Genomic DNA, 56,275 nt, shown 5'->3' with positions numbered 1-56,275 from the left:
GCCTCGCTGGGGTCGGGGTTTTCCGCCAGGAGTGCCTTGGCGGTCATGATCATGCCGTTCAGGCAATAGCCGCACTGCGCGGCTTGCTCATCGATAAAGGCTTGCTGCACCGGATCGGGCTGCCCGCCGGTGGCCAGCCCGTCGAGCGTGGTGATGGCGCGTTGCGCCACCGCTTTCACGGGAATTACGCAGGAGCGCGCCGCCACCCCGTCCACCAGCACCGTGCATGCGCCACACTGGCCCAGCCCGCAGCCGTACTTTGGCCCGTTGCAGGCGAGGTCATTGCGCAGGACGTAGAGCAGCGGCGTGTCGGGATCGACCTCGGCATCGAGCTGGTACGTGGTCCGGTTGACCCGGAGGCACAGGGGGCGGGGCGTGTTCATCGGGGGGCTGGGGGCGTTTTAGAACATCACTCGCTCGGGGCCGGGGCCCGGGAAGGCACCCGGCGGTCTGGCTGGGGCGTGGCTCAGGCTGCGGCGGCCACGCGCCCGGCTTCCACCAGCGGCTCGTTGAACACATCGTAACCGAAGCACCAGTCCGGGTTCTCGTTGGTGCGCAGCCACGTGTTGTTGTGTGAAACCAGTTGCACCTTGCCGGCACGCTCGGCGCGGTTGGCTTCGTACAGCGAGAACGCGGCGCTGAAGTCCGACAGCCCGGTTTGCTGCAGGCAGCGGGTCAGCATGGCCGCGTCTTCGATGGCCATGGCCGCGCCCTGCGCCATATGCGGCTTCATCGGGTGGCAGGCGTCTCCCAGCAGCACCAGGCGGCCGCGGCTCCATACCGGCAGCGGATCGCGCTCCAGCAGCGGCCACTTGGTCACTTCCACGGTGCCTTCAATCAGCGATTGCACGCCTTCGTGCCAGCCGTCGAACGCAGCGCGCATTTCCTCGATGCTGCTGGGCAGCCAGCTCTTGGTCATGTCCCAGGTGGGCTCGGGCACACCGGTGACGTAGTAGATCTCGTCAAGCTTGCTGGTGTCGAAGTACACCATCATATGGCGATCGTCGGACCACCACTTGGTGCAGCGGTCATGGGTGAAGCCCTTGACACGCGCGATCGGGAACACGGCGCGGTGCGCCACGTAGCCGGTGTACTTGGGCGGCTCAGCGCCCAGCAGTGTCTCGCGGATGCGGGAGTTCACGCCGTCCGCGCCGATCACGATGTCGGCTTCGTCCACCGTGCCGTCGGCAAACGTCAGGCGCACCACATGGCCCAGGTCTTCCACACCGGCCAGTTTCTTGTCGAACAGCAGCGTGCCGGGGGCCACCGCCTCGGTCAGCAGGGCGTGGAAATCGCCACGGTGCACGGTCAGGTAGCTGGCGCCGTAATGCGACAGCGCGTAGCGCCCAAGCGGGATCTGGGCGATCACTTCGCCGCTTTGCCAGTCGCGGCTGTACCAGTAGTCCGGGTGGCAGCCCATGTCGTTGAGCGCATCTTCGAGGCCGATCCTGCGCATGACCTTCATCACATTGGGCCCGACGTGGATGCCGGCGCCCAGGCGCGAGAACGCCGGAGCCTGCTCATACAGCTTGACTTGGAATCCGGCGCGCTGCAGCAGGGCGGCCGCGACCGTCCCCCCCAGTCCGGCGCCAATCACTGCGATCCGTGGTTTGCCTTGCACGATATTTCTCCTGGCGGTGTGATGTGGGTCTGAAGTGGCCGTCTGGCCAATCGGTAAATCTAGTGTACACACGAGAAATTTGCTTGTAAAGAAATGACATGCCACCCCTATGGAAAACCCTTATGCCAAAGTGGATTCCCCGCGTTAATGCCCATAGACCGTGAAATCAAGCACCATATGAGGGGTTGATTCATGAAGTGGGCACTGAAATCGTGCGCCGTGCCCGGTCTAACGTCTTGTTGTGAAAATATCGTGTGTACACTACAATCGTTCGCAGGACACGGAGACCGATGAAGGCTCCGGTCCGGCCGTGCAGGGCGCTTCTCCGCCAGGATGGGCGCCAGGGCGGGTGGACAGAACAGACAGATGACGGAGTCGACAGTGCAGAAAATTTTCCGTATCGGCCAGATCGTGCCGAGCTCGAACACCACCATGGAAACCGAGATCCCGGCGATGCTGACGTTGCGCCAGCAGGTGCGCCCCGAACGCTTCACCTTCCATTCCAGCCGCATGCGCATGAAGAAAGTGGTCAAGGAAGAGCTGGCGGCCATGGACGCCGAGTCCGACCGCTGCGCGCTGGAACTGAGCGACGCCCGCGTCGACGTGCTGGGCTACGCCTGCCTGGTGGCCATCATGGCGATGGGCCACGGCTACCATCGCGTCTCTGAAAAGCGCCTGCAGGCCCATACCGCCGCCAACGGCGCTGACGCGCCCGTGATCACCAGCGCCGGCGCGCTGATCGACGCGCTCAAGGTCATCGGCGCCAAGCGCATCGCCGTGGTTGCGCCGTACATGAAGCCGCTGACCGAGCTGGTGGTGGACTACATCCGCAACGAAGGCTATGAAGTGGTGGACTGGCGCGCGCTGGAAATCCCCGACAACCTCGAAGTGGGCCGCCACGACCCCGCCAGGCTGCCTGGCATCGTCGCGCAGATGAACACCAAGGATGTGGATGCCATCGTGCTGTCTGCCTGCGTGCAGATGCCGTCCCTGCCGGCGGTGGCCAAGGTGGAAGCCATGACCGGCAAGCCGGTCATCACCGCGGCCATTGCCACCACCTACGCCATCCTCAAGCAGCTCGACCTGGAGCCGGTCGTGCCCGGCGCGGGTGCGCTGCTGTCAGGTGCCTATTGATCACGTCTTCGGTAAAGGAAGCCCAGCAATGAGCGAGTTTCTCCAAGGCGGCAACGTGTTCGCCAATGGCATCCGCCAGCATTACCTGCGCTACGGCGGCAGCACCGGCGCGCGCGCGCAACGCGATGCCATGGTGATCGTGCCCGGCATCACCAGCCCGGCGGTCACCTGGGGCTTTGTCGGCGAGCAGTTCGGCAAGCACTTCGATACCTATATCCTGGATGTGCGTGGACGTGGCCTGTCCGAGACCGGCGATGCGCTGGACTACGGCCTGGACGCGCAGGCGGCGGATGTGGTCGCCTTTGCGCACGCGCTCGGCCTGGCGCGCTATGCCATCGTTGGCCATTCCATGGGCGCGCGCATCGGCATTCGCGCCGCGCGCGGCAATCCGGCCGGGCTGACCCGGCTGGTGATGGTGGACCCGCCCGTCTCCGGCCCGGGACGGCGCGCCTATCCCTCGCAGCTGCCGTGGTACGTGGATTCCATCCGCCTGGCGCGCCAGGGCATCGATGCCGAAGGCATGCGCCGCTTCTGCCCGACCTGGACAGATGAGCAGTTGCGCCTGCGCGCCGAGTGGCTGCACACCTGCGACGAGCGCGCCATCGTCACGAGCTTCGAGGACTTCCACCGCGATGACGTGCATGCCGACATGCCGTCGGTACGGGTTCCCACGCTGCTGATGGTGGCCGGCCGCGGCGACGTGATCCGCGCCGAAGACATCGAGGAAATTCGCGGTTTGCTGCCTGCCGTGCAGCTTGCGCGCGTGGCGGATGCCGGCCACATGATCCCGTGGGACGACGAGGCGGGTTTCTACCGCGCCTTCGGCGATTTCCTCGGTGCGCCGCTGCTGCAGGACCAGGCTGCCGCCTGAGCTGCCTGCTTCACCAGAAAGGAGAACACATGCCAGTAAGCGATCACGACCTGACCCAGGCATGGCGCCAGGTGCTCATCCTGTCAAAACTGAAGCCGGGCCAGACGGTCACGGTGCTGACAGGCGCCGCCACGCATCCGCAAACGCTGCGCACGGCGCAGATGGCGGCCACCGCGATGGGCGCCATCGTCAACCGGCTGGACCTGCCGCCCGTCAACGCAGACAAGGCGCTCAGCCGCGACGCGCTGGCTTATCTCGGCACTACGCCGCTGACCGGCAACCCGGCCGCCATCGCCGCGCTCAAGGCCAGCGACCTGGTGCTGGACCTGATGACGCTGCTGTTCTCGCCCGAGCAGCACGAGATCCTCTCCGGCGGCACCAAGATCCTGCTGGCCGTGGAGCCGCCCGAGGTGCTGGTGCGGCTGGTGCCCACCGAAGGGGACCGCACCCGCGTGAAAGCCGCCACCGCGCGGCTGGCGCGCGCGCGGGAGATGCACATCACGTCGGATGCCGGCACCGACCTGCGCTGCGCGCTGGGCGAGTTTCCCGCCATCAGCGAGTACGGCTTTGTCGATGAGCCGGGCCGCTGGGACCACTGGCCAAGCGGCTTCGTGCTGACCTGGCCGGACGAGGGCGGCACCAATGGGCGCATCGTGCTCGATCGCGGCGATATCCTGCTGCCGATGAAATCCTATGTGCAGGAGCCGATCGACATCACGGTGGAGAAGGGCTACGTCACCCGCATCGAAGGCGGCCTGGATGCCGAACTGCTGAGCGATTACATGGCCTCGTTCAACGACCCCGAGGCCTACGCCATGTCGCATATCGGCTGGGGCCTGCAGCCGCGCGCGCGCTGGTCCACGCTCGCCATGTATGACCGCGAGGCCACCATCGGCATGGATGCGCGCGCATTCGAAGGCAATTTCCTGTGCTCCTTCGGCCCGAACAACGAAGCTGGCGGCAGCCGCACCACGGCCTGCCATATCGATATCCCCGTGCGCCATTGCACGGTGCGGCTTGACGGCGAGGCGGTGGTAGAACAAGGCAAGGTGCTGGATCACGAATCCAAGGGAGCCATCCATGCATGATGAAGTGAAGACCTACCAGCGTCAGGGCTTCGGCGCCGCGCTGGAACCCAAGGCACCCTACGGCCTGCTGATCATCGATTTCGTCAACGGCTTCGCCGACCCGGCTGTCTTTGGCGGCGGCAATATCCCCCAGGCCATCGCCAGCACCGTGCCGCTGCTGGCCACGGCGCGCGAGCAGGGCTGGCCGGTGGCGCACAGCCGCATCGTGTTTGCCGACGACGACAGCGACCACAACATCTTCACGCAGAAGGTGCCCGGCCTGCTGGCCCTGAAGGAAGACAGCCACAACAGCGCCATCGTCGGGCAACTGGCGCCGCGCCCGGGTGAACTGGTGGTGCGCAAGACCGTGCCATCCGCCTTTTTCGGCACCTCGCTGGCCGCGTGGCTGAACCAGCGCGGCGTGCAGACGCTGCTGGTGGCGGGCTGCGTGACCAGCGGCTGCGTGCGCGCCAGCGTGGTCGATGCCATGTCGTACGGCTTCCGCCCGCTGGTGCTGTCCGATTGCGTGGGCGACCGCGCCATCGGGCCGCACGACGCCAACCTGTTCGACATGGCGCAGAAGAACGCGACGGTGATGCCGCGCGACGAAGCGCTGGCGATGCTGGCGCGGGCTACGGCGGCGGCTACGGCTACGGCTACGGCTTAAGGGGAAGGCATCCGGCGCTGCGCGATGACCGCCGGATGCGAGGCTCAGGCGCGCTTGGCGCGTGCCGGCTTCTTGCGGGCGGCGGGTGCCGCCGCTTCGGCTTCGGCAGGGGCCTGCCCAGCCGGGGCGATGCCAGTGCCCGGCACGCAAACCGTGCTCAGCACCGTACGCTGGATCACATCGCGCCAGTGCTCCAGCGCGGGCTTGCTCATCATGGGCTCGCCCAGGAATGCGCTGAGCGTATGATGATTCGAGTTGTAGAAGTAGCCCAGCGACGCGATCACCAGGTAGATGTCGCGGGCGAGCACATCGGGTTGGAACAGCCCGGCAGCCTTGCCGCGCGCCAGGATGCCGTCCAGCACTGACAAGGCGTAGCTGGAGATCTCCCTGAGCCGGCTCGACTTCTTGGCGTGCTTGCCCTGGCTCATGTTCTCGCTGGACAGGATGGCGACGAACTCGGGATGATCGAGGTAGTAGCCCCAGACGAAGTCGATCAACTGGGTCAGCGCGCGCACCGGATCCTCGGGGTCGAGCTTGAGCGCCTGCTCGGCCTCGTTGAGCTGGATGTAGATGGTTTCGAGCACTTCGACGAACAGCTTTTCCTTGCTGCCGAAGTAGTAATAGATCATCCGGTCGTAGGTCTTGGCCAGCGAGGAGATCTTCTCCACGCGCCCGCCTTCATAGCCGCGCAAGGCGAAGACCTTGATGGCGGCCTTGAGGATCTTGGCTCGGGTGTCCTGAGCTTGCCGGGCCCGGGTTCCGGCTGCCGCGCTTTTCTTAGCGGTCGGGGTGCTCATATGTTTGATACGTATTGCTTGTTCGAGGCTGGCAGTATAACGGCCAGGGCGGGCGGCGCCGGAATCCGGCAGTCCGCCAGCGTGCCTACCTGAGACATGGAACGAATGGAAACGACACCCGGCTCCGGACCCCGGTCCGCCTCTCTTCCCGCATCGGCGCCGATGTCCCCGGGCGCGCAGCGCGACGCCCTGCTGCAGGCGCGCGGTGTGCTGCTGGTGACGCGCGCGCCGCAAGCCGCGCCGCGGCCCGCACCTGGCCAGCCCGGCGCGGCCTCCGACTACATCGCCGCGCAGCCCGACATCTTCGTGGCGGTGCGCGACACCGGCGAGATCCTGGCCTTCAATGGGCACGTTGACCTGGGCACCGGCATCCGTACCTCGCTCGCGCAGATCGTGGCCGAGGAGCTGGAGGTGCCGGCGGCGCGTGTGGCGATGACGCTGGGCCATACCGAAGCAACGCCCAACCAGGGCCCTACCATTGCCAGCGCCACCATCCAGATCTCGGCGCTGCCGCTGCGCCGCGCGGCGGCGCAGGCCATGGCCTGGCTGCGCGAGCGCGCGGCGCAGCGTCTTGGCGTGGCGCCCGAAGCGCTGATCGCCGAAGATGGCCGCCTGCGCTTGCGCGGCGAAGGCAATGAGAACGCCGAAGGCCTGGCCTACGGCGACCTGCTGGCCGGCGAGCATATCGAGCTGCCGCTGGCCGACGCCATTGCCACCAAGCCGGTCAGCGCATACCGCGTGGTCGGGCGTGCCGCGCCGCGCGTGGACATTCCCGCCAAGGCCACGGCGCAGCTCACCTTCGTGCACGATGTGCGCGTGCCCGGCATGCTGCACGGCCGCGTGGTGCGCCCGCCCTACGCCGGGCGCGATAGCGGCGGCTTTGTCGGCACCAGCTTGCGCAGCGTCGATCGTGCGTCGATCCGCGATGTGCGCGGTGTCATTGACGTGGTGGTGCAGGGCGATTTCATCGGCGTGGTGGCGCAGCGCGAGGAGCAGGCCATGCAGGCGGCGCGCCGCCTGTGCGTGGACTGGAAGCCGGCGCCGCCGTTGCCCCCGCTCAGCGAGCCGGAAGACACCGAGGCCGCGCTGCGTGCCAATCCCGCGACACGCCGCACGCTGGTGGAAGAGGGCGATGCCCAAGGTGCCTTCGACTCCGCCGACCGGATACTGTCGCGCGGCTACACGTGGCCCTACCAGATGCACGGCTCCATCGGCCCGTCCTGCGCCGTGGCGGACTACCGCGAAGATGGCCTCACGGTCTGGTCCGGCACGCAAAACCCGCATGTGTTGCGCATCGACCTGGCGCGCCTGACCGGCCTGGACGAAGGCCGCATCGAGATCGTGCGGATGGAAGCCGCCGGCTGCTATGGCCGCAACTGCGCCGACGACGTTTGCGCCGATGCGGTGCTGCTGTCGCGCGCGGTGGGGCGCCCGGTGCGGGTGCAGCTCAGCCGCGAGCAAGAACATCTCTGGGAGCCAAAGGGGGCGGCGCAGCTGATGGACGTGCGCGGCGCCATCGGCCCCGGCGGCGAGTTGCTGGCCTACGATTTTGTCAGCCGCTATCCGTCCAACGACGCGCCCACGCTGGCGCTGTTGCTGACCGGCGTGGTCGACAACGCGCCGCGCATGCTGCAGATGGGCGACCGCACCGCGGTGCCGCCTTACCAGTACGCCGCCACGCGCATCGGTTGCGACGACACGCCAGCCATCGTGCGCGCCTCCTGGCTGCGCGGCGTGTCCGCGCTGCCAAACGTGTTCGCGCACGAGTCCTTTATCGACGAGCTCGCGCATGAGGCCGGCGCCGATCCGCTGGCGTACCGCCTGCGCCACCTGCCTGATGCGCGCGCCACCGACCTGCTGCGCGCGCTGGCGGCGCATGCCGGCTGGCGCGAAGGCGCGCGCGGCACGCGTGGCCAGCCGGACGCGGATGGGCTGCTGCGTGGGCGCGGCGTGGCCTATGCCCGCTATATCCACAGCAAATTCCCGGGCTTCGGCGCCGCCTGGGCCGCCTGGGTGGTGGACCTGACGGTCGCGCCCGATACCGGCCAGATCGTGGTGGAGCGGCTGGTGGTGGCGCAGGACACCGGCATGATGGTCAACCCCGACGGCGTGCGCCACCAGGTGCAGGGCAATGTGGTGCAGGCGCTTGGCCGCGTGCTCAAGGAACAGGTGCGCTTTGACGCCAACGGCGTGGCCAGCCGCGAATGGGGCAGCTATCCGCTGCTGACCTTTCCCGAGCTGCCGCCCATCGAAGTGCTGCTGATGCCGCGCCAGGAGGAAGCGCCGATGGGCGCGGGCGAATCCGCGTCGCTGCCGGGCGCGCCGGCCATTGCCAATGCGCTGTTCGATGCCACGGGGGTGCGGCTGCGGCGCGCGCCCTTCACGCCGGAGACGGTGCTCGCGGCGCTGGCCGGCCAGCCCGCCTGAGGCGGGCTTACTCCGGCTCGCCGTCCGGTGCGTTGCCGCGCTCGTCGCGGTCGTCGAACTCGCTCATCTTGCGCAACAGGTAGGTGATTGCCACCCGCTCGGCGGGATTGAGGTCGCCAAAAGTCTGCTCGGAGATCTTGTGCGCGAATGGCACGGTTTCCTCGATCAGTGCATGGCCGGCCGGGGTCACCGTGACCACCACCTTGCGGCGGTCGTTGGTGTCGTGCGAGACGGCCACCAGCTCGCGCGCCTTGAGACGCTCGATGATGCCGCGCACGGTGGCCTGGTCGATGGCGGTGGCTCGCACGATTTCGCTGAGCGAGCACGAGCCGCGCTCGTTGACCGCGCACATCACCACGAACTGTGCCGCGGTCAGCTGCGAGTCGGCGATGGTCTGCTGGAAGATCGCCACATGGCGCTGGTAGGCGCGCCGCAGCAGGTGCCCGACTTGCTCGGTGAAATCGTAGTCTGCGGCGGCGGGTTTTTGCGCGGCGGTCTTGCGCGCGGAGGAGTTGGGCACGATGGGCGGTCTGCAGGCATGAGATAAATGTGCCTCAGAGTATACCGAGTGGGGCCGCGCGCGGCGGGTTTTTTGCGCGCGCGGCTTCGCTCGGGTTTTGCCCCCACGCAGTGTGCGTCCCTTGGCCTGTCGCCACGGGCCGCTCGTGCTCAGGTAGCTTCGGCGTCCTCAACCTGCCGTTCACCACCACAATATGGGGCGCAGTCCTTCGGCCGGGCCGCTGCCAGCGCCTTGGGGATGGTCGCGGCCACCTGGCCAGCAACCGCCGATGCGTCGTTGCTAGCCTCGGTAAGAGGGGATCGCCGGCTCGTGGCCATATGGGCCCCGTCGGCGCACCCGTCAGGCTTGTGCATGCCTGCACAGATGGAACCTGCATGTGCCTGGATTTGCCCAAGCCTGGCGCCATCCGTGTATGGGTCAACCGGCCGCACCCCCGCGTTTGCAATGCCTGCGGCGGCACCAAGCGCCGCAAACGATGCAACGGATACGAATGCCTTCTTCAACGGTTTCATATCGTTCTCCTGCATTCAACCCACGAGAACCCCCTCCTCAGCAGGAAGTATAGGGTGCGGATGCACGCATAAGAGCTGGCCCGTCATACGAAATTGTCATGCATGCTTTCGCGGTATCGAACGCAGCACGTGAGCGCGTTTCATCATGCAGTACGCGAAGCGTGCACTTCGACGGTTACGTGCGACAGGCTCTTGAATTGCCTTAGGCGTGAGTGGTAATACTGCGGCCCGCGTTGGGGCGCATTGGTGACCACGGAGACCACGGCACTCAGGTGGCCCGGGCCAACCCGCCAGACGTGCAGGTCGACCAGCTTGTCGCCATCGGCCTCGATTGCCGCCTTGAGCTTGCCCGCCATGCGCTGGTCGGGGTTGCGATCGACCAGGATGCCGCCGGTGTCACGGATAAGGCCATACGACCAGTTGGCAATCACCAACGCGCCCACGACACCGGCAAGCGGGTCCATCCAGAGCCAGCCAAACGTCTTGGCCAGCAGCAGACCGATGATAGCCAGAACGGAGACGGCTGCATCGGCGACAACGTGGATGTAGGCGGCCCGCATGTTGTGGTCACGGTGATGCGCGCCGTGCCCATCCGCGTGGCCGTGGTCGTGCTCTTCGAATTTCACGGTGTGCTTACCGCCGGCAAGGTCGACCACCGCAGTGAAGGCATGCGGCTCGGGAATCTCGATCGCGGACTCCAGGCAGTCGGCCTTGCGCAATAACGTGAATTCCTGCCGGCTGTCGTCTGGCCGAATGGTGGTCACGGTCACTGCGTCGACCGGCAATGCCGCGTTTGTCGTTTCTGCTGTGAGGCGAAAAACCGGTGGCACGCCATCTTCGAAGATGGATAGCGAGAAGTCGCCTGCTGGCGTGGAAATATGCTGTACCTCCTCGTCGTGGTCATGCTCGTCGCCGTTCGCGTGTCCATGACCATGGCCATGGCTGTGCCCATGATGGTCGCCGCCGCTCAACAGCCAGGCACTCGCGATGTTCACCAGCAATCCGACCACTGCAATGGGAATGGCTTCGTCAAAGTGAATCGGAACGGGTGAGAAGAATCGTGCGACCGCTTCATAGGCAATCAGCAAGGCAATCATGGCCAGGATGATGGCGCTGGTGAAGCCGGCGAGGTCGCCCAGCTTGCCGGTGCCAAAGACGAAACGGGGGTCGCTGGCGTGCCGGCGCGCGTAGGTGTATGCAAGCGCGGCAATCAGCATGGCACCGGCATGCGTCGACATATGCAGCCCGTCCGCAACCAGGGCCAGTGAACCGAACACGCTGCCACCGACGATTTCGACAATCATCATCAGGGCGCAGAGGACAATCACGGCCCAGGTCTTGCGCTCGTTCTTCTCGTGCCCGGCGCCCAGGAACACGTGGTCATGGCCTGCCCCAAACGGGGCGTCATAGAAGTTGCTCATTGCTGGCTCACTTGAAGTAGCTATGCACGATTTCGATGAGTTGCTCCTTGGCGTCACCTTCGGATTCACCGTGGGCAGGTTCGGCTTCGACAAGGTGCGTGCGGATGTGGTCTTCCAGTACCACCGCCAAGAGGCCGTTCATGGCCCCGCGGCAACTCGTGATCTGCTGCAGCACGTCCACGCAACCTTGCTCCTCCTCGAGCGCGCGTTCGATGGCATCGATCTGACCCCGGATGCGGCGCACCCGGTTCAGCAACTTTTGTTTCTCGCGGATTGTGTGGCTCACGGCTTCACCTCGAATATAGTATGGGGGAGTATATATTCTTTGCCAGGCAAGATGCCAAGACCTTGCAAGCGGCCGGGTCTTGCCGGCATCGGTGAAGTGATTTCGGAATCATCAGCCGGCCACCTCGCTTGCGCCGCGGTCAAATCTGCCGAAGCGAAGCGCGAGGGTTGGTAGTACCAGCAGGTTCAGCACGGTCGAGGTGACGAGGCCGCCCAGAATGACGATCGCCATGGGCCCCTCGACCTCGTTGCCCGGCTCGCCGGACTGGAGCGCCAGTGGCAACAGGCCAAGCCCGGTGACGAGCGCTGTCATCACAATGGGTGTCAGCCGCTCAGTCGCTCCCAGCGTTGCCGTTTCCAAATTCCACGCGTGGCCCTCGACCTGCACCAGGTGCTGGTAGTGGGAGATGAGCATGAGTGCGTTGCGCAGCGTAATGCCGAACAGCGTGACGAAGCCGACCATCGACCCTAGCGACAGCAGTCCGCCCGTGGCAAATACCATCAGCGCACCACCCACCAGCGCGAACGGCAGATTTACCATGACCAGGGCCAGGCTGCGCCAGCTGCGCAGTGCCAGATAGACAAGGAGGCCGATACCCGCGGCGGCAATGGAGAAATAGACCAGCAAGTCCCGCTGTGCTTGCGCCTGGGCCTTCGCCTCGCCCGATAGGGCGAAGTAATAGCCCTTCGGAAACTTCACGTCGGCGGCAATGCGTCGCTGGGCCTCACTGACAAACTGGCCGAGCGACGGACCATTGAGATGCGCGGTCACGGTCTGCAACCGTTGGCCCCCATCGTGCAGGATGAGGTAGCGGCCTGTCGTCTGCGCGATGTCCGCAAGGCGGCTTAGCGGCACCATGACGCCGTCGCCATTCCGCAGCGGCAACTCACCAACCTGAGCCGGACTGCGACGCGATGCGCTGCCGAGCACCACCGTCACATTGAACACAGCGTTCGCCTCATAGACCTGGGCGACTTCGGCGCTCTGGTAGGCGGTCTGGATGGCCTCCATGACGTCCAGGGGTGCGAAGCCCCAGCGGGTCAACTGGTCCTGCCGCAGACGGATGGTTAGCTGGGGGATTGCAGGTGGCGACTGCACCGTCACTCCAGTTGCGCCCGGAACGGCGCCGAGCGTGCGGGACACCTGCCGCGCCAGGCCGTCCAGGATATCGAGGTCGCTGCCGAACACGTTGACGATGACCGGTGCCGTGTACCCGGAAATGGTTTCCTGGACCCGTTCGGTCAGGAAGGTTTCGGTGGCGAAGGTTACGCCGGGAAAGCCCGCCATTTTGGCCCGCAAATCGCCCAGCGTCTGTTCCTGCGCCTCCGCATCCAGGCCAGGCTTGAGGTCAATTTCGAACTCGCTATATTGCGGGCCGAAGACATCGATGCCGCGCGCGGTCCGGCCAACCCGTTGCGCCACGCTCCGTATGTTCGGCACCTCCAGTAGCGCGTGGCTGACGCGCTCCCCAATACGCAGAGATTCTTGCAACGATGTGCCCGGTGCCGCCTGCATGTGGGCGATGAAATGCCCTTCGCGCAGCTCCGGCAGGAACGCCGTGCTAAAGAAGGGCAGCGTTGCCAGGGTCGCCAGCACCAGGCCGCAAAATGCCACGATGACGGCAATCCAGTGCTGCTCAACATGGGTGAGGATGGCTGCGTAACGGCTCTTGAGCCACTGGTAGACGCGGGGCTCCTCTGCGTCGCTGGTACGGTTGGCCAGCAGTGCGTAGCACAGCGCCGGGGTCAGCGTGAGTGCGACCACCAGCGACGACATAATGGCCAGGATATAGGCTATCCCGAGTGGCGCGAACAGTTTGCCGGCAACGCCGGACAAGCTCAGCACCGGCAAAAAGATGGTGGCGACGGTAAATGTTGCGTATATCACCGCGCTTCGCACCTCGGTGGATGCGTTGACGACAACCGTGATGGCGGGCAGCGGCGTCGCCAAGTGGCGGTTTTCGCGCAGGCGACGGTAAATGTTCTCGACGTCGATGATGGCATCGTCCACCACCTCGCCAAGCGCGATGGCCAGTCCTCCTAGCGTCATCGTATTCAGCGCGACGCCGAAGTGATGCAGTACCACGACGGCGGCGAGCAGCGAGAGCGGGATGGCAGTGGCTGAGATGAAGGCGGTGCGTACGTTGAAGAGGAAGAGGAATAGGACGATGACCACGAGCCCCGCCCCCACGACGAGCGCCGTGCGCAGGTGGTCGGTTGAAGCGACGATGAAGTTGGCGGGTCTGAATATGTCAGCGTGCAACTGGATGCCGTTGGCCGCCAGCACTGGTTGTAAGGCCGCGAGCGCCACTTCGACGTTCTTGGTCACCGACACGGTATCTGCCCCATACTGGTTGCTGACCATCAGCACAACGCCCGACTGGCCCTGGACGTTGGCGCCGCTGACCGGCAATTCCTGGCCAAGTACGACCTTGCCGACATCCGCGAGCCGGACCATGGCGCCGTTCTTCTGCAGCAGGACAACCTGGCCCAACTGCTCAGCGGTCGTGGTCTGACCGACGGTATTGAGCACGATGCGCTGGTTCGGGGTTTCAAGCACGCCTGCGCCACGGATGCCTGTCGCGCGTTGCGTCGCGCTGACCACGTCATGCAGGGATAGGCCAAGCCGAACCAGCTTTTGCGGGTCGACCTGTACCTGGTATTGCTTGATTTCGCCGCCATAGATGCTCACGTCCGAGACCCCGGCACGGCTCAGCAGCCGGGGTTTAAGCGTCCATTCGGCGAAAGTGCGCAGCGCCATCGGTGAACGCGTGTCCGACGTCAGCCCTATGCCAAGCACAACGCTGGTCGCCGAGCTCAGCGGGGTCATTTTCGGCGCACGTACTCCCGCCGGCAGCTCGCCCGTGAGGGTCGCCAACTGCTCTGCCACCAACTGCCGGGCGCGGCGAATATCGGTCTGGCCATTGAACGTCAGGGTAACGACCGATACGCCCTGTATCGATTGGGACCGCATGGATTCGAGCCCGATCGAGCCGCCCAAGGCATTCTCAACGCGCTGTGTGACCAGCAGTTCGACCTGTTCGGCGGAGAGCCCGGGGGCTTCCGTCTGGACGGTAACGAGCGGTGGCGTGAATTCCGGAAAGACGTCGAGCTTGCTCTGGAACAAGGCATAGGTGCCGTAGCCGAGGAGCAGGCAGGCGAGCGCAACGATGACGCCGCGAAGGCGGACGGAGAAGTCGACAATGGAAGTCAGCATATCGGGTCAGCGTGCGTCGTTACCTTGCTGGCTGGCCAGCTGCGCTCGGGATTCTTCGGAGAGCAATAGCTGTGCGCCCCGCACCACGACCCGGTCGGCGGGCTTGAATCCTTCGGTGACGACAAAATCCCCATCTTGAGGCGAGCGCGGGTCGACCGGGCGGCGCTGGAAGTGCGTGTTGTCGGACTGGACGTAGGCCCAGGGTTGACCTCCATACCAGACGATGGCGCCGGCGGGCACCAGCAGGCCGCTATCTTGTCCCGACGGCACACCGAGGTGGGCGGTTACGCGCATGCCCGTAGCCAGGGGTACAGCGGCGCGATAGAAGTAGGCTTGTCCCTGGATGCCGGGGTCGACCTGGGGCGACGGTGAAATCAAGAGAGCGTCGAACGCGGGGATACCATCCGTCGTCACGTTCAAGACGGCGGGCGCTGTTGCGGATGGCCCGGTCGGCAACACGACCCGCAACAACACTTCGCGGCGTGCCACAAAGGGGACTAGCTCCGGAGATTCCGGCGTCGACGCCCAGGCCGATAGAGCCGGTCCGAACTGTTGCCTGGCCGCGCTGGCAATGGCGGCGACACCCACCCGTGCCGCATTGACTTTTGCCGTCGCCGAAGCAAGCACTGCGCGCGCTGCTTGCACCGTCTTGAGCGACACATTGCCTGCATCCGCGTTGAGCGCCTGGAGCCGCTCATAGTCTGCGCGCGACGCGTCGAGCGAAGCTTGGGCGGCGTTCAGGTCCGCAGCGCCTGAGGCATGGCGGCTCGCCATTTCCACGAGGGGTTGCAAGTCGAGAACGATGCCATAGGCAGCGGGTCCGGTCATTGCGCTGGCGGGCGCCAGCGTATCCACCTGGAAGCCGCTGCGTGCTTGCATCGTGGCGTCGACCATCAGCGTAGTGAATCCATCCGCCACCGTGATGCGGACCGAGCTCGGGACCGGCGCCTCGCGTTCGGCTTCCTTGTCCTGCTCACCCTTGCTCAGCAAGAACCCGCCTAGCACAAGCGCGGCCAAAATCGCAGGCGACAAGAGCAGAATGCCCTTGAGTATCGTTTTTCTTGTCATGGTCATTCGACCCAGTTGTTCGGATTGGCGAGCGCATCGCGGTCCGAGAGTGGACGCTGGATGGCATCTTCCAGCCGGCCGATGGCCTGCTGCATCTGGAGTTCGGCATCTTGCAGCGCCAGTCGCGCCGCAAGCTCGGTCTGTTCGGCAAGCGTCAACGCCATCCGGTCGGTTTGCCCCATTTCGAAGGAACGTCGTGCCGCGCTGAATTGGAGGCCTTGCACACGGACCTGCTCTTCATTCCGTGTCACGATGCTCTGCGTGGCTTGATAGGCAGTGATGGCGCCATCGGCTTCACCCAGGGCCTGTGCTTCGAGCCGCTTGACCTGGGCTTGCGCTGCCAGCCGCCGAGCCCGCGCCTGCGCGATGGGCCCCTCGTTGCGATTGAATATGGGCAGCACGAGATTGGTGAAGTCGAAGCCAAGCTTGTGCAGGCCCTGGTCAAAGGTATAGCCCGGGCCGAGATGAATGTCCGGATATTGCTTGGCCACCTCCAGTTGCAACGCGGCCTGGCTGGCTTCATATTGCGCTAGTCCCGACAGCACATCGGCCCGGTTCAACAAGGCCTGCAGCTGGATTTCCGGGGCGGGAATCGCGGCACACGGTCGTCCGAAATCCTCCAGGTCGATATCCAGGCCATCGAGCGCGGCTGACCGCAGACCAAGCACGTTGGCCACCTGGACCCTGGCGGCGGCGGCCTGCCGCCGCGCATTGAGCAGATCCGCCTGGACCTGGATGAGAGCCACGCGCTGCTGGTTCAGCTGCCACGCCGAGGCGTCGCCAAGGCGGACCCGTTTCTCCAGCATCGCGTCCAGGCGCTGGTCCAGCTCCAGCTGCTGCTCGAGGAGCTTCGCCCGCGAATTCGCCGACCAGAGATTCAGGAGCTGAGTCCGTAGCTGGCTTCGCACGCTCCAGGCAGTAGCCGCGACCTCCAGGCGCGCCGCAGTGGCGAAGTGGGCAGCCTGGTCGATGCGGTAGCCGCGCTTGCCGGCAGTCTGGATCGGGATGTCCAGCGTAATGCCGAGCGTCCATGGCGTGTCTCCCCCCTTGGGATCCAGGGTGCGTTGAAACGGCAGCTGCAGGGACGGATTCGGCCGCTGCGCGGCGGTCTTGATGCTCGCTTCCGTGCTCGCTAGCCGGGCACGCGCGATGTCCAGGTCCGGGTTGTAGTACAAGGCAGCAAGGGTCAGGGTATCCAGGTTCCAGCGGGGTGGCGGCCAGCCTGTGCCCGCGCGCATGGCATGGCGCTGGACAAAGTCACGCAAGTCCACCGAAGCCAGCGATCGCGCGTTATAGGTTGTGGCAAGCGTGCCGGCGGAGATCGGCCTTGCGTCGTAATGGTCGAACGCACATGCCGACAAGGTCGCGCAGCAGGCGGGGAGCAGCCAGGCCCGGGACGAAGCAAGAATCCGGGACGCCAAGCCCGGTCTTGCCGTCAGCGTGGCACTTGCGCTTTCCATTTCTCTGCTCCTTTCGTTGATTCCGCCGTCCCATGCTGATCCCGTGAAGGCGAGCGGCGGCGGGTCAGGGGCTGTTGGCTGGCAACAAGCGGGGGGAGAATAGGCTGGGGAAATTAGCGGGGACTTAGCAATGCCAGTCCGGACATGTGATCTATGCGGCGAGCCCTGCTAAGTCTTAGCTAAGTCTGCATTGGCATGTTGCGCACGGGCATGCATATGCAAGCAACCGAATCTGGGGGGCGGATGCGAACGCTACTGGTAGAAGACGATCCCCTTATCGGGGAGGCCATTTGCCAGACTCTCCGGGACGCGGGTTATGCGGTGGACTGGACGACGGATGGCCGTCAGGCCGCTACGGCGCTATGCACCCAGCGCTACGAGGTGGTTCTGCTGGACCTGGGGCTTCCCGGAAAGGATGGCTTCGCGGTACTACGCGAGGCACGCAGGAACGGGAATGCCGTGCCGATCCTCGTCATCACGGCACGCAGCGCAGTAGAAGACCGCATTGCTGGCCTTGACCTCGGCGCGGATGACTATCTGGTGAAGCCGTTTCATATCGGCGAATTGCTGGCCCGGCTGCGCGCACTCACGCGGCGCCAGGGCCAGGAGATCTCCTCCATCCTTCGCAACGGCACGCTCTCGCTGGACCAGGCCAGTCACGAGGTCTGGTACCAGGGCGTCCAACGTCAGCTGTCGGCTCGCGAATTTGCGCTCCTGCGCGAGTTCCTGCTCAGACCCGGCGTCATCCGCTCCCGCAGTGAACTCGAAGAGCGCCTCTACGGCTGGAACGAGGAAGTCGAAAGCAACGCCATTGAATTCCTCATCCATGGGATCAGGAAAAAGCTCGACGCGGGTGTCATTAAGAATATCAGGGGGGTGGGATGGATGGTGCCAAAGGCGGAGTGAACCGTTCACTCCTATGGATGTTATCCGCCTCCATATGCGGCACGATTCTGGTCATCGGGCTCGTGGCAGCGGCGGCGTCGTTCTGGTTCGCCTTTGAGGAGGCGCGCGACCTGCAGGACGACGAACTGAGGGAGATTGCCTGGCTGGTCTCGCCAGGCGATGCCAATGCGTTGTCCTCGCAAGGCGGATTCATGCAGGCCGATGAACCCGGGATGCGCATCTGGGTGCTGAAGGTATCCAAGCTAGCCACCCGCGTGGTCACGCCAGACCTGTCGCTGACTTTGCCGGGCGCGCTATCCGATGGTCTGCATACCATTGAATCCCACGGCGAATCATGGCGCATTTACGTCAGGCCATTGCACACGGAATATGGCCTGGCGGTCGCGCAGCGAACCTCGGCGCGAGACGAGATTGCACGCGACAGTGCGCTGCGCACGTTGATTCCGCTGTTGCTCGTGATTCCTGTCCTGATACTCCTGGCGGGAATTTTGATCCGAATTCTGCTAAGGAAAGTGCAGCAACTCGCCGCGGAGGTCGATAAGAAGGGCGACACAGACCTGGCGTCGCTCGCCGTGCAGGGCGCGCCATTGGAAATCCAGCCGTTTGTCAGTGCGACGAACAGGCTGCTTGGGCGGCTGCAGTCGGCCATCGCGCAGCAACGCCAGTTCGTAGCCGATGCGGCGCATGAACTGCGCTCGCCGGTGACCGCGATGACGTTGCAGCTAGAGAACGCCATGACCGTGGAGGACACCACCGAAGCCGTCCTGGCTCGCCTCGCGCCGCTGGGAAAAAGCATTTCGCGCATGCGCTCCCTGGTTGAGCAATTGCTGATGCTGGCCGAGCACGAGGCAGGTTCCCCAACGGTCAGCCACGACATCGACACCAAGGCCGTGGTCATCGATGCGCTTGGGGAGATATTCCCGTTCGCGGATTCCAAGGATATCGACCTCGGCCTGGAGGTTGGCGAGGCGCTGACGATTCGCGGCGACCAGGAGGATTTTCGCGCGCTGGTCCGCAATGCCATCGACAACGCGGTCCTCTACACGCCACCTGGCGGCAAGGTCGATGTACGGCTGTTCCGGATGGGCGACGCCGCCATCTTCGAAGTGGAAGACTCCGGCCCGGGCATCCCGGAAGGGGAGTTGCCCCGCGTGTTCGACGCGTTCTATCGGGTTGCCGGGTCGGGGCAGCCGGGAAGCGGGCTCGGGCTGGCTATTGTCCGGAGCGCGGCGGCACGACTCCGCGGCCAGGTCAGTTTGCATACCATCGCGCTGGACGGCAAGGCAGGCTTGCTCTTTGTGTACATGCAACCCCTCGCAAACAATTAAAGGCGAGCCGTACCGAAGCTGCGCATTTCACAACGTGAGCGTGCGGCGGCGTATTGGTTTCGGTTTCGGGCGAAGCACTTCCTGCCGGGGCGAGCAACGAGTCCCTTTAGCCATACACGTTCCCACTATGGGAGGGTCAGGAGGTATCTTGGTGGGCGATTGGAATCGGTGCGCTTGCGATCAACGTGGTGGATCTGGTCTTCATCCGCTAAACTAGGCGCCCAACCACACGGCTCGGATGCGCGATCAATGGTTCGACTCTTCGCTCCTCGGTCATCCCCTACGCCTCGGCGCTTCTTGTTCACCTCGACACTGCACCGGCTCAGGCTCCTTCCGGCCTGATGGAAGCATTCGTCAGCCATATCCCTCCGCCCGCTTCGATCCTTTGAAGCCCTAGGTGCGTCTATTTTCGGGCGCATACCCTGGGCGTTGCCATAACATTGGTTAATGCGACACTCCAAGCTTGCCATTTGCAAGATTTGACATGCCTCTGCTCACATGCAGGGGCATGTTCTAGAGGCAACTGGCACCGACGGAGGGAGGGTGTCAAAGCCCGCTTGGTAGCCGGAAGTCGCGGTGGACGTGGCAGTGGGGCAGATGTGCGCATTTGCATTCACCGCCAGCAATCTGGAAGCAAATACACATGAAAGCAATGACTCAGAAAACGTGGTTAGGCATGATGACCGCCATCGCTATCGGACTTACGCCTGCACTCGCGTTCGCGCACGGCAAGCTCGAACGCGCAGAACCGGCGGCAGGCAGCATAGTCGATGCGCCGGCGAGTCCGCTTCGACTGACATTCAACGAGGACCTTGAGCCAGCGTTTAGCAATGTGAGCGTTGTGGACGCCAGTGGCACGGCGGTTAGCAAGGAGAAGGCCAAGGTCGACTCGTCGAATCCGCGCGTGCTGACGGTCGCCGTCCCGCAACTGCTGCCGGGTTCCTACGCCGTGCACTGGAGCGTGATGACGCGCGACGGCCACAAGGTCAAGGGCGACTACAAATTCGCGGTGAAGCGATGAGCGACGGTTTCCTTGGCATTGCGCGCCTTGCTTTGACGGCGCTGCAGAACCTCGGTTTCGCGGTGCTGGTCGGTGTCCTGCTGAGCGACCGCTGGCTGGCTCGGTCCCCGTCCCCGTGGCAAGCTCACATGAGCCTGCACCTGGCAAAGGGTTTCAGAGTTGGTGCTATCGTTGCGCTCCTGGCCAGCGTGCTCGCTTTCTGGATACATTGCGCGCTGATGAGTGAATCTTCGCTGGTGCGCGCAGGGCCGGCGGTGCGCTTGATGCTGATGGAAACCGGCTTCGGTCACGCTTGGGTCGTCGGTGCTGCCCTGATGCTTTACGTCACTATCGCTTCATTCTTTCGGTGGACCGGAAGCGGCCTTGGCTTCAAGTTGTCTCTGTGGCTGGCGCTTGCAGGCTTTGCGCTGAGCCGAAGCCATGCCGGCCATCCGGTAGATGCCGGGGCGTTCAGCTTGCCCGTTTGGGCCGACTGGGTTCACCTTCTGGCCATTGGCGCTTGGGTTGGCATCGTGTGCGTCGCCGCATTCATGGTGGTGCCGGGGATGGCCGAGGCGCCCGAGGGTGACCACCGGAACGGCGCGTCGTTCATTCAATCTCTATCGGATACGGCCACGTGCGCGCTCGTCGCGCTCTTTGTCACCGGCGCCTACAGCGGGTGGCGCGGGGTCGGTTCGCCAGGCAACCTGCTCGACTCCACGTACGGTCGGCTGCTAGTGCTCAAGCTTGGCCTCGTGTTAGTTGCCGTGGCCCTCGGTGGGCACAACCGGTTCTTTGAAATGCCTCGCTTGCTAGCCTCATTGAAGAACCCGTCGTTAGTGCCTCCGGCTCGGTACATCAGGCGTTTTGCTACCGTTCTGCGTGTGGAGTCCTGGGTGCTCGCCGGGGTGTTGGCCGTTGCTGCAGTGCTGGCAGCTAGCCCGTTGCCCGGTATGTCCTGAGATGCGCGAACATAAACGGGTGCCAGCGCCCGTGGGTACCACGAGCGCGATGGAATCTGGCTGTGCATATGAGGCGTTGACCACCTGCGTCTCCCGCGTGGACAATGGGGCCAGCCTTGCCCTCCGCCAGAACCGAGAGAATTGCCACATGTCTTCTGCCGTTGCCGCAGCGCCACTTCCAATCGCGGTGACCGGTCTTGGATGACGCCGATACGGCTTCGCCGATGCCGCCTGGCGCCAACGCAAGCGATCCGCCGCTGCGGCTGGCGCGCACCCGCACGGCGCGCGTGCTGCTGACCGCGCTGGCGCTGCTAAGCCTCGGGGTGGCCATCCTCGGGCTGTTCGTGCCCGGCTTGCCCAGCACCGAATTCGTCCTGCTGTCCGCCTGGGCCGCGGCCAAGGGATCGCCGCGCCTGCATGCCTGGTTGCTTGGCCATCGCGTGTTCGGACCGATGCTCTACAACTGGCACAACGGCCGCATGGTGAGCCGCCGCGCCAAGTGGAGCGCCACGGCGGCCATGAGCATCTGCAGCGCCGTGCTGCTGTTCGGCATGCATCGGCCCTGGCTGGCCTACGGGGCAATTGCCTGCATGGCGTGCGTGCTGGCGTGGCTGTGGCGCCGGCCCGAGCCGCCGGCCTGATGCCGCATCCGCAAGTTACGCTGTCTGGGTTTCCCGCGGCCTGGCCTTCTTTGCCGCCTTTGCCGGCCACGCCAGCATCGCGCTAGCCGCCAAGGCTTCCAGCGCGGCGCGCGACGCGCCATCGCGCGCCTGCATCGACATCCCCTGCATGACCGTGTTGAAGAACTTGGCCAGTGCTGCTGCATCAGTGCCGGCCGGCAGTTCGCCGCGCCGGATGCCCTGCTGGATGCAGGCCTGCAGGGCTTGCTCCTTTTCCTTGCGGCGCTGGCGCAGCGTGTCTTCGATATAGGCGCAGTCGGCCGAGCAGCTGGTGCCCGTCATCAGGAAGCAACCGGCGGGGTTGCCCTTGGCGCTGAACAAGGCGGCCGCGCCGGCGAGCAGGCCCTGCACGGCGTCATGCGCGCTGCCAGCGCCTTGCAGCGGCGCGTAGAGCAGCGCGCCGTGGGTATCCGCATAGCGGTCCACGGCTTCGTAGAACAATTGCTCCTTGCTGCCGAACGCGGCGTACAGGCTGGGCGCGGTGATGGCCATGGCCTCGGTGAGCGCGGAGATCGAAGTGGAGCTATAGCCATAGCGCCAGAACAGCGACAGGGCCTGGCCCAGCGCCTCGTCGCGATCGAACTGCCTGGGCCGCCCGCGGCCCGCACCGGAAACACTCTTTTTCATAGTGGTCATTATATTTTTCCGTTGCCAGTGACGCCAGTGGTGATTAGTATAGTGATCGTTCAATAAATTGCTGCGCCGCAGTCGCTCGCCATGATCCCCTATTCCCTGCTTGACCTGTCGCCCATCGTGGAAGGCGGTGACGCCGGCCAGGCCATGCGCAATTCGCTCGCGCTTGCCCAGCACGCCGAGCGGTTGGGCTACCAGCGCTTCTGGCTGGCAGAGCATCACAACATGCCTGGCATCGCCAGCGCCGCCACGGCGGTGCTGATCGGCTACGTTGCCAACGGCACGTCCACTATCCGCGTCGGTTCCGGCGGCATCATGCTGCCCAACCATTCGCCGCTGGTGGTGGCCGAGCAGTTCGGCACGCTGGCCTCGCTTTTTCCCGGCCGTATCGATCTCGGCCTGGGCCGCGCGCCTGGCACCGACCAATCCACCGCTCGCGCGCTGCGCCGCAGCGCCACGCAAGATGCCGCCGATGCCTTCCCGCAGGATGTGGAGGAGTTGCAGGCCTACTTCGACGACCCGCGTCCCGGCCAGCGCCTGCGGGCGGTGCCCGGCGCAGGCCTGAAGGTGCCGCTGTGGCTGCTCGGCTCCAGCTTGTTCAGCGCGCAGTTGTCGGCGGCGATGGGCCTGCCCTTCGCGTTTGCCTCGCACTTCGCGCCGGGCTTCATGCGCCAGGCGGTGGACCTGTACCGCACGACCTTCCAGCCGTCGGTGCAGCTTTCCAAGCCGCATGTGATGCTCGGGCTCAATGTGTTCGCGGCGGATTCGGACGCGCAGGCGCGCCGGCTGTTCAGCTCGCTGCAGCAGCAGTTCCTGGCGCTGGTGCGCGGCAACCCCGGCCCGATCCGGCCCCCGGTGGATAACATCGAGCTGATGTGGACGGAGACCGAGGCCACGCATATCCGGCGCTCGCTGGCGTGCTCGGTGGTGGGCGATCCGGACGGGGTGCGCAACGGCCTGCGCGCCTTCATCGAGGACCTGCAGCCGGACGAGCTGATGCTTACTGCGCAGATCCACGATCACGAGGCCCGCCTGCGCTCCTTCGAGATCGCGGCGCAGGCCATGCGGGCGGTGGCGCCGCCAGCCAAGGTCATGATCTGAAGCGCCGGTCGTGCGGATGGCGCCGACGCGCTCAGAGGTGCTTGTAGAAGAACGTCGTCCCGCAGAATGCGCCATCCGGCATCAGCGCGTACTTCGGCACCGCGCCGGCGCGCTGCCATCCCGCGCGCTGGTACAGGCGTTCGGCATCGCCGCCGGTCACCGTGTCGAGCACCAGCACCGATTTGCCCGCCTCGCGCGCGGCATCGTCCAGGGCCGCCAGCAGCCGCTGTGCTACGCCGCGGCGACGGGCCTTGCGGTGCACCAGCATCTTGGCCACGTCGCCGCGGTGGGGCTGGTTGTCGGGCATCGACAGGATGATCTGGACGGTGCCAAGGATCTGCCCTTCGCCGTCCTGCGCGATCAGCAGCACGCGCTCTGTGCGCGCGACGCCATCGGCCACGCCGCGCCAGAACTGCATGGCCTTCTCGCGTGGCAGCGGCAGCATGAAGCTCACCGACGCGCCCCCTCCACGCAATCGATCAGCACATCGGCCAGCGGCTCGATGCAAGCGGCGGCTTCACTGGCGCCGACGCGCCGCACGGTGATAGGTTCGGTCATCCCGGGCATCTCGGTCATGCGTTTCTCCTGGTTGGCGTGAATGGCATTGTGGCCAGCGCCACAACGTAGCGCGCGGGCTTGCGGGTGGGATTCTTGTAGACGATGGGGCGGTCCAGCCGCATGGACAGGCAGTCGCCGGTTTCCAGGCGCCAGTGCTGGTCGCCCACCGTCATTTCCATGACGCCGTCGATCATCCAGACCTGCTGATGGATATCGGCTTCGCGCGCGCCGGTCTCATAAGCCACGCGCTTGCCTGCCGGGAAGACCACGTCGACCAGTTGGATCGGCGAGGGTGCCGCCGGGGAGAGGTTGCGGCGGATATAGCCGGAGGCGGGATCGGTCCACACCGGCTGCTCCGCCGCACGGGCCATGGGCGACGGCTCGGCCTGCGGAGCGCTGTCCTCGAACAGCGACGCCACGGTGACGCCCAGCGCAGCGGACAGCTTGTCGAGCACCGTGGCCGTGGCGCTGCTCTGGCCGCGCTCGATCAAGGAGATGTTGGAGCGGCTCACGCCGCTGCGCTCAGCCAGCGCGGCCAGCGAGAAGCCCTGGGCGTCGCGCAGCGTTCGCACGCGCCGGGCGATGAGATCGTTGATGTCCATTGGTGTCCAGTATTCTGGATGAAAGTATCCTGTAAACTGACACACATCGCAATGCAAAGCAACTGGAACTTGCCAATGCGCATAGCGCGTCTCAGACCTCAGGAGTCAGAAGACCGGAGCGCGTTTCGGGCCTGGGGCCTGGGGCCGGGGGCCGGGTCGGTGCCGCTCAAGGCTCCCTCATAGCGACTCGGCTTTCAAGGGGCCGGCGCTCAACGGGCTGCCTTGCCGCCAGGATGCGGCCCTTGTTCATGCCGACGGCGAGTGCCAGCAGGATCAGCGCGATGCAGACCCCATCCGAGGCGCTGGGACGTTGGCCGATGATGAACAGGGAACTGACGATGCCGAACACCGGAATCAGCAGCGACAGCGGCGCAACCCGCGACACCGGGTACTCGCGCAAAAGCAGGTTCCATCCCCAGTAGCAGAAGTGCGTCGCGCCGTAGGCCTGGAACGCCAGTGAAAACATGGCGGCCCCCCTCAAATGCAAGGGCAACGCGGCAAATGGCCCCGGCCCATGCAGCAGCCAGGTCAACAGAAACAGCGGAATCGGCGGGAACAGGCTGGCCCACACCACGAAGGCGAAGATCTCGCGCACCTTGGACACCTTGATGACGATGTTGCCGATGCTCCAGGCCACGGCGCTGACCATCACCAATATAAAACCGATTGTAGTGGCCTTGCCGGGACTGCCCAGCAGGATGCCCACCAGCCCGATGGCAGCCAGCACCATGCCGATCAACTGGGGCAATGCCAGGCGTTCACGGAACAACAGCACGCCCCAGCCCAGCGTGAAGAATGCGCTGAACTGGATCAACAAGGAAGCGCTGCCGGGCGGTACGCCCATCGCGATCCCCAGGTTGATCAACGCCCACATCGCCACGCCGAAGATCAAGCCATAGACCGCTAGCCAATGGAAGGCCACCTGCGGTCGTTTCACGAAGAACACCCACGGCAAAGCGGCCAGCGTAAAACGGACGGCCGTCAACAGCAGCGGATCGATCCCGGCAAGCCCGAGTTTGGTGATGGGGAAGTTGCATCCCCAGATGGCCGTCACGACGACGGCCAGCAACAGGTGTTTTCTCCGCATGGTCGGTGTGTCTCTTCCTGGCTGCAAGGCGTAAAGCGCTGGCATCGACGGAAATTTGCCGGAAATCCGTATGGCCTGCTTTCGATTGCAGGTCAAAAAACAATAAAATCAGGCCATGCGGAAAACCACGATCGATCCCTACGAGAACACGCTGCGCGATGCTGTCGTGACGGCGCGAGACTACGCGGACGGCGAGCTCTTCCCATCGCACCGCCATCAGCGCGGGCAATTCGCCTACGCCGCGCGTGGTGTCATCACGGTGCTCACCGACGAGGGCAACTGGGTGGTGCCGCCCCAGCGCGCCGTCTGGGTGCCGTCCCGGCTGCCACACGCCATGCAGATGCGCGGCCCGGTCACCATGCTCAACACCTACATCCGCGAGCAGGCCGTGCAACGGCTTGGCTTGCCTGCGCATTGCCAGGTCTGCGACGTGTCGCCGCTGTTGAGGCAATTGCTGGAGCAGGCGCTGGCGGTGCCCACGCACTATGCAGCTGGCGGGCGCGACGGCTATCTGATGGGTTTGCTGTTGCACGAGATCGCCGCCATGCCCGCGCTATCTCTCAATGCGCCATTGCCCGCGGAGCCGCGTCTTGATCGCGCTTGCCGCGAGTTCCTGGCGTTCCCCTCGCTGGAAATCGGCATCGACGACATGGCGCGGCGCACCGGCATGAGCCGCCGCACCTTTACCCGTCAGTTTCGGCTGCATACCGGCGTCAGCTATATCGAGTGGCGGCAACAAGCCTGCCTGCTCGCAGCCGTGGTTCGGCTCGGCAATGGCGAACCTGTCACGCGCGTTGCCATGGAGCTGGGTTACAGCAGCGCAAGTGCATTCGCGACCGTCTTCAAGCATGTCCTGGGTGAGGTGCCCAGTCGATACTTCGCAGCGCATAGGGCTTAGAGTCCGTTTAAAAAAGATTCTGGCGTCGTGGCGCGGCATTGCCGTACCACTTGTACTGTCTGCGGCCGCGCGCGTTGCCGGGGCGGCCTTGAAGCCCGGATTGAAGCGCGCAAAGCGCTTGGCCTGGGCAAGACCATGGTCGCACGCGGCGAGCTCGCCAAGACGCTGCGGCACCTGGCGGACAAGGTCGCGCGTATCGACGTGGTCGACATCTCCGGCTCCGATGTAGCCGTGTGCGGCACATAGCACGCCAATTGCCGAAGGAACATTTGTCCGTTTATGTCGTCTATACTTGACAAATAGATTGGAGGTTGTCGCCATGAACCCTGCACTCCTGGGTAATACGATTCAACACAAGCGGATCGCCCTCGGCCTGACCCAGCAGCAACTGGCGGATATGGCCAAACTGTCACGCCAGTCCCTAAACGGCATCGAGCATGGAACCGTGAACGCCACGCTCGAAACGCTGGGCCGGCTGATGGACGTCCTCGGCCTGGCGCTTGATGTGTACGATCCCGAAGCCGACCGCCAGGCCAGAGGCATGCCGACCCGCGCGCTATGGATGGCCGTGAAGGGCGCAAACGTCAGTTACACCGGCGAGCTCACGCCTGACCAGCTTGAGTGGGCGCTGGCCACTGGCGAGGTGCCGGCGGAGTTTCGTCCGCAAGTAGCCCAGGTTCTGGATGAGGCGCCACTGCAACTCGTCACCAAGGTAGTGGCCGAGGTGGCGGCGAAGCAGCACCGGAAACCGGCCGACATCTGGAAGAACCTCAGACGGCTCGCGCAGTCATTGATGGCGACACGCGCAGGGCTGTGGGCATGAAGATTGAGCTCCAGGGTGACATCTGGGAAAGCCTGTTCCCTCACGCCTTCACGCTGATGGAGGAGGTCAGGAAGCACGGGGGTATCGAGCCGTTCTGGACCTTCGGAGGCGGGACGGTCCTGATGCTCCGGTACCGCCATCGCTTTTCACGCGATATCGATCTCTTTGTGCCGGACCCGCAATATCTAGGGTTCATGACGCCCCGTCTGAGCGAGGCTGCAGAGGGCATCACGAGCGACTATGTGGAGCAGGGGAACTTCGTGAAGCTAGTCCTCGATGCCGGCGAAGTCGACGTCGTGGCCTCGCCCAACCTGACCGACGAGCCATTCGAGGTCTGGGAGATCATGGGGCAGCCAGTCAACGTGGAGACTGCAGCCGAAATCGTTGCCAAGAAGCTTTACCATCGGGGCGACCGCGCCACCGCACGGGATCTCTTCGACCTGGCCGTCGTGGTCGAGCGAGAACCAACTGCCCTCGCGCATGCCGCGCCGTTTCTGCTTAGGCATGCAGCAGCCTTCCTGGGCAAAATCGAGGCGGGCCCGCCGATCATGCGCGAGCAGTTCGCCAGGATCCAGCGGATCAGCTTCGACCGAAGCTTTGATGAGTGTGTCGCGCTGGCGCGGGATTTTCTCAATTCGCCGCCGAAAACCGATGACGCTCCGCGGAGGGCGCGGGAACGACAGCGCCCGTAGATCTCCCGAAGTGCGCGGCGCTCGGTAGCGCTAGCCCGCTCCTGCGCGGCCAAGTTGGCCTGGCCCTCGGGATCAAGTTCACCGCCTCACTGAAAGACGCGGCATCGGCCGCATCGTTCTTATCAGTTCTGGCGCCTGGTGGGCGATATGATCCGCGTGGACCTGCCGTCGCTGCCTTCCGGAAAGGATGATCAATCCGTCGATGGTTTCGGTGGACACTTCGGCCTCGGGTGACTGAGTAGAGAAAGCGTTCATGCCCCCCCTACCAATGCGATCGAAATAATAAGTCGCCGCAGGCTGCAAGGCTGCTGCATTCCAATGCGAGGTGGAGCCGCACGGTTCTTGCGCGACGGTCAAGTGAGGCGCGCAATCTACGCTGATCTATAATTCGCATCGGCTTTCCTGAACCCGTGTTTCGGGGCAGCAGGCGTCCTTGATGCATCCATAGGGCTCCATGCATAACGCTGCTGCAATAAGATTCTGCCCTGGGACCGGCGCACTGAGGACGAAGGATCTACCTCAGCATGGCAGTTGGCAGACTTTTTCTCTTCCGCCGTCCTACATCCGTGCAACCATTTGAGTATTGAAGAATGCGGAAGTCAGAATCATCGGTCGCCGCCGCGGCACCGTCCCCCACCCCACACTCCGAATACCCCGGAGAGGACCCCCGCGCCGCGAGGGCAGGCATCCAGGTCATTGCGCGGGCGGCGGAAATACTGCGCACGTTGAGCAGCCACCCAGGCGGCCTGAGTCTTGGCGCCATTGCAAAAGATGTGGATTTGCCGCGCTCGACCGTGCAGCGGATTGTCGATGCCCTGGGCGCGGAGGGTCTGACAATGTCCGCTTCGGGCGGCAGTGGCGTGCGGCTTGGTCCGGCTATCCTCTCGCTGGCCAACGCGACGAAGTTCGAGATCGCGGATCTGGTCCGCGACGCGCTTGTCGACTTGTCGAAAGCGACGGGAGAAACTGTGGACTTGTCGATACTGGATCAGAACAAGGCGGTGTTTATCGATCAGGTACAGGGCACGCATGTGCTGCGGGCCGTTTCCGCTGTCGGAGCCGCGTTCCCGTTGCATTGCTCGGCAAATGGCAAGGCCCTGCTCGCCATGCTGGACGACGCAGCCCTGGCCAAGGTAAAAGGCAAGCTGAAGTTCGAGCAGCTGACACCGCATACCCTTCGCAGCTGGGACGATCTCGCAAAGGATATTGAGTCGACGCGGGCCACCCATGTCGCCGTGGACCGCGAGGAGAACTCATTGGGGATTTGCGCCGTCGCAATCGGCTTGCTCGGGCCAATGGACCAGCGCATCGCTATCTCGGTGCCGACCCCGACCCACCGTTTCGTGCAAAGCGAAGCGCTTCTCACTGAGAAGCTTGTGGAATGCAGGGCGCGGCTCCTGGCTGGACCGCTGCGCAGGGCCTGACCCAGGTTCCAGCCCTGTTCCCCCCCAAGGTTACGCCTTACGCCTGGGCATCGCCGCGTTCCTTTAGCGCGGCGGCAAGATACGCCAGGAGCTGATCCCTGACGCCCTGCGCACTCGAATGCGTCCATTCGTAGAATCCCTTTCCGGACTTCATGCCGAGGTTGCCGTCGCGCACGCTGTTCGTCACGATACGGTTCGGCCACGAGGTGCTATCCAACGTCGGCAGGATGACGGCGTGAATGTCCTGCGTCAGGTCCAGCCCAACCAGGTCGGCATTCTCCAGCGGCCCCAATACCGGCAGCCGCAGGCCAAACGAGTTCTTGACGACCAGATCGACCGTCCGCGCATCGCAAATGCCTTGCGACACAAGGGCGATTGCCTCGCGCCAGAGCGCATGCTGCAAGCGATTGCCGACGAAGCCGGGAACATCCTTCTTGACGTGTACCGCCACCTTGCCGACCGATTCCAGCAGCGAGATCGTGCGTTCGACGACCTGCTGGTCCGTTGCCGTCGCCTGCACGACTTCAACCAGCGGGATGAGGAAGGGCGGATTCCACCAGTGCGTTCCCACGAGGCGATCTTTTTTGCTGACAGCTTCGCCGATATGGCCGATGGGTATGACGGAAGTGTTCGACGCGATGATGCACTCGCCAGATACGACCGCCTCGATCTGGCGCATGACGTGATGCTTGATCTCGAGCTTCTCAGGCACAGCTTCGAACACGATCTGACAGCCGGATAAGGCTTCACAGATGTCGTCGCTCAGCCTGAGCTTTGCAAAAGACACAGCAGGACGTCCCAGCGTCTTCAGATTGGAAACGATACGTTCCTGCACGGTTTCAATCAAGCCTGGCGCGGCATCGTAGACGCACACATCGAACCGGCCGTCCTCCAGGAATACCTGCGCGATGCCGTGGCCCATCAGCCCGGCACCGACGACACCGATACACATTGAATTCAATGTCCTCTCCCTCTTAATTTAACCGTTATGCGATACATCTGTACCGCAAAACGATACACAATAAGCAGCAAAACGGCATCGGTCAACCAAGGGTAAACGCTGCCGAACATCCGGATTCCCAGTCCTGGCATGGGCTGCGAGGGAATTGCATGTCTCCCGTTGGACGCGTCACAGGGAAAGCCGTTGCCGGCACCCTTGACAACCCTGACGTCGATCCATAAAGTAACCGCAAAGCGATACATAATAACCATATTGCGGTACACACAAACAGGAGACAGCCATGGCAGCTGAGAAGGTCATCATTTCATGTGCGGTGACGGGGGCGATCCACACGCCGTCGATGTCGCCCTATCTGCCAATCACGCCCCAAGACATCGCGCAGCAGGCGGTCGACGCCGCGCGGGCGGGAGCGTCGATCCTGCATCTGCATGCGCGCGATCCGCTGGACGGCCGCCCGAGTGCCGATCCCGACGTCTTTATGCAGTTCCTTCCGGAGATCAAGCGGCAGACCGACGCCGTGATCAACATCACGAGCGGCGGCAGCACGAAGATGACGCTGGAGGAGCGGCTCGCGCCCCCATTGCGCGCGCGGCCCGAGATGGCCTCGCTCAACATGGGCTCGATGAACTTCTCGATCCACCCAGTCGCTTCGAAGATTGCCCAGTGGGAGCACGATTGGGAGAAGCCATACGTGGAGGGCACGGAAGATACGATCTTTCGCAATACCTTCAAGGACATCCGACGCATCCTCATGGAGCTTGGCGAAGGATGCGGGACCCGGTTCGAGTTCGAGTGCTATGACGTTGGGCACCTGTACAACCTGGCCCACTTCGTCGATGCCGGCTTGGTGAAGCCGCCGTTTTTCGTCCAGACGATCTTCGGGATCCTGGGCGGTATCGGGCCTGCCGCCGAGAACGTGACGTTCATGCGCGAGACGGCTAACCGGCTGTTCGGCCGCGACTACTACTGGTCCGTGCTGGGGGCCGGGCGCCACCAGATGCCGTTGCTGACCTACGCATCGATCATGGGGGCGAACGTGCGGGTCGGCCTCGAAGACAGCCTGTACCTCGGGCGCGGCAAGCTGGCGCAGTCCAATGCCGACCAGGTCAGGAAGATCCGCCACATCCTGGAAGAACTCGGTTTCGATATCGCATCGCCCGCCGAAGTGCGATCCATGCTGCAACTCAAAGGGCGCGACAACGTCGCGTTCTGAACCCATTGAAATCACGCCATCCTTTCCACAACGGAGACATCATGTCGATATCCGCATACCCCGCCACGCCCCCTTCCAATACCGACGGCGTCGAATTCGTCGAACTGAGCCACCCCTGGGGTCACGGCGTACCTAACTGGCCGTACTTCGAAGACGTGAAGATCGAGCGGATCCACTACATGGCGAAGTCCGGGGTGCTGACGCAACGCATTACCACCGTCATGCACAGCGGTACGCATATCGATGCGCCTGCGCACGTGATCGAAGGCACGCCGTTCCTCGACGAGATCCCGCTGGACCGTTTCTTCGGCACAGGCGTGGTGGTCAGCATTCCCAAGAAAAAGTGGGAGGTGATCACGGCCAAGGACCTGGAGAATGCCTATCCGAAGATCCAGAGGGGCGACATCGTCATGATCAACACCGGCTGGCACCATCACTATGGCGACAACAGCCAGTACTACGCCTACTCTCCTGGCCTGTACAAGGAAGCGGGCGAATGGCTGGCCGAAAAAGGCGTGAAGATGGTGGGCGTCGACCAGCAAGCCCTTGATCATCCGCTGGGCACTGCTATCGGGCGCCACGGTGTCGGCCCGCTCTTGCCGCGGGTATGCGAGGAGTATGAGCGTGAAATGGGCCGCTCCGTCGAGCAGGACTTTCCGTATTGGGAGCCGGCGCATCGTGCACTGCTCGAGGCGGGTATCCCTGGTATCGAGAATGTCGGGGGCGATCTCGACAAGGTGACCGGGAAGCGGGTGACCATAGCGGCGTTCCCCTGGCGCTGGGTAAAGGGCGACGGATGCATCGTGCGCGTGGTGGCGATGCAGGACAAGAGCCAGTCCTTCCGTATCGAAAGCGGTCTGTAACGGACGCGGCCATGGAAGTCAAACGACTGCATGCCGCCGCTCGCTATGACGCGGCCAGGCATTTCGACATGCGGTCCCTGCGCTTGCAGGGGCTCGATGCCACGCACGTGGAGCATTTTTGGGTAGGCCTGTCGCACTTTTTGCCCGAGGGCGGTGCGCAATGGGACACAGGGCCGACAGAGAAGGTCTACGTGGTGCTGAGCGGTGAGATCACGCTCACCACCGCCGGCGGGGACGTCGTGCTCAAGGCGTTGGACTCGTGCGTGATTCCGGCCGGCGAAGGGCGAAGCATCAGGAACGATTCCAGGTTGCCGGCCTCGATGCTCGTGATCCTGGCTTCGGCCTTGCCCGGGAGCCAATCTACAGGAGAAGGAAACAATGGCTAGTACCAGTGCCACCTTTGGCTTGTCAGGCAAGGTAGGCGTGATCACCGGTGCCACCGGCGCGTTCGGACGGGCTGCGGCACATAGCCTGGCCGATGCCGGCGCGAGACTCGTGATCGCGGGGGCAAATGCGCAGGCGCTGCGCGAACTCGAAGTGCAATTGAATGCCGACGGCAACCGGGTCAAGGCCATGGCATGCAGGCCCGACACGGAAGCCAATGCCCGCAACCTGATCGACGAAGCGGTTGCGCAGTTCGGCGCCATCGATTTCGTCGTCGTCGGCTCGGGTACCAACGATCCCGCGCCGATCCAGGATATGACCACGGAACAGTGGGACCACGTAATGGCAGCCAACGTGCGCGGCTCGTGGCTGGTCTGCAAGGCCTTCGCCACCCACTGTATCGAGATGGCGCAGCGCGGCAGGGTTGTCCTGCTGTCGTCCACGCGCGGCAAGCTCGGGCTTGCCGCCGGTTACTCGGCCTACTGTCCCTCAAAGGCTGCGATCGATGGCTTGACGCGGACACTGGCATGCGAGCTGGGCCGCTACGGCATCAACGTCAACGCCATCGCGCCGACGGTGTTCCGATCCGAGCTCACGGCATGGATGTTCGCCGATGACGATCGCGGCCGCGCGGCGCGCGAAGGGATGCTCGCGCGAATTCCGCTCGGGCGCCTGGGAGAGCCCGAGGATCTCGTCGGGGCGTTGCAGTTCCTGCTTTCCAGGGCGTCGGAGTTTTGCACCGGCCAGACGCTATACATCGACGGAGGCTATACAGCCGGATAGTGATTCGCCCTGCCCGGAGCGGCAGGTACGAAAGGCAAGCGGTTCCAAAGAAGAGCCGCGCCGACATAAGCATGACAGGAGACAAGACATGAAGAAGGAAATGGAAGGTGGCACTGCCCACCAAATGCACTCCGCCGGGCGCCGCGCCACCTTGCGCGGCCTGGTAGCACTGGGCGCGTCCACGGTCGGCGTGCAATCGATCCGGCCCGCTTCAGCGGCCGCGCGGCCGCTGAAGATTGGCTATGTGAGCCCTCGAACAGGGCCGCTCGCCCCGTTCGCAGAGACCGATGGATTCATCCTGCAGCGCGTGCGCGCAGCGATTGCGAACGGCATCTCTGTAGCTGGCAATGTGCATCCTGTACTGATCATCGAAAAGGATAGCCAGTCGAATCCGAATCGCGCTGCCGAAGTCACGGCAAGCCTGATCAAGGACGACAAGGTGGACATGATTGTGTCCGCGTGCACTGCGGACACCGTCAACCCCGTATCCGATCAATGCGAACTGGGCCGGATCCCCTGCATCACCACGAACTGCCCGTGGCAACCTTACTACTTCGGGCGAGGCGGTTCGCCGGCGAAGGGCTTCGAGTACACGTATCACTTTTGCTGGGGACTGGAAGACCTGATCGCGGTATATACGGCCATCTGGGACAGCGCCGGCGCCGCCACCAATCGCACCGTCGGAGCGCTCTGGCCGAACGATGCAGAAGGCAACGCGTTCAGTGACAAGGCATTTGGCTTTCCGGCGGCGCTTGCCGCGAAAGGCTACAAGCTCGTCGACCTTGGCCGGTTTCAGCCGACCGCCAATGACTTCTCGGCGCAGATCCGCGCGTTCAAGGCGGCAAACGTGGAAATCGTGACGGGCGTCCTGCCGCCCGCAGCGTTCGCTACATTCTGGAGCCAGGCAGCCCAACAGGGTTTCAAGCCGAAGATCGTGACCTTTGCCAAGGCGCTGCTCTTTCCTTCCGCGGTTGCAGGACTCGGGCCACGAGGCGTCGGCTTGTCCACGGAAGTGGCGTGGTCGCCCGCCTATCCCTATCGCTCCACACTGACCGGCGAAACCAGCGCACAGTTTGCCGCTGCCTATGAAGCGGCCACCGGCCGGCAGTGGGTGCAACCCCTTGGCGCAACGCTGTCCTTGTTCGAGGTCGCACTCGATGTGCTCAAGCGGAGCGCCGCGCTGACGCCACAGGCGATTGTCACGTCGATCCGCGCTACCGACTACGCGTCGGCCGTCGGTCCAGTCAAGTGGACTGGGAGCCCGGTCAAGAACGTCACCAAGACGCCGCTGGTAGGCGCGCAATGGACCGCGGGCAACAGGCATCCACTGGATCTGCAGATCGTGAGCGCAACGCTTGCGAAGGATATCGGCGTGCAGAAGCGCCTGGCAATTCTCACCTGAGGGGTCGTATGGATCATTGTGTCCTTTCCGCCGAAATGCTGGTGAAGCGATTCGGCGCGGTGACGGTCGCCGACAATTTGTCCGTTGCGCTCGGTGAGGGCGAAGCGCTGGGCGTCATTGGCCCCAACGGTGCCGGAAAGAGCAGTTTCTTCAACCTGCTGAGCGGCAACATCCGCGCGGACAGCGGCCGTATCCTGCTGGAAGGGCGGGACGTCACCAATGCAACTCCAAACGAGCGGGCGATTGCCGGGATCGGGCGAACGTACCAGATCCCCCGGCCTTTTTCCCAGCTGACGGTATTTGAAAACCTGCTCGTGGGCGCATTCTTTGGCGCCAGGTTGGACGCGCGCCGAGCTCAGCAGCACTGCTACGAAACGCTGGCACTGACCGGGTTGCTCCGCCATGCCGACAAGCCGGCGGCTGCGCTGTCGCTGCTCGAACGCAAGCGACTGGAACTGGCGCGAGCGCTGGCGACCCGCCCGAAGGTCCTGTTGCTCGACGAAATTGCAGGCGGCCTGACGGAGGGCGAGGCGGCGGAACTGGTTGCAACCATTCAATGCATCCACGCCCAAGGCACCGCCATCATCTGGATCGAGCACGTCGTGCATGCGCTCCTGGCAGTTGTCTCCCGGCTGATGGTGCTGAGCTTCGGCAAGAAGCTCATGGAAGGCGAGCCGTCGGCTGTGATGCACAGCGCCGCGGTGCGGGATGTGTATTTGGGTATTGAGGTGGAAGCCCATGCTTAGCATTCATGAACTCGATGCGTACTACGGTGACTTTCAGGCGCTGTTCGCCTTGAGCTTGACGATCCGGCAAGGCGAGTCGGTAGCGATCATCGGTGCGAATGGGGCTGGGAAATCGACCTTGCTCAAGGCGATCTCTGGAGCGCTCCCTGTCAGGCACGACGCGATCCGCCTATGCGAACACAGTCTCGGACACGACAGTGCAGCGCAAGTGGTGCGCAAGGGCATTGCGCTCGTTCCCGAGGGGCGCCGCATGTTTCCGAGCCTGAGCGTGGAGGAAAACCTGCAGATCGGGGCATACGCCAGGCGGCCGGGCCCGTGGAATCTTGGGCGCGTTTACACGATGTTTCCCCGACTCGCAGAGCGGCGCCGGCAGAACGTGACGTCCCTGAGCGGTGGCGAGCAGCAGATGGTCGCCATCGGGCGTGCGCTCATGTCGAACCCCTCCATGCTGATGTGCGATGAGCTGTCGCTGGGCCTAGCGCCCAAGATCATTCGAGAGATGTATGGCCACCTCGCAACCCTCAAGGAGGAAGGCACGACTCTGCTGATCGTCGAGCAGGATATTCATCAGGCGCTTCGCTTCTCGGACCGCTACTACTGCATGCAGAAGGGGCGGGTCACGCTATCCGGCAAATCCGCATCGGCCAGCAAGGAAGAGATCGGACGCGCGTATTTTGGAGAAGAACAATGACGGGCTGGATCGATGTGGTTGTTCAGGGCATTCTTCTGGGCGGCCTCTACGCCTTGTATGCCAGCGGGCTGTCGCTCATTTTCGGTGTCATGCGGTTAGTCAACGTCGCGCACGGCGACCTGATCGTGCTGGCGGCATTCCTTGCTTTTGCCATTCGCATCCCAGGGGCGGAGACTTCATTTTCCTCGCTGCTGCTAACCGTCCCGGTCATGTTTGCGATCGGCTATGTCTTGCAGCGCGCCCTACTGAACGGCGCCATGGGCGCCAACGTGCTGCGTCCGATGCTGCTGACGTTCGGGCTGTCCATCGTCCTGCAGAATGGTCTCCTTGATATGTTCTCGGCGGACTCCAGGAAGCTTCCTGGCGGCTCGATCGAGACAATGAGCGTGCCCCTCGGCGGCGGCATCGCCGTCGGCATCCTCCCGGTGATCACGTTACTGGCGGCAATTGCCGTTCTTGGCGCGCTCCAGTTCATGCTGCGACGCACCGCCATCGGGCGGGCATTCAGGGCAACTTCCGATGACGCGGAGGCGGCTGGCTGGATGGGTATCAATCACCGCAACCTCTTCGCGCTGGCGACCGGCATATCGATGGCCGTCGTTGGCATCGCCGCCGTCTTCATGGGGACGCGGGCGAGTTTCGATCCGGCCAGTGGACCGGACCGGTTGATCTTTGCGTTTGAAGCGGTGGTCATCGGCGGCCTGGGTTCGCTGTGGGGCACCCTTGCCGGCGGCATCGCGCTCGGCGTCGCTCAGAGCATCGGCGCATCACTTGACCCCGACTGGCAACTCCTTGCCGGCCATCTGCTGTTTCTCGTGGTGCTGTTGATCGCGCCCAACGGACTATTTCCCCAACGAGGCAACCAATGAGCGCACACCTGACATCCCCCTCGGCGCTGCCTGCCAGCGCGCCGAGGCTTTCGCGCACCGACGGCGCCTTTGCGGCCACGGCCGTTGCGCTGGCCGCACTGGCTTTCGTCCTCGATGCGGGACAGCAGTCCATGCTCGTCGAGTTCTTCTATTTCGTCGCGCTCGCACAGCTCTGGAATATCCTGGCTGGCTATGGCGGATTCATGTCGCTCGGACAGCAGGCCTACCTTGGCAGCGGGGGGTATGTTCTTTTTGCCTTGGCGATCTTCTTCAAGATGCCGCCACTGGCGTCGATCGTCCTGGCCGGGTTATTCGCTGCCGGCATGGCGTGCATCGTCGCATTTGCGGTCTTTCGCCTGGCCGGACCATACCTGGCGATCGGGACCTGGGTAATCGCCGAGGTGTTCCGGTTGGCATTTTCGCAAGCGAGCGCGCTTGGTGCCGGGTCGGGAATCAGCATTCCCCTGGATGCGGTGCGCTCCCTTGACCTCGGCTGGATGAGCCGCGACATGCTGCTCTATCTCATCGCCCTGCTGCTTGCCGTCGCGGTGAACTATGGCGCCTACCGCATGCTCAGGTCGAAGTATGGTCTCGCCCTCTGCGCGATTCGAGACAATGAGAGCGCGGCGTCCACCATGGGGATTCATCAGCGGCACCTCAAGTTCGCTGTCTATGTCGTGGTCAGCGCTGCCTACGGCATGCTGGGCGCGTTTATCTTCCTGACCAAGCTGCGTATTTCGCCGGCTTCCGCGTTCGACATCAACTGGACCGGCTACATCATCTTCATCGTGGTGATTGGCGGAATCGGCACGCTTGAGGGCCCGATCATTGGCTGCATCGTCTATTTCGTGATGCGGCAGTACCTTGCCGATACCGGTAGCACCTACCTGATTCTTCTGGGATTGATCGGCATCGTCGTGATGCGTTTCTATCCCAAGGGAATCTGGGGGGAACTCGCCGCGCGCCATGGCATTGCATTTCTGCCCACACGCTGGCACCTTCCGGCCGCCGCCAACCCAGGTGCCCGGCCTGCGCGGGAGGGTGAACGGCGGGCAGCGGACGTTGCTGGCAACCGGTGATGACTGATGCGTGATGGCGCCACGTTCCTTAGGGCGCTCCGCAGTTCGCGCCCGCAGCGCAGCGTACAAGAATATAACGAGGAGACGACAATGAAAACAACGAAGACCGTAAAGGCAACATGGCTGTTGGCGCTGCCGTGTCTTGGATTCGGTGCCGGCGCTTGCGCCCAGAGCAGCGTAGCCCTGTTCGGCATGCTCGATGCCGGTGTGACGTATGTAAGCAATCAAGCCGGCAAACGGGGCGTATTGCTCGATACCGGGGTGTATGTGCCAAGCATTTTCGGGCTGCGCGGAAACGAGGACATTGGCGGAGGCAGCAAGGTATTCTTTGAACTGGCCAGCCAGTTCAGCAATGACAATGGAGCAACGATTCCGTCGAACGGTTCGCTCTTCGCCAGGCAGGCATTAGTCGGTCTTGGCAATATATCCTGGGGGAGAATTTCCCTGGGGAACCAGTACGACTTCATGACTGAATCCCTATTGTTCTCCGGTCTTGACGGTGGCCTGCTATATGGCGGCTTCTACAATTTCCGGAATGGTCCGTTCACTGGCCTCGGCATTCCGAATAATCCAACCGGAGCGACCGACTTCGATCGCGTCGGCGCCTCCACACGCGTAGCAAATTCCGTCAAGTATGTGACACCGTCAACTGGAGGCTTCACTCTTGGCGCCTTGTATGGTTTCGGTGAGATCGCAGGCTCTACAACCTCTGGGCGGACCGCCAGCGCCGGAGTGAATTATGAGCGCGGCCCGCTGGCGCTTGGCGCTGCCGTCACGGACGCGCGCTATAGCGCGATCAACAATGGCCGGGACGGCATACGCAACATCGGCGTGGGCGCGCACTATGGATTCCCTTCGGTGCTGGCCCACATTCTTTACACGAACACGCGCAACACATTCTCCGGTGCAATGGTGAACGTCGTGCAGGCGGGCGCAAACTGGACCCTCTCGGGCGGCCTGACACTTGGCGCCAACTACCAGTGGATGAAGGGAAATGCACAGCTCAGCCACAACAAAGCGCAACAGGTCACGTCGACCTTGATGTATGCGCTGTCGAAACGTACATCGGTCTACCTGGAAGGCGTCTACCAGCATGCTGTCGGCGACCACGGCGCTCAGGCATGGATCAACGGACTCTTCGGGCCAGACGCGGCGTCGTCCGGATCCAGTCAGGCCATCGGGCGTATAGGGATGGCCACGCGGTTCTAAGGTGACAGTCAGTTGGTGTTCTTTTTTTGAAGGAGATTGGGATGGATTTGTCTGAAGCGCACGCCTTGCTCGATCCGGCTCCGCTTGCCCTGGAGACCGGCTATGAACGTCTCGCAAGCGGCGTCTTGCACGTGGCCTGCCGCACGGAACTACACGGCTGTACGGGGGAAATGTTTGAATGGTGGTTCCGCTTTCGCCCAAATACGCAGCAGTACATCTGGTGGCATCCGGCCGACCATGTCTCCAGCGAGTGGGCAGAGGCTCAAGACGGGACACATATCGGGTCCATTCATCTGGTCGAGGAGCATTTCTCCGGATCGCCAGCGGAAAAGCTCGCCATTCAGTTTCGTCATCCCCATGAGTATTTCGATGCTGCGGCGTACGACGATGCCAGGGACCGGGGCGCCATCAGCGCGGCGGTTTGCGGCCGGGTAGGCATGGGGGATGCGCCTGAACGCACCGGCAGCGGTGAAATACTTGGCGGCCGGCTGTTGCACATGGGACGCGATACGCCATCGGGAATGACGCTGAGGAGTCATTTCTACCTTGGCGAGGATATGCCCGCGCAAGGGCATAGCGCCGAGGAGATCAAAGCGGCTTTTCCCGATGCGTTCGGACAGGCACTGCTTATGCATTGCTACAACGAATTCACCTTCCTTTCTCGCTTCCTGCCCTCGCTCTATATCGCCGAGCATCGGGATAGCGTCAAGGTTCGGCTTCCGTGGTGAGGGACAGGGGACCTCTCTCGGCCAAACCATTTCCTTCATTTTGCTGTGTCGTAAGCTAAGGGCGCGAGTTGATCAAGATGGCGACACACGTTGATTCCCGCGCGATGCGCAAGCATACGCGGGGACCGAAAGCGCCGAAGAAGAAAGGCTATGTGGCCGGATGCGTAGCACGGCGGCATGTTTCTACCGCTCGTGTCATCAAGGCTGGACGTGTCGTTTAATCACCTTGAAAGGGGTGCCTCTTAGGCTTCCAATCCCGGACGGACGTTGGACGCCAGCAGGAAATGAAATGAGCCCGCTGCCGGTGTGGCGCGGGCTCATTTTTGCTGTCTGGCTTGCTCCCTTCTCCCTCTTCCCGGTCGCGGTCCCGGCCCCGCTCCCTAAGCCGCCAGCCGGAACGACGCCACCGAGCGCATCATCGATTGCGCCTGCTCGGCCAGCGCTTGGGCCGCGGCGGCGGCCTGTTCCACCAGCGCCGCGTTCTGCTGGGTCACGGTGTCCATCTGGTTCACCGCTTGCCCGACCTGCTCGATGCCGGCGCTCTGCTCGTTCGATGCCGCGCTGATCTCGCCCATGATGTCGGTCACGCGCTTGACCGCGCCAACGATGTCCTCCATGGTCTGGCCGGCCTTGGCAACCAGCGCCGAGCCGTTGTCCACCTGGGCCACCGAGTTGTCGATCAGGCCCTTGATCTCCTTGGCGGCGGTGGCCGAGCGCTGGGCCAGGCTGCGCACCTCGCCCGCCACCACGGCAAAGCCGCGGCCTTGTTCGCCGGCGCGCGCCGCTTCCACGGCGGCGTTCAGCGCCAGGATGTTGGTCTGGAAGGCGATGCCTTCGATCACGCCGATGATGTCGACGATCTGGCGCGAGGCGCCGTTGATCTCGCCCATGGTGCTCACCACCTGGTTGACCACCTGCCCGCCGCGTTGCGCGATATCGGAAGCGTTGACCGCCAGCGAGCTGGCCTGGCGCGCATTGTCCGCGTTCTGGCGCACGATGCCCGTCAGCTCTTCCATGCTCGAAGCGGTTTGCTCCAGCGCCGAGGCTTGTTCCTCGGTGCGTTGCGACAGGTCGGTATTGCCCGCGGAAATCTGCTGCGTGGCCGAGGCGATCGAATCCGCGGCGCCGCGGATCTCGCCGAGCGTGCCGGACAGGCGTTGCTGCATGCGCTGCATGGCCGCCAGCAGGCTGTGCGCATCGCCCGCGCGAATGCGCACCGGCACCGTGAAGTCGCCGTCGGCAATGCGCGTGACCACTTCGGTGGCGTAGGCCGGCTCGCCGCCCAGGCTCTTGCGCACGGTACGCATGATGGCCAGCATGAATGCCGATACCAGCGCGCCGATCAGCAAGGTGCTGATTGCGGCGGAGATCAGGTTGTCGCGGAAGCTGCTTTCGATGTCCTTGAGGAACACGCCGGTGGCCACGTGCCAGTCCCATGCTGGCACATAGCGCACATAGGTCAGCTTGCGCGCGGGCGTTTCGGTGCCCGGGAGGCGGCCACGGTAGGTGACGAAGCTGTCATCGGGGCTGGCGCCGGCGCGCGCGCTCGCCTTGCCCGCATCGACGATGCTCTGGTAGACCAGCTTGCCGTCGGGGTCCTTGAAGTCGCCCACGATCTTGCCTTCCGTATCCGGCAGGCCGGGGTTGAGCACCACCTGCGGCTTGGAGTTGAGCAGGAACAGGTAGCCCTTGTCGCCGAAACGCATCACGCGCAGTGCATCCTTGGCCGCGGCCTGGGCGTCCTCGACGCTCATGGTGCCCTTGGCGGCGCGGTCCACGTAGAGCTTGACGATGCCTTCGGCGGTCGCCACCAGGGACTGCAGGCTCTCGCGGCGCTCGGCCATCATGGTGGCGCGGGTGTGCACGGCGCTCCAGGTGCCCAGCGCCAGCAGGGCCAGCCACATCGCCACCAGCGCGGCCCAGAGTTTGGCGTTCAACGAGATTCGATTCATGATCATGCTTACCGTGTATGGGCAGCCGGTTTGCGCCGGCGGCGCGGCATCGGCCTGACCTAGGTGTTGACAGAGAGGCACAGGCGAGACGAACCCGCGCGCCGCGCCTAGCCTGGACACAGCCGGTTAACGACCCATCACCGTTGGGACTTGAATGGGGGAAAGATAAGTGAACAAAGGGATGCTTTTGCCTGGGCCGGCAAGCTTTCCGATCCCTGCCTACAATGTGACTTTCGCCGCGCCTGGATGACGGGCGGCTCGACGCAACCCGCGGAGCAAAACGCATGACCTCAAGCATCACCACACGCAAACTGGGCAGGTCCGGGCTGGAAGTCTCGCCCCTGGCATTTGGTGGCAACGTGTTCGGCTGGAGTGCCGACGAGGCCACCTCCTTCAAGTTGCTCGATGCCTTTGTCGGCGCCGGGCTCAACTTCATCGATACTGCCGACGTGTACTCGCGCTGGGTGCCGGGCAATCAGGGCGGCGAGTCCGAGGCCATCATCGGCAAGTGGTTCAAGCGCAGCGGCAAACGTGCCGAGGTGGTGCTGGCCACCAAGGTGGGCAAGGACATGGGCGAGGGCCGCAAGGGTTTGTCGCGCGCCTATATTGAACGCGCCGTCGACGCGTCGTTGCAGCGCCTGCAGACTGACTACATCGATCTCTACCAGTCGCATGACGACGAAGACCGGGACACGCCGCTCGAGGAAACCCTGGACGCCTACGCCCGCCTGATCAAGGCCGGCAAGGTGCGCGCCATCGGCGCCTCCAACTACAGCGCCGCGCGCCTGGCCGAGGCGCTGGAAACCAGCCGCCGCCACAACCTGCCGCGCTACGAGAGCCTGCAGCCGCACTACAACCTCTATACCCGCAGCGAGTATGAGGCCGAGCTTGAGCCGCTGGTGCTGCGCGAAGGCCTGGGCGTGTTCAACTACTATGCGCTGGCCAGCGGCTTTCTCAGCGGCAAGTACCGCTCCGAGGCTGACCTTGCCAAGAGCGGCGCGCGCGGCCAGCGCGTCAAGGCCTATCTCGATGCGCGCGGCCTGCGCATCCTGGCGGCGCTGGACGACGTCGCGGCGCGCACCGCCACCAGCCCGACGCAGGTAGCGCTGGCCTGGCAGATCGCGCGCCCCAGCATTACCGCGCCGATTGCCAGCGCCACCTCGCTGGCGCAGCTGGACGACCTGATTGCCGCCACGCGCCTGCCACTGAGCGCCGGCGATATCGCGCTGCTGGACCAAGCCAGCGCGTGAGCTGGCCTACCCCGGAGGAGATAAGGGATGCATGAGAACAGATTGAGCCACGGCAACAGCGCCGGTAGCAAGGCGGCGGACCTGAGCGCGGTCAAGGCGCTGGTGTTCGACGTCTTCGGTACCGTGGTGGACTGGCGTACCAGCGTGATCGCGGACCTGTCCGCATTCGGGCGGAACAAGGGCATCGAGGCCGACTGGACCGCCTTTGCCGACGCCTGGCGCGCCGGCTACGTGCCCGGCATGGAGCGCGTGCGCAAGGGCGAGCGGCCGTGGGCCAATATCGACGTGCTGCACCGCGAACGGCTCGACGCGCTGCTCGACCAGTTCGGCATCGAGGACCTGAGCGAAGCGGAGAAGGACTACCTCAACCGTGCCTGGCACCGCCTCCGAGGCTGGCCGGATACCGTGCCCGGCCTCACGCGGCTAAAGCAGCGCTACATCATCTCCACCTTCTCCAACGGCAGCGTGCAGTGCCTGGTCGACACGGCCAAGCATGCCGGCCTGCCGTGGGACGCGGTGTTCAGCGCGGACATCGTGCGCCACTTCAAGCCGGAGGCGGAGATCTATCAAGGCGTGATTGCCTTCTTCGACCTGCAGCCGCAGGAGGTGATGCTGGTTGCGGCGCACAACAATGACCTGCGGCATGGCCGCTCGCATGGCATGCGGACCGCTTATGTGAATCGGCCTATGGAGTACGGGCCAAACCAGGCGAAGGACCTGGCGGCCGAGTCGGACTGGGATGTGGTGGTGGATAGCTTGACGGAACTGGCGCAGCGGCTCGGCGCTTGAGCGAGCGCGTGCGCCAACCAGCGCACACCGGCTTGGGAAAGCCTGCCATTGCGGCCTCCCGCCGTGAAACGCTGGCTGCACTTGGCGCGTCTCGCGCGCCCGGCCAGCGCGATCGGGTTTGCCCAAGCTGCTCCCTGTCGGATACATTAGGACTCCCGGCCGCCCACGCTGCAACCCTGCGGCGCAACAGAGGCCATGCGAGAGCCGGGAGTTGGCACGCGCCGGCTCGGCAGCGCGCCAGGAGACGACAAGGAGACCACGATGGACCTGCGGCAACGCGAGCACATCGACACGGTAGTCCAGCTCACCACCCGCGCCGGCGCGCCCATGGTGCGTGCGCCGGAAACCATCATCCAGAACTCGTGGCGGCGCTGCGTGCATCAGTACGGGCTGGATCCGGCGCGCATGCAAGAGGCGCGCATCCTGCCGCAGACCCGGCTGCGCGAGCACCAGCAGCGCATCGACGATTTTGCGCGGATTGCCCGCCACGGGTTGCAGACGCTCTATAGCCAGGTGGCGGGCATGGGCTACGTGGTGCTGCTGACCGACGCGCAGGGCGTGACGGTGGATTACCTGGGCGACGCCAACGCCGATGCCCGCCTGCGCCACGCCGGCCTGTACCTGGGCGCGCAATGGAGCGAATCCGGCGCCGGCACCTGCGCGGTGGGCACCGCGCTGGCCACCGGCCAGGCGCTGACCGTGCACCAGGCGGATCATTTCGACGCCACCCATATTCCGCTCACCTGCACGGCCGCGCCGCTGTTCGACTCGCACGGCAGCCTCTGCGCCATCCTCGACATATCCGCGCTGACCTCGCCGCAGGCCAAGGACAGCCAGGGCCTGGCGCTGCAGATGGTGCGCATCTACGCCAGCCGGATCGAGAACGCCAGCTTCGTGCGCAGCCACCGCGAGGACTGGATCCTCAAGCTCAATGCCGCGCCGGAGTTTGTCGACGTCAACCCGGAATACCTGCTCGCGCTCGATGCGTCGGGCCGCATCGTTGGCCATAACCGCCGCGCGCAGCAGATGCTGGAGGCCGAGCTGGGCGTGGCCCCGGGTGGCGCGCCGCTGCTTGGCATGCCGTTCGAGTCGCTGTTCGAGGCGCGGCTCGATGAGCTGGGCCGCTTCATGCATTCGCGCCCCAGCGAGCAGCGCGCGCTGGCGCTGGCCCGCACCGGCGCGCGGCTTTACCTGAGCGTGATGCCGCCGGCGCTGCGCTGGCAGCGCGCGCGTGATACCGCCGAGCGGGCCACGCCGCTGCAGGCGCCGCTGGCCGCGCTGTGCGGTGGCGATGCCGCATTGCAGCAGCAATTGCTGCGGGCCGCAAAGCTGGTGGATTCGCCCATCAACCTGCTGATCAACGGCGAGACTGGCAGCGGCAAGGAGTACCTGGCCAAGGCCCTGCACCAGGCCAGCGCGCGCCGCGACGGCCCCTTTGTGGCGGTGAACTGCGCGGCGATTCCCGAATCCCTGATCGAGAGCGAACTGTTTGGCCACCTGCCCAACAGCTTTTCGGGTGCGGGCTCGCGGCCCAAGCGCGGGCTGATCCAGGAGGCTGACGGCGGCACGCTGTTTCTCGACGAGATCGGCGACATGCCGCGCGAGCTGCAATCGCGCCTGCTGCGTGTGCTGGCCGAGGGCGAGGTGCTTGCCATCGGTGCGGCGCGCCCGGTGCCGGTCAACCTGCGCGTGATTTCCGCCACGCACCATCCGCTGGACCAGCTGGTGAGCAGCGGGCGCTTTCGCGAGGACTTGTACTACCGGCTCAACGGCGCGCGGCTGATGCTGCCGCCGCTGCGTGAGCGCACGGACCTGGACTGGCTGATCGCCAAGATGCTGGACGCGGGCGGCAAGCCAGCTACCGTGAGCCTGTCGCCCGCGGCGCGCGCGCGGCTGCACGCGCACCGCTGGCCCGGCAACCTGCGGGAGCTGCGCAATGCGCTGGAGTACGCGCGGGCGGTCTGCGACGACGGCCACATCGAGGTGGAGGATCTCCCGGAAGGGATTGGCGAGGGGATGCCGCAGCAGGGCTTGCTTCCGGTTTCCGCCAGCGTCCCGCCGGGCAGCGCGGCCACCGAAGCCGCCAGCGCGCCGGCCTTGCCGGCCCCCGGCTTCGACCCGCATCAGTTGCCGCCGGAAGGCATGCTGCTGATGCAATACCTGCGCGCGGCTGGCTGGAACCTGAGCGCGGTGGCGCGCCAGATTGGCGTGAGCAGGATGACGCTGTACCGCCGCATGGCGCGCTACGGCATCGCATCGCCCAACCAGCGCGACGCGGCGCATTAGCCAGCCAGCGAGCATGGCGGCGCGGCTCGCCCGCGCCGCCCTCCCTGCCCGGCGCAAGATCCCCGCTACACCTGTTCACCCCCTTTACACATGATGCTGTGACACCTGTCACGCTGCGGCGTGCGCATGGCCCGCAAAGTCCCTGCGCGCCCCGCATTTACCTGGGGTAATCCCGAGTTTTTGCCGTCTCCGGCGTGCCGATGCGGGGTGGCACGGCCGTTGCGATATGCCTGTCATAACCAGAAAGACAGGAGACAGGCATGGGTGAGCAAGCGCTGGCCGGCCGGCCACTGGTCGGCATCATCGCCAACCCGATTTCCGCACGCGATATCCGCCGCGTAATCGCCAACGCCAACACGCTGCAACTGGCCGATCGCGTCAATATCGTGCTGCGTTTGCTGGCCGCGCTGGCTGCCTGCGGGGTTGGGCGCGTGCTGATGATGCCGGACCGCGAGGGCATGCGCGTGCTGCTGGCGCGCCACCTGTCGCGCCGCCAGGGGCCGGACGCCGCGCTGCCGGAGGTGGAATACCTTGACATGCCGGTCACCGCGCGCGTCGACGACACCTTCCTGGCCGCACGCATGCTGCGCGAGGCGGGCGTTGCCGCCATTATCGTGCTCGGTGGCGATGGCACCCACCGCGCGGTGGTGCGCGAATGCGGCAACGTGCCGATTGCCGGCATCTCCACCGGCACCAACAACGCCTACCCCGAAATGCGCGAGCCCACCATCACCGGGCTGGCCACGGGGCTGTTTGCCAGCGGCCGCATTCCCGCCGCGCATGCGCTGGCCGGCAACAAGCGGCTCGATATCACGATTGCCGGCGAGGGCGAGGTGCGCCACGACATCGCGCTGGTCGACGCCGTGATTTCCCACGAGCATTTCATCGGCGCGCGCGCCTTGTGGAAGACCGAAACGCTGGGCGCGGTCTACGTGTCCTTCGCCGATCCGCAGGCGATTGGGCTGTCCGCCATCGGCGGCTTGCTGGAACCCGTGGGCAGGCATGAGCCCGGCGGCCTGGCGATCGAGCTGGCCGCGCACGGCGAAGGCCGCTTCGCGCTGCACGCGCCGATTGCGCCCGGCCTGCTGCGCGCGGTGCCTATCGCGGGCTGGGAACGCCTGACCGACGGCGTTGCGCACCGCGTGCGCCAGCGCGCCGGCATCGTCGCGCTCGACGGCGAGCGCGAGCTGGTGTTCGGCCCGCAGGACGAAGTCACGGTGACGCTGCGTGAGCGCGCCTTCCTGAGCATCGACGTGGCGGCCTGCATGCGCTATGCCGCCGCCGCCGGATTGATGCGCAGCGGGCGCGCGCCGCCACCCCCGCCACCACAGCATTCCCCACCCCAGCCACTCACCGAGCTTTCTACCGCCACCACAAAACCATGAAGGAGACAGACATGACAGCCAACGCATCCGGTACCACCGGGAACACGCTGCCCCTCGACAAGCAGGAACTGCTCGCCGTTTATCGCAGGATGCGCACCATCCGCGATTTCGAAGAGCGCCTGCACGTGGACTTCGGGCGCGGCGACATCCCGGGCTTCGTCCACCTCTACGCCGGCGAGGAAGCCGCCGGGGTCGGCATCCTGCACCATCTGGGCGACGGCGACCGCATCGCCAGCACCCACCGCGGCCACGGCCACTGCATCGCCAAGGGCGTCGACCCGGTGGCGATGATGAAGGAGATCTACGGGCGCAAGGGTGGCTCCTGCAATGGCAAGGGCGGCTCCATGCATATCGCCGATCTGTCCAAGGGCATGATGGGCGCCAATGGCATCCTGGGCGCGGGCGCGCCGCTGGTCTGCGGCGCCGCGCTGGCCGCCAAGTTTCGCGGCAAGGGCGAGATCGGCATCACCTTTGCCGGTGATGGCGCGTCCAACCAGGGCACGTTCCTGGAAAGCCTGAACCTGGCCGCGGTGTGGAACCTGCCGGTAATTTTCGTGATCGAGAACAACGGCTACGCCGAATCCACCGCGCGCGACTACGGCACCGCGGTGGACAGCTACGTGGACCGCGCCGCCGGCTTCGGCATCCCCGGCGTGACGGTGGATGGCACGGATTTCTTCGCGGTCCATGAGGCGGCGGGCGAAGTCATCAAGCGGGCCCGCGAAGGCGGTGGCCCGGCCCTGCTGGAATGCAAGATGGTCCGCTTCTACGGCCACTTCGAAGGCGACGCGCAAACCTATCGCGCCTCCGGCGAGCTCGACGACATCCGCGCCAACAAGGACTGCCTGAAGAAGTTCACCGCCACCGTGACCCAGGCAGGGGTGATCGCGCCGGACGAACTCAAGGCCATCGACGAGCAGGTTGCCGCGCTGATCGAGGACGCCGTGCAGCAGGCCAAGGCGGCGCCGTTCCCCACGCCCGCCGACCTGCTGACCGATGTGTACGTCAGCTACTAAGCGCGCGCCCTCAGCCATTCCGAGACATAACGACAGCAAGCACGATCAGGAGACCACACCATGTCCCGCAAATTAAGCATGAAGCTGGCGATCAACGAAGCGATCGACCAGGAAATGACCCGTGACCCGAGCGTGATCATGCTCGGCGAAGACATCGTCGGCGGCGCCGGCGCGGACGGCGAGAAGGACGCCTGGGGCGGCGTGCTCGGCGTGACCAAGGGCCTGTACGCCAAGCACGGCGACCGCCTGCTGGACACGCCGCTGTCCGAATCCGCCTATGTGGGCGCGGCCATCGGCGCCGCGGCTTGCGGCATGCGCCCGATTGCCGAGCTGATGTTCATCGACTTCATGGGCGTGTGCTTCGACCAGATCTTCAACCAGGCGGCCAAGTTCCGCTACATGTTCGGCGGCAAGGCCGAGACGCCGGTGGTGATCCGCGCCATGGTGGGCGCGGGCTTTCGCGCAGCCGCCCAGCACAGCCAGATGCTCACGCCGCTGTTCACGCATATCCCCGGCCTCAAGGTGGTGTGCCCCAGCACGCCATATGACACCAAAGGCCTGCTGATCCAGGCGATCCGCGACAACGACCCCGTCATCTTCTGCGAGCACAAGAATCTCTATGGCTTCGAAGGCGAGGTGCCGGAGAACTCGTACGCGATCCCCTTTGGCGAGGCCAACATCGTGCGCGACGGCAAGGACGTTTCCATCGTCACCTATGGCCTGATGGTGCACCGCGCGCTGGAGGCGGCGGCGACACTGGCCAAGGAGGGCATCGAAGCGGAGATCGTGGACCTGCGCACGCTCTCGCCGCTGGATATCGACACGGTACTGGAGTCGGTGGAACACACCGGCCGCCTGGTGGTGGTGGATGAAGCCAGCCCGCGCTGCAACATCGCCACCGACATCTCGGCACAGGTGGCGCAGCGCGCGTTCGGCGCGCTCAAGGCCGGCATCGAGATGGTCTGCCCGCCGCATACGCCGGTGCCGTTCTCGCCCGCGCTGGAAGATCTCTACATCCCCAGCGCGGCGCACATCGCCGATGCCGCGCGCAAGACCGTGAAAGGAGGGAAACACTGATGGCCGAGATCACCCCGATCGTCATGCCCAAATGGGGCTTGTCGATGAAAGAAGGCACGATCAACGACTGGCTGGTCGAGGAGGGCGCGCAGATCACGGTCGGCATGCCGATCCTCGACGTGGAGACCGACAAGATCGCCAACGCGGTGGAAGCGCCGGACGCCGGCACCCTGCGCCGCAAGGTGGCGGCCGTGGGCGACATCCTGCCGGTCAAGGCACTGCTGGGCGTGCTGGCGCCGCCCGAGGTCAGCGACGCGGACATCGACGCTTTTGTCGCCGCCTATGAAACGCCGGCGGCCGATGAGGAAGAGGAGGGCGCTGCCGCCTCGGCCTATCAGTTCATTGAAGTCGACGGCATCCGCACGCGCTACGCAAAGCGCGGCGAGGGTGCGGACACCGTGTTGTTCATCCATGGCTTCGGCGGGGACCTGGACAACTGGCTGTTCAACCTCGATGCGCTGGCCGATGCGCACACCGTCATCGCGCTGGACCTGCCGGCGCACGGACACGCCACCCCCAGGCTGCCCGGCACCACGCTCGCATCGCTGGCAGGGTTCGTCGCGCATTTCATGGATGCACTCGACATCGGCCAGGCCCACCTGGTGGGCCATTCGATGGGCGGCGGCGTAGCCGCGCAGCTGGCGGTGGACGCGCCGCAACGCGTGCGCTCGGTCGCGCTTGTATCGCCGGCGGGCCTTGGCGAGGAGGTCAACAGCCAGTACACCGAAGGCTTCGTCAACGCGCAATCCCGCCGCGACCTCAAGCCGGTGGTGGAACTGTTGTTCGCCGATGCCGGGCTGGTCAGCCGCCAGATGCTGGACGACCTGCTCAAGTACAAGCGGCTGGACGGCATTACGGAAGCGCTCGGCACACTAGGTGCCAGCCTGTTCGGTGGCGGCCGGCAAACCGAACTGCCCGGTCACAGGCTGGGCGATACCGGCAAGCCTGTGCTGGTGATCTGGGGCGCGCAGGATCAGATCATCCCCGCGTCGCATGCGGCCAACGCGCCAGCCGGCGCGACGGTGAAGGTGTTCGACGATGCCGGCCATATGAGCCAGATGGAGAAAGCCAACGAAGTCAACGCGCTGCTCAAGCGGCATATCGGCGGCTGACGAAGCGGAGTCCCGCTGGTTTGCTCCCCTCCCCCATGAAGCGGGAGAGGGGAGAAGGCCAGCGCGTCGCGCGACGCATTGCGTGGCTGCATGCACTGAAGAAAATCAACAAAACAAGGCTAGGAGACCACCCATGAACGAACCCCTGAAGGGACAAGTCGCCGTCATCACCGGCGGCGCGCGCGGCATCGGCCGCGGCATCGCCCTGACACTCGCCAAAGCCGGCGCTGATATCCTGATCGCCGACCTGCTCGAAGACGCCATGCGCGAAACCGCGCAAGACGTGCGCGCGCTCGGCCGCCGGGTGAGCACCCTCAAGGTCGATGTGACAAAACCCGAGATGCACCGCGCCATGGTCAGGCAAGCACTCGACCAGCTCGGCGGCCTGGATATCCTGGTCAACTGCGCAGGCGTCATCAGTATCCACCCTGTCGACGCACTCAGCGAGCGCGACTGGGACTTTGTCATGGACGTCAACGCCAAAGGCACCTTCCTCGGTTGCCAGGCCGCGCTGGAACACATGAAAGCCCAGCACAAGGGCCGGATCATCAACGTCGCCTCGATCGCCGGCAAGGAAGGCTTCCCCAACCTTGCCCACTACAGCGCCTCCAAGTTCGCGGTGGTTGGCTTCACCAACGCCCTGGCCAAGGAAGTGGCGCGCGACGGCATTACCGTCAACGCGATCTGCCCCGGCATCGTGCGCACATATATGTGGGATCGCCTCTCCGACGAATGGAAGGCGCAAGGCGAATCGGTGGAGGATTCCTGGGCCCGCCACCAGCTCACGCTGATCCCGCAGGGGCGGGCGCAGACGCCGGAAGACATGGGCCGGATGGCGCTGTTCTTCGCGACCATGGACAATGTGACCGGGCAGTCGGTCAACGTCGACGGTGGCTTCACCTTCCATTGACCGGCACCGGGCCGCGGTGCGGCCCGGCGTGTGCGCGTGCCGTTGCGCGTTCCGCCCCGGCGCTTACCGGTCATGCCATGCGATTTGAATTCCTCGATCCCGATCCCACCGACCTCGATCCCTTGCACGCCGAGCAGGCGCTGCTGGAGCAGGCATCCGCCGGCCGCTGGCTGGCGCACCTGTGGCAGGCGCCGGTTTCGCTGGTGGTGCCGCGCAGCTACCTGCGGCATGCGCAACTGGAGGCCGCGCGCGCCGACTTTGCCGCGCGTGGCTGCCCGGTCTGGCTGCGCCTGTCAGGTGGCGGGCTGGTGCCGCAGGGCCCGGGCATCGTCAACCTGAGCCTGGCGTATCCGGTGCGCGGCGGCGCCGGGACCCATGCCGAGCCGGCCTATCTGCATCTGTGCGAGGTGCTGGCCGCCGCATTGAGCCGCCTTGGGTTGCAGACGCACTGGCAAGCGGTGGATGGGTCGTTTTGCGACGGCCGCTTCAACCTGGCCTGGGGCCCGCCGGAGCGGGCCCGCAAGATTGCCGGCACGGCGCAATACTGGCGCCGCGTGGCGGGCGCGGATGACGCCAGCCTGCACGTGGTGCTGGCGCACGCCGTGCTGCTGGTCAGCGCCGATCCTCAGGAGATCAATGGCCGCGCCAACGATTTCGAGGCCGCCATTGGTAGCGGGCGCCACTACCGTGCCGACAAGGTGGTCAGCGTGGCCCAGGCACTGGCCGACAGCGGGCAGCCGGTACCCGGCGACCTCGGCGAGCGCACGTCCCAAGCGCTCGCCGAGGCGCTTGCCGCGACGCCGCCGGCTTTCGCGGCAACGGTCCCGGCCTAGGCCCGGGCCGTTGTTGCGCGCGTGTTCGCGTATTCGTCGTTATTGACGATTCCACATCCCGGCGAGCGTGGCAAACTGACCGGCAAGACGCTTCCCTTGCGGGAGCACACAACCGGAGACAGGACATGGCGGGACCGTTGGCTGGACTGAAAGTGGTGGAAATGGTTGGGATCGGCCCGGCGCCGTTCTGCGCGATGATGCTGGCCGACCAGGGCGCCGAAGTGATTCGCATCGACCGCCCTCGCCCGGCCAATCCCGGCGAGGCGCCGGCCACCGGCGCAGGCCGCGCGCGCTGCGACGTGACCGCGCGCGGCCGGCGCTCCCTGGCCATCGACCTGCGCAAGCCCGGCGCGGCCGAGGTCGTGCTGGACCTGATCGCCAAGGCCGACGTGCTGATCGAAGGCTTCCGCCCCGGCGTGATGGAACGCCTGGGCCTGGGGCCGCAGCCTTGCCTGGCGCGCAATCCGGCGCTGGTGTACGGCCGTATGACCGGCTGGGGCCAGCACGGCCCGCTGGCCCAGGCCGCCGGCCACGATATCAACTACATCGCCATCGGCGGTGCCCTGCACGCCATTGGCCGGGCGGGGGAGCCGCCCGTGGTGCCGCTCAATTACGTTGGCGACTTTGGCGGCGGCGGCATGCTGCTGGCGTTTGGCGTGATGTGCGCCATCAACGAAGCCCGCAACTCCGGCAAGGGGCAGGTGGTGGACGCCGCCATGACCGACGGCACGGCCTTGCTGTCGGCCATGATGTACGGCTTCAAGGCCGCCGGGCGCTGGACCAACCAGCGCGGCGACAACCTGCTCGATGGGGCGGCGCATTTCTACGACACCTATGCCTGCGCGGATGGCAAGTACGTCGCGGTGGGGGCCATCGAGCCACAGTTCTACGCGCTGTTGCGCGAGCGCTGCGGCCTGGACGATCCGCTCTTCGACAAGCAGCTCGACAAACGCCACTGGCCCGAGCTCAAGGCCCGCATGACCACGCTGTTCCTCACCCGCACGCGCGCGCAGTGGTGCGAGCTGCTGGAAGGCAGCGACGCCTGCTTTGCCCCGATCCTGGACTGGGACGAGGCGCCGCAACATCCGCATAACCGGGCGCGCGAGACATTTATCGAGATCGACGGGGTGATGCAGCCGGCGCCGGCGCCGCGTTTCAGCCGCACGCCGGCGGGGGTGCCTCAGGCGCCTGCGGAGCCTGGTGCGGATAGCGAGGCGGTGTTGCGGGATTGGGGGGTGACGGGGGAGGTGATTGGGGGATTGCGCAGGGATGGGGTGATTTGAATTTGATATTGCTGTTGGGACTGCTTGCCGTTCAAAGTCAACGTCAAAGGCTTAAAGTCAAAGGCAGTTTCACCACCCCTGCGGGGCGGCGACCTACTTTCTTGTCTTGCCAAGAAAGTAGGCAAAGAAGGCGCGCCGGATGGGGCGACTTCCCCTCGTCGGCAGACAAAAAGAGCGGCCGGGACCCAAACTCGCATCGCCTTAGGGCGATACTCAGACATGGGTCCCTCTTTTCCGCTCTTTTTGCCTGCCGACGAGGCGCCCCATACGGCCTGGTACACCTTGACGGCTCGCTTCGCATCGCGGGTTGGTGCGGCCCGCCCGTGGGGGCGCTCCGCACGGCTACACCGAATCGGCGTCTGGCGGCAGCGCTCTTGCTTTCGTCCTCGGATATCGCGCGTTTGGGCTTTCGCGCGGGGCGGCATCGGCCGGCGCGCTACCGTTTGCCATCCACCGGTTTGCTCCCCTCTCCCGCTTGCGGGAGAGGGGTGGGGGAGAGGGCGGGCGTTCGCTGCACCGCCGTGCTCGCGCTCAGTCCGCCGGCCCCAGGATCCGCTCGACAAACTCCGGCGCCAGCGCAACGCCCAGGAAGCGCGAGATCTCCACGATCTGTCCATACAGCATCCATTGGCCGTGATGCACCGCGCAGCCGCGTTCGCGCGCGGCTTTCAGCAGCGGGGTGTCGCCATCGCGGATCACGGCCTCGCAGACCAGCGTGCCTGCGGCTAGTTGCGCAGTGGGGAGCGGCGTGGCGTCGGTATCGCGCAAGCCGAGCGCGGTGGCGTTGACAACCACGTCGAAGCCGGTGGGATTGTGGTCGCCGGCACGAATCGAGACGGTCGGCAGCACCGCTTTCAGGCTTGCCGCCAGCTCTTGCGCCTTGTCGGCGGAGCGGTTGTAGATGACCAGTTCGGCCGGGTTCTCACGAGCCATGGCGTAGGCCATCGACTTGCCGGCGCCGCCGGCGCCAAGCTGCAGCACGCGCTTGCCAGACAGGCTGTGGCCGCGTTCGCGCAGGCCGGCGACGAAGCCGTCGCCATCAAAATTGCCGCCGACCCAAAAGCCCTTCTGGCGGTCAAAGCGCATCGCATTGACGGAGCCGAGCAGGCGCGCGGCATCGGTCAGTTCGCCACAGATGGCCACCACCGCCTCCTTGTGCGGCATGGTGACGACGAGACCTTGCAGGTTTTGCGCGGCCGGCGCGCCGGCGAGGAATGCCTGCAATTGCGCCGCATCCACATGGAAGGGCACACAGACGGCGTTCAGGCCTTGGCGGCCGACCGAGGCATTGAAGAGTTGCGGCGTGCGCACGTGCGCGATGGGGGCGGCGATGATGCCGACAAGCTGGGTATTGCCATCGATCTGCATTGCGGGATTCTGGGTAACGTGGAAGAGGGAGAGGAAGAAGGGCGTGGGAGGCGGGACGGCAGCGCCGTCCCGCGGGCATGGCGATGGTTCAGATGCCGGCCATGCACGTGTACTTGATGACCAGGTAGTCCTCGATGCCGTAGTGCGAGCCTTCGCGGCCCACGCCCGATTGCTTGACGCCGCCGAAGGGCGCTACCTCGTTCGAGATCAGGCCGGTGTTGACGCCGACCATGCCGTACTCCAGCCGCTCGGAAACGCGCCACACGCGGCCGAGATCGCGGGCGTAGAAATAGCTCGCCAGGCCGAATTCCGTGTCGTTGGCCAT

The 56,275-nt window shown here is 64.8% G+C and carries 53 protein-coding genes and 1 pseudogene (2 of these 54 cut by a window edge); 36 read left to right on the top strand and 18 right to left on the bottom strand.

What is annotated here, in order from left to right:
* Both AC1RQK_RS08115 and AC1RQK_RS08110 read right to left on the bottom strand, forming a co-directional pair.
* A protein-coding gene (locus AC1RQK_RS08115; protein WP_492808398.1) for a (2Fe-2S)-binding protein crosses the window boundary here: on the bottom strand, positions 1–383 show its 5' portion. Its footprint begins 124 nt before the window's first position; 383 of the gene's 507 nt are visible here — the first part of the coding sequence; it begins with the start codon at positions 381–383; the stop codon falls past the left edge of the window.
* A gap of 83 nt (positions 384–466) precedes the next feature.
* Positions 467–1,621, bottom strand: coding sequence for an FAD-dependent monooxygenase (locus AC1RQK_RS08110; RefSeq protein ID WP_492808396.1), 1,155 nt, complete (start codon positions 1,619–1,621; stop codon positions 467–469).
* 381 nt (positions 1,622–2,002) lie between these two features.
* Between AC1RQK_RS08110 and AC1RQK_RS08105 the strand changes: the two genes are divergently transcribed.
* The 4 genes from AC1RQK_RS08105 to AC1RQK_RS08090 are packed head-to-tail and all read left to right on the top strand — an operon-like array spanning position 2,003 to position 5,360.
* The gene (locus tag AC1RQK_RS08105) at positions 2,003–2,755 is read left to right on the top strand and encodes a maleate cis-trans isomerase family protein (RefSeq protein ID WP_043352885.1); all 753 of its coding nucleotides are present in this window, start codon (positions 2,003–2,005) and stop codon (positions 2,753–2,755) included.
* A gap of 28 nt (positions 2,756–2,783) precedes the next feature.
* Positions 2,784–3,626, top strand: a complete 843-nt coding sequence (locus AC1RQK_RS08100; protein ID WP_492374789.1) for an alpha/beta fold hydrolase — start codon at positions 2,784–2,786, stop codon at positions 3,624–3,626.
* 29 nt (positions 3,627–3,655) lie between these two features.
* A complete protein-coding gene (locus AC1RQK_RS08095) occupies positions 3,656–4,714 on the top strand; it encodes a 2,5-dihydroxypyridine 5,6-dioxygenase NicX family protein (protein WP_492374790.1) in 1,059 nt (352 codons plus the stop codon).
* Complete coding sequence (locus AC1RQK_RS08090) at positions 4,707–5,360, top strand: N-carbamoylsarcosine amidohydrolase (protein WP_492374791.1); 654 nt, start codon at positions 4,707–4,709, stop codon at positions 5,358–5,360. Before AC1RQK_RS08095 ends, AC1RQK_RS08090 begins: the two co-directional genes overlap by 8 nt.
* Before the next feature lie 44 nt (positions 5,361–5,404).
* Here AC1RQK_RS08090 and AC1RQK_RS08085 read toward each other — a convergent pair whose 3' ends face one another.
* A complete protein-coding gene (locus tag AC1RQK_RS08085; RefSeq protein WP_183033307.1) occupies positions 5,405–6,157 on the bottom strand; it encodes a TetR/AcrR family transcriptional regulator in 753 nt (250 codons plus the stop codon).
* Between the two features lie 162 nt (positions 6,158–6,319).
* On the opposite strand from AC1RQK_RS08085, the gene AC1RQK_RS08080 reads away from it, so the two are divergent.
* Entirely contained in the window at positions 6,320–8,584 is a 2,265-nt protein-coding gene (locus AC1RQK_RS08080; protein ID WP_492374823.1) for a xanthine dehydrogenase family protein molybdopterin-binding subunit, read from the top strand.
* Between the two features lie 7 nt (positions 8,585–8,591).
* Here the strand turns inward: AC1RQK_RS08080 and AC1RQK_RS08075 are convergent, their stop codons facing one another.
* From AC1RQK_RS08075 to AC1RQK_RS08045, 7 genes are all read right to left on the bottom strand, one after another.
* Entirely contained in the window at positions 8,592–9,104 is a 513-nt protein-coding gene (locus AC1RQK_RS08075; protein ID WP_477109347.1) for a MarR family winged helix-turn-helix transcriptional regulator, read from the bottom strand.
* A gap of 149 nt (positions 9,105–9,253) precedes the next feature.
* Positions 9,254–9,616, bottom strand: coding sequence for a hypothetical protein (locus AC1RQK_RS08070; RefSeq protein WP_492374792.1), 363 nt, complete (start codon positions 9,614–9,616; stop codon positions 9,254–9,256).
* Between the two features lie 143 nt (positions 9,617–9,759).
* The gene (gene dmeF / locus AC1RQK_RS08065) at positions 9,760–11,037 is read right to left on the bottom strand and encodes a CDF family Co(II)/Ni(II) efflux transporter DmeF (RefSeq protein WP_492808425.1); all 1,278 of its coding nucleotides are present in this window, start codon (positions 11,035–11,037) and stop codon (positions 9,760–9,762) included.
* Between the two features lie 7 nt (positions 11,038–11,044).
* Entirely contained in the window at positions 11,045–11,323 is a 279-nt protein-coding gene (locus tag AC1RQK_RS08060) for a metal/formaldehyde-sensitive transcriptional repressor (protein ID WP_492374793.1), read from the bottom strand.
* A gap of 111 nt (positions 11,324–11,434) precedes the next feature.
* A complete protein-coding gene (locus AC1RQK_RS08055) occupies positions 11,435–14,539 on the bottom strand; it encodes an efflux RND transporter permease subunit (protein ID WP_492808391.1) in 3,105 nt (1,034 codons plus the stop codon).
* A 6-nt stretch (positions 14,540–14,545) separates the two neighbouring features.
* Positions 14,546–15,607, bottom strand: coding sequence for a metal transporter (locus tag AC1RQK_RS08050; RefSeq protein WP_492374795.1), 1,062 nt, complete (start codon positions 15,605–15,607; stop codon positions 14,546–14,548).
* Between the two features lie 2 nt (positions 15,608–15,609).
* Entirely contained in the window at positions 15,610–17,067 is a 1,458-nt protein-coding gene (locus AC1RQK_RS08045; RefSeq protein ID WP_492808389.1) for a TolC family protein, read from the bottom strand.
* Positions 17,068–17,310: 243 nt separating this feature from the next.
* Between AC1RQK_RS08045 and AC1RQK_RS08040 the strand changes: the two genes are divergently transcribed.
* The 5 genes from AC1RQK_RS08040 to AC1RQK_RS08020 all read left to right on the top strand — a co-directional run bounded on the left by AC1RQK_RS08040 (position 17,311) and on the right by AC1RQK_RS08020 (position 21,904).
* Positions 17,311–17,973, top strand: a complete 663-nt coding sequence (locus tag AC1RQK_RS08040; RefSeq protein WP_492374825.1) for a response regulator transcription factor — start codon at positions 17,311–17,313, stop codon at positions 17,971–17,973.
* Positions 17,949–19,301, top strand: a complete 1,353-nt coding sequence (locus AC1RQK_RS08035; protein ID WP_492374797.1) for a sensor histidine kinase — start codon at positions 17,949–17,951, stop codon at positions 19,299–19,301. The genes AC1RQK_RS08040 and AC1RQK_RS08035 overlap by 25 nt, the downstream gene beginning before the upstream one ends.
* A gap of 643 nt (positions 19,302–19,944) precedes the next feature.
* Positions 19,945–20,322: a copper resistance CopC family protein gene (locus AC1RQK_RS08030; protein WP_492374798.1), complete on the top strand. Its 378-nt coding sequence runs from the start codon at positions 19,945–19,947 to the stop codon at positions 20,320–20,322.
* The gene (locus tag AC1RQK_RS08025; protein ID WP_492808386.1) at positions 20,319–21,263 is read left to right on the top strand and encodes a CopD family protein; all 945 of its coding nucleotides are present in this window, start codon (positions 20,319–20,321) and stop codon (positions 21,261–21,263) included. The genes AC1RQK_RS08030 and AC1RQK_RS08025 overlap by 4 nt, the downstream gene beginning before the upstream one ends.
* A gap of 197 nt (positions 21,264–21,460) precedes the next feature.
* Positions 21,461–21,904: a YbaN family protein gene (locus tag AC1RQK_RS08020; RefSeq protein ID WP_492374800.1), complete on the top strand. Its 444-nt coding sequence runs from the start codon at positions 21,461–21,463 to the stop codon at positions 21,902–21,904.
* Between the two features lie 15 nt (positions 21,905–21,919).
* Here the strand turns inward: AC1RQK_RS08020 and AC1RQK_RS08015 are convergent, their stop codons facing one another.
* Positions 21,920–22,579 (bottom strand): TetR/AcrR family transcriptional regulator, encoded by a 660-nt coding sequence (locus AC1RQK_RS08015; protein ID WP_492808383.1) that lies wholly within the window; start codon positions 22,577–22,579, stop codon positions 21,920–21,922.
* A gap of 81 nt (positions 22,580–22,660) precedes the next feature.
* Here AC1RQK_RS08015 and AC1RQK_RS08010 point away from each other — a divergent pair, with 81 nt between their 5' ends.
* Entirely contained in the window at positions 22,661–23,677 is a 1,017-nt protein-coding gene (locus AC1RQK_RS08010) for an LLM class flavin-dependent oxidoreductase (protein ID WP_492374802.1), read from the top strand.
* A gap of 31 nt (positions 23,678–23,708) precedes the next feature.
* Here the strand turns inward: AC1RQK_RS08010 and AC1RQK_RS08005 are convergent.
* The 3 genes and pseudogenes from AC1RQK_RS08005 to AC1RQK_RS07995 all read right to left on the bottom strand — a co-directional run bounded on the left by AC1RQK_RS08005 (position 23,709) and on the right by AC1RQK_RS07995 (position 25,924).
* Positions 23,709–24,235, bottom strand: a pseudogene (locus AC1RQK_RS08005) (GNAT family N-acetyltransferase).
* Between the two features lie 14 nt (positions 24,236–24,249).
* Positions 24,250–24,837, bottom strand: coding sequence for a helix-turn-helix domain-containing protein (locus AC1RQK_RS08000; protein ID WP_492374803.1), 588 nt, complete (start codon positions 24,835–24,837; stop codon positions 24,250–24,252).
* A gap of 166 nt (positions 24,838–25,003) precedes the next feature.
* On the bottom strand, positions 25,004–25,924 hold the full coding sequence (locus AC1RQK_RS07995) for an EamA family transporter (protein ID WP_492808381.1): 921 nt from the start codon (positions 25,922–25,924) through the stop codon (positions 25,004–25,006).
* Between the two features lie 115 nt (positions 25,925–26,039).
* Between AC1RQK_RS07995 and AC1RQK_RS07990 the strand changes: the two genes are divergently transcribed.
* The 4 genes from AC1RQK_RS07990 (at position 26,040) to AC1RQK_RS07975 (ending at position 29,761) form a co-directional block, all read left to right on the top strand.
* On the top strand, positions 26,040–26,822 hold the full coding sequence (locus tag AC1RQK_RS07990; protein ID WP_492374805.1) for an AraC family transcriptional regulator: 783 nt from the start codon (positions 26,040–26,042) through the stop codon (positions 26,820–26,822).
* Between the two features lie 319 nt (positions 26,823–27,141).
* Positions 27,142–27,645, top strand: coding sequence for a helix-turn-helix transcriptional regulator (locus AC1RQK_RS07985; protein WP_492374806.1), 504 nt, complete (start codon positions 27,142–27,144; stop codon positions 27,643–27,645).
* A complete protein-coding gene (locus AC1RQK_RS07980; protein WP_492808378.1) occupies positions 27,642–28,337 on the top strand; it encodes a nucleotidyl transferase AbiEii/AbiGii toxin family protein in 696 nt (231 codons plus the stop codon). Before AC1RQK_RS07985 ends, AC1RQK_RS07980 begins: the two co-directional genes overlap by 4 nt.
* A gap of 590 nt (positions 28,338–28,927) precedes the next feature.
* Positions 28,928–29,761 carry an IclR family transcriptional regulator gene (locus tag AC1RQK_RS07975; protein ID WP_492374808.1) on the top strand — a complete coding sequence of 278 codons (834 nt, stop codon included), beginning with the start codon at positions 28,928–28,930 and terminating at the stop codon, positions 29,759–29,761.
* A 37-nt stretch (positions 29,762–29,798) separates the two neighbouring features.
* On the opposite strand, the gene AC1RQK_RS07970 is transcribed toward AC1RQK_RS07975, so the two are convergent.
* On the bottom strand, positions 29,799–30,713 hold the full coding sequence (locus AC1RQK_RS07970; protein WP_492374809.1) for a 3-hydroxyacyl-CoA dehydrogenase family protein: 915 nt from the start codon (positions 30,711–30,713) through the stop codon (positions 29,799–29,801).
* Between the two features lie 289 nt (positions 30,714–31,002).
* On the opposite strand from AC1RQK_RS07970, the gene kce reads away from it, so the two are divergent.
* From kce to AC1RQK_RS07915, 11 genes are all read left to right on the top strand, one after another.
* A complete protein-coding gene (kce, locus tag AC1RQK_RS07965; RefSeq protein ID WP_492374810.1) occupies positions 31,003–31,935 on the top strand; it encodes a 3,5-dioxohexanoate:acetyl-CoA acetone transferase in 933 nt (310 codons plus the stop codon).
* 41 nt (positions 31,936–31,976) lie between these two features.
* Positions 31,977–32,798, top strand: a complete 822-nt coding sequence (locus AC1RQK_RS07960; RefSeq protein ID WP_492374811.1) for a cyclase family protein — start codon at positions 31,977–31,979, stop codon at positions 32,796–32,798.
* An 11-nt stretch (positions 32,799–32,809) separates the two neighbouring features.
* The gene (locus AC1RQK_RS07955) at positions 32,810–33,184 is read left to right on the top strand and encodes a cupin domain-containing protein (protein WP_492374812.1); all 375 of its coding nucleotides are present in this window, start codon (positions 32,810–32,812) and stop codon (positions 33,182–33,184) included.
* Positions 33,177–33,965 (top strand): SDR family NAD(P)-dependent oxidoreductase, encoded by a 789-nt coding sequence (locus AC1RQK_RS07950; RefSeq protein ID WP_492808375.1) that lies wholly within the window; start codon positions 33,177–33,179, stop codon positions 33,963–33,965. The genes AC1RQK_RS07955 and AC1RQK_RS07950 overlap by 8 nt, the downstream gene beginning before the upstream one ends.
* A gap of 190 nt (positions 33,966–34,155) precedes the next feature.
* A complete protein-coding gene (locus tag AC1RQK_RS07945; RefSeq protein WP_492374814.1) occupies positions 34,156–35,367 on the top strand; it encodes an ABC transporter substrate-binding protein in 1,212 nt (403 codons plus the stop codon).
* 8 nt (positions 35,368–35,375) lie between these two features.
* Positions 35,376–36,113: an ABC transporter ATP-binding protein gene (locus AC1RQK_RS07940; RefSeq protein WP_492808372.1), complete on the top strand. Its 738-nt coding sequence runs from the start codon at positions 35,376–35,378 to the stop codon at positions 36,111–36,113.
* The gene (locus AC1RQK_RS07935; RefSeq protein ID WP_492808370.1) at positions 36,106–36,804 is read left to right on the top strand and encodes an ABC transporter ATP-binding protein; all 699 of its coding nucleotides are present in this window, start codon (positions 36,106–36,108) and stop codon (positions 36,802–36,804) included. Before AC1RQK_RS07940 ends, AC1RQK_RS07935 begins: the two co-directional genes overlap by 8 nt.
* Positions 36,801–37,673, top strand: coding sequence for a branched-chain amino acid ABC transporter permease (locus AC1RQK_RS07930; protein WP_492808368.1), 873 nt, complete (start codon positions 36,801–36,803; stop codon positions 37,671–37,673). The genes AC1RQK_RS07935 and AC1RQK_RS07930 overlap by 4 nt, the downstream gene beginning before the upstream one ends.
* Positions 37,670–38,752, top strand: a complete 1,083-nt coding sequence (locus tag AC1RQK_RS07925) for a branched-chain amino acid ABC transporter permease (RefSeq protein WP_492374818.1) — start codon at positions 37,670–37,672, stop codon at positions 38,750–38,752. Before AC1RQK_RS07930 ends, AC1RQK_RS07925 begins: the two co-directional genes overlap by 4 nt.
* Before the next feature lie 90 nt (positions 38,753–38,842).
* Positions 38,843–39,961 carry a porin gene (locus tag AC1RQK_RS07920; protein ID WP_492808366.1) on the top strand — a complete coding sequence of 373 codons (1,119 nt, stop codon included), beginning with the start codon at positions 38,843–38,845 and terminating at the stop codon, positions 39,959–39,961.
* Between the two features lie 41 nt (positions 39,962–40,002).
* Positions 40,003–40,689, top strand: a complete 687-nt coding sequence (locus tag AC1RQK_RS07915; protein WP_458766764.1) for a DAPG hydrolase family protein — start codon at positions 40,003–40,005, stop codon at positions 40,687–40,689.
* Positions 40,690–41,069: 380 nt separating this feature from the next.
* On the opposite strand, the gene AC1RQK_RS07910 is transcribed toward AC1RQK_RS07915, so the two are convergent.
* Positions 41,070–42,641: a methyl-accepting chemotaxis protein gene (locus AC1RQK_RS07910; RefSeq protein ID WP_492808363.1), complete on the bottom strand. Its 1,572-nt coding sequence runs from the start codon at positions 42,639–42,641 to the stop codon at positions 41,070–41,072.
* 284 nt (positions 42,642–42,925) lie between these two features.
* Here AC1RQK_RS07910 and AC1RQK_RS07905 point away from each other — a divergent pair, with 284 nt between their 5' ends.
* From AC1RQK_RS07905 to AC1RQK_RS07860, 10 genes are all read left to right on the top strand, one after another.
* A complete protein-coding gene (locus tag AC1RQK_RS07905; protein WP_492808361.1) occupies positions 42,926–43,891 on the top strand; it encodes an aldo/keto reductase in 966 nt (321 codons plus the stop codon).
* Positions 43,892–43,918: 27 nt separating this feature from the next.
* A complete protein-coding gene (locus AC1RQK_RS07900) occupies positions 43,919–44,680 on the top strand; it encodes a haloacid dehalogenase type II (protein WP_492808359.1) in 762 nt (253 codons plus the stop codon).
* A 261-nt stretch (positions 44,681–44,941) separates the two neighbouring features.
* On the top strand, positions 44,942–46,966 hold the full coding sequence (locus AC1RQK_RS07895) for a sigma-54-dependent Fis family transcriptional regulator (protein ID WP_492374821.1): 2,025 nt from the start codon (positions 44,942–44,944) through the stop codon (positions 46,964–46,966).
* Positions 46,967–47,226: 260 nt separating this feature from the next.
* The gene (locus tag AC1RQK_RS07890) at positions 47,227–48,351 is read left to right on the top strand and encodes an ATP-NAD kinase family protein (protein ID WP_492808357.1); all 1,125 of its coding nucleotides are present in this window, start codon (positions 47,227–47,229) and stop codon (positions 48,349–48,351) included.
* A gap of 11 nt (positions 48,352–48,362) precedes the next feature.
* Positions 48,363–49,367: a thiamine pyrophosphate-dependent dehydrogenase E1 component subunit alpha gene (locus AC1RQK_RS07885; RefSeq protein WP_492808355.1), complete on the top strand. Its 1,005-nt coding sequence runs from the start codon at positions 48,363–48,365 to the stop codon at positions 49,365–49,367.
* 60 nt (positions 49,368–49,427) lie between these two features.
* Positions 49,428–50,444: an alpha-ketoacid dehydrogenase subunit beta gene (locus AC1RQK_RS07880; protein WP_006157630.1), complete on the top strand. Its 1,017-nt coding sequence runs from the start codon at positions 49,428–49,430 to the stop codon at positions 50,442–50,444.
* Positions 50,444–51,556 carry an acetoin dehydrogenase dihydrolipoyllysine-residue acetyltransferase subunit gene (locus AC1RQK_RS07875; RefSeq protein WP_253932168.1) on the top strand — a complete coding sequence of 371 codons (1,113 nt, stop codon included), beginning with the start codon at positions 50,444–50,446 and terminating at the stop codon, positions 51,554–51,556. Before AC1RQK_RS07880 ends, AC1RQK_RS07875 begins: the two co-directional genes overlap by 1 nt.
* 133 nt (positions 51,557–51,689) lie before the next feature.
* Positions 51,690–52,466 carry an SDR family NAD(P)-dependent oxidoreductase gene (locus tag AC1RQK_RS07870; protein ID WP_492376761.1) on the top strand — a complete coding sequence of 259 codons (777 nt, stop codon included), beginning with the start codon at positions 51,690–51,692 and terminating at the stop codon, positions 52,464–52,466.
* Between the two features lie 77 nt (positions 52,467–52,543).
* A complete protein-coding gene (locus tag AC1RQK_RS07865; RefSeq protein ID WP_492376762.1) occupies positions 52,544–53,299 on the top strand; it encodes a lipoyl protein ligase domain-containing protein in 756 nt (251 codons plus the stop codon).
* A 125-nt stretch (positions 53,300–53,424) separates the two neighbouring features.
* Positions 53,425–54,582, top strand: coding sequence for a CaiB/BaiF CoA transferase family protein (locus AC1RQK_RS07860; protein WP_492387146.1), 1,158 nt, complete (start codon positions 53,425–53,427; stop codon positions 54,580–54,582).
* A gap of 531 nt (positions 54,583–55,113) precedes the next feature.
* On the opposite strand, the gene AC1RQK_RS07855 is transcribed toward AC1RQK_RS07860, so the two are convergent.
* Complete coding sequence (locus tag AC1RQK_RS07855; protein ID WP_492808351.1) at positions 55,114–55,950, bottom strand: shikimate dehydrogenase family protein; 837 nt, start codon at positions 55,948–55,950, stop codon at positions 55,114–55,116.
* An 88-nt stretch (positions 55,951–56,038) separates the two neighbouring features.
* Positions 56,039–56,275: the 3' portion of an NADP-dependent succinate-semialdehyde dehydrogenase gene (gene gabD, locus AC1RQK_RS07850; RefSeq protein ID WP_492808349.1), read on the bottom strand. Its footprint extends 1,212 nt past the window's final position; the window shows 237 of its 1,449 coding nt (coding positions 1,213–1,449); its start codon lies beyond the right edge, outside the window; its stop codon occupies positions 56,039–56,041.

This window comes from Cupriavidus sp. GW822-FHT02D05, assembly GCF_058802485.1.
This window is presented reverse-complemented; position numbering and strand designations above follow the sequence as displayed.

Coding starts and splice junctions, on each gene's coding strand:
- AC1RQK_RS08100 (WP_492374789.1), top strand. CDS start 2,784: ATGAGCGAGTTTCTCCAAGGCGGCAACGTGTTCGCCAATGGCATCCGC.
- AC1RQK_RS08095 (WP_492374790.1), top strand. CDS start 3,656: ATGCCAGTAAGCGATCACGACCTGACCCAGGCATGGCGCCAGGTGCTC.
- AC1RQK_RS08090 (WP_492374791.1), top strand. CDS start 4,707: ATGCATGATGAAGTGAAGACCTACCAGCGTCAGGGCTTCGGCGCCGCG.
- AC1RQK_RS08085 (WP_183033307.1), bottom strand. CDS start 6,157: ATGAGCACCCCGACCGCTAAGAAAAGCGCGGCAGCCGGAACCCGGGCC.
- AC1RQK_RS08080 (WP_492374823.1), top strand. CDS start 6,320: ATGTCCCCGGGCGCGCAGCGCGACGCCCTGCTGCAGGCGCGCGGTGTG.
- AC1RQK_RS08070 (WP_492374792.1), bottom strand. CDS start 9,616: ATGAAACCGTTGAAGAAGGCATTCGTATCCGTTGCATCGTTTGCGGCG.
- dmeF (WP_492808425.1), bottom strand. CDS start 11,037: ATGAGCAACTTCTATGACGCCCCGTTTGGGGCAGGCCATGACCACGTG.
- AC1RQK_RS08055 (WP_492808391.1), bottom strand. CDS start 14,539: ATGCTGACTTCCATTGTCGACTTCTCCGTCCGCCTTCGCGGCGTCATC.
- AC1RQK_RS08050 (WP_492374795.1), bottom strand. CDS start 15,607: ATGACAAGAAAAACGATACTCAAGGGCATTCTGCTCTTGTCGCCTGCG.
- AC1RQK_RS08045 (WP_492808389.1), bottom strand. CDS start 17,067: ATGGAAAGCGCAAGTGCCACGCTGACGGCAAGACCGGGCTTGGCGTCC.
- AC1RQK_RS08040 (WP_492374825.1), top strand. CDS start 17,311: ATGCGAACGCTACTGGTAGAAGACGATCCCCTTATCGGGGAGGCCATT.
- AC1RQK_RS08035 (WP_492374797.1), top strand. CDS start 17,949: ATGGATGGTGCCAAAGGCGGAGTGAACCGTTCACTCCTATGGATGTTA.
- AC1RQK_RS08030 (WP_492374798.1), top strand. CDS start 19,945: ATGAAAGCAATGACTCAGAAAACGTGGTTAGGCATGATGACCGCCATC.
- AC1RQK_RS08025 (WP_492808386.1), top strand. CDS start 20,319: ATGAGCGACGGTTTCCTTGGCATTGCGCGCCTTGCTTTGACGGCGCTG.
- AC1RQK_RS08015 (WP_492808383.1), bottom strand. CDS start 22,579: ATGACCACTATGAAAAAGAGTGTTTCCGGTGCGGGCCGCGGGCGGCCC.
- AC1RQK_RS08010 (WP_492374802.1), top strand. CDS start 22,661: ATGATCCCCTATTCCCTGCTTGACCTGTCGCCCATCGTGGAAGGCGGT.
- AC1RQK_RS08000 (WP_492374803.1), bottom strand. CDS start 24,837: ATGGACATCAACGATCTCATCGCCCGGCGCGTGCGAACGCTGCGCGAC.
- AC1RQK_RS07995 (WP_492808381.1), bottom strand. CDS start 25,924: ATGCGGAGAAAACACCTGTTGCTGGCCGTCGTCGTGACGGCCATCTGG.
- AC1RQK_RS07990 (WP_492374805.1), top strand. CDS start 26,040: ATGCGGAAAACCACGATCGATCCCTACGAGAACACGCTGCGCGATGCT.
- AC1RQK_RS07985 (WP_492374806.1), top strand. CDS start 27,142: ATGAACCCTGCACTCCTGGGTAATACGATTCAACACAAGCGGATCGCC.
- AC1RQK_RS07980 (WP_492808378.1), top strand. CDS start 27,642: ATGAAGATTGAGCTCCAGGGTGACATCTGGGAAAGCCTGTTCCCTCAC.
- AC1RQK_RS07975 (WP_492374808.1), top strand. CDS start 28,928: ATGCGGAAGTCAGAATCATCGGTCGCCGCCGCGGCACCGTCCCCCACC.
- AC1RQK_RS07970 (WP_492374809.1), bottom strand. CDS start 30,713: ATGTGTATCGGTGTCGTCGGTGCCGGGCTGATGGGCCACGGCATCGCG.
- kce (WP_492374810.1), top strand. CDS start 31,003: ATGGCAGCTGAGAAGGTCATCATTTCATGTGCGGTGACGGGGGCGATC.
- AC1RQK_RS07960 (WP_492374811.1), top strand. CDS start 31,977: ATGTCGATATCCGCATACCCCGCCACGCCCCCTTCCAATACCGACGGC.
- AC1RQK_RS07955 (WP_492374812.1), top strand. CDS start 32,810: ATGGAAGTCAAACGACTGCATGCCGCCGCTCGCTATGACGCGGCCAGG.
- AC1RQK_RS07950 (WP_492808375.1), top strand. CDS start 33,177: ATGGCTAGTACCAGTGCCACCTTTGGCTTGTCAGGCAAGGTAGGCGTG.
- AC1RQK_RS07940 (WP_492808372.1), top strand. CDS start 35,376: ATGGATCATTGTGTCCTTTCCGCCGAAATGCTGGTGAAGCGATTCGGC.
- AC1RQK_RS07935 (WP_492808370.1), top strand. CDS start 36,106: ATGCTTAGCATTCATGAACTCGATGCGTACTACGGTGACTTTCAGGCG.
- AC1RQK_RS07930 (WP_492808368.1), top strand. CDS start 36,801: ATGACGGGCTGGATCGATGTGGTTGTTCAGGGCATTCTTCTGGGCGGC.
- AC1RQK_RS07925 (WP_492374818.1), top strand. CDS start 37,670: ATGAGCGCACACCTGACATCCCCCTCGGCGCTGCCTGCCAGCGCGCCG.
- AC1RQK_RS07920 (WP_492808366.1), top strand. CDS start 38,843: ATGAAAACAACGAAGACCGTAAAGGCAACATGGCTGTTGGCGCTGCCG.
- AC1RQK_RS07915 (WP_458766764.1), top strand. CDS start 40,003: ATGGATTTGTCTGAAGCGCACGCCTTGCTCGATCCGGCTCCGCTTGCC.
- AC1RQK_RS07910 (WP_492808363.1), bottom strand. CDS start 42,641: ATGAATCGAATCTCGTTGAACGCCAAACTCTGGGCCGCGCTGGTGGCG.
- AC1RQK_RS07905 (WP_492808361.1), top strand. CDS start 42,926: ATGACCTCAAGCATCACCACACGCAAACTGGGCAGGTCCGGGCTGGAA.
- AC1RQK_RS07900 (WP_492808359.1), top strand. CDS start 43,919: ATGCATGAGAACAGATTGAGCCACGGCAACAGCGCCGGTAGCAAGGCG.
- AC1RQK_RS07895 (WP_492374821.1), top strand. CDS start 44,942: ATGGACCTGCGGCAACGCGAGCACATCGACACGGTAGTCCAGCTCACC.
- AC1RQK_RS07890 (WP_492808357.1), top strand. CDS start 47,227: ATGGGTGAGCAAGCGCTGGCCGGCCGGCCACTGGTCGGCATCATCGCC.
- AC1RQK_RS07885 (WP_492808355.1), top strand. CDS start 48,363: ATGACAGCCAACGCATCCGGTACCACCGGGAACACGCTGCCCCTCGAC.
- AC1RQK_RS07880 (WP_006157630.1), top strand. CDS start 49,428: ATGTCCCGCAAATTAAGCATGAAGCTGGCGATCAACGAAGCGATCGAC.
- AC1RQK_RS07875 (WP_253932168.1), top strand. CDS start 50,444: ATGGCCGAGATCACCCCGATCGTCATGCCCAAATGGGGCTTGTCGATG.
- AC1RQK_RS07870 (WP_492376761.1), top strand. CDS start 51,690: ATGAACGAACCCCTGAAGGGACAAGTCGCCGTCATCACCGGCGGCGCG.
- AC1RQK_RS07865 (WP_492376762.1), top strand. CDS start 52,544: ATGCGATTTGAATTCCTCGATCCCGATCCCACCGACCTCGATCCCTTG.
- AC1RQK_RS07860 (WP_492387146.1), top strand. CDS start 53,425: ATGGCGGGACCGTTGGCTGGACTGAAAGTGGTGGAAATGGTTGGGATC.
- AC1RQK_RS07855 (WP_492808351.1), bottom strand. CDS start 55,950: ATGCAGATCGATGGCAATACCCAGCTTGTCGGCATCATCGCCGCCCCC.